Below are 55,702 nucleotides of genomic sequence, written 5' to 3'. Positions count from 1 at the left end.
ACCCCTCCGGGTCCGGCGGACTGCTCGGGTCCGGCGGGCTGTTCGGGTCCGGCGGGCCCGCCGACGGCAGGGGCACCGGCTCGAACCCCGTCGCGAGATGGAAGCGCTGGGACCGGGTGTTGCCGGGTGACACGACGGCGGTGACGGTCCGGCAGCCCCGTTTGCCGGCCAGTTCGAAGAACCGCCCGTAAAGCACACGGCCGAGGCCGGTTCCGCGGTGGCCGGGGGCGACCGCGATGAAGTGGGTGTGCGCCTCCCCCGGTTCGGAGGGCGAGACGATGCCGACCAGGAAGCCCGCGAGCGCCCCCTGGTCGGTCACGGCCGCCAGGCTGGTCGAGTGGAAGTGGCGCAGGAACAGTCTGGGCAGCATGTGAGCTGCCGGGCGGCCCCACCAGTCGTCCACCTGGGCGATCAGCGAGGGATAGTCCGACTCCTGGAGCGCGCGGATGCGCGGTGCGGTCATCTTCGGGTACCGCTCCTTTCCCGGATCACTGTTCCCCCGTCCCTGTCCCCGTCCCCGTCCCCGTCCCCGTCCCTGTCCCGGCACCGGCACCGGCTCGGGGCGGTTCGGCGGGGCGTGACCCAGTCCCGCGCAACTCCCCGTCCACGAAGAGCAGTTGAGGTACCTTCTCGCGGGCGCCGCACTCCTGCACCAGACCGACCATCAGGATGTGGTCGCCGAGTTCGACGGACCGTACGAGCCGGCAGGCGAAGTACCCGACGGTCCCGGCGATGCGCACACCGCCGGTCACCGGCTCACCCTCGGTGCGTACCTCGGCGAAGCTCTCCGCGCCCAGCGGGCGGTTCCGGTTGGCGAACCAGCGGGCCAGCTCGCTCTGTTCGGCGGCGAGGACGTTGACGACGAAACCGCCGGTCCGCTCCACCAGCCCCCTGATCCTGGCGTCGTGCCGCACGTTGAAGGAGACCAGCGGGGGTGCCAGCGACAGGGTCGTGAAGGAGTTGACCGTCATACCGTGGACGTCGGGCCCCAGCCCGCTGGTCACCACGGTGACCCCGGTGGGAAGGCAGCGGGCGGTGGTGCGCAGCAGCGAGGCGGTCACCGGTTCGGTGGCCGTGGCATGGATGGTCAACGGGATTCCCCCTCCGCCGGGAGCGCGTCGGCGCCGAGCAGCACCGCGGCCAGATGGGACATGCCGGCGCCCAGCAGTACGTACTCCCGCGGGGTGCCCGGGCCGGTGGCGGGCTCCGGTGCGCCGAGCCGGTCGGCGAGGTGGATCAGCGGGTCGCTGCCCTGGCAGTGGGCGATACGGCCCACGTTGTCCATCGCGATCCGCCGGCTGTCGAATCCGATGTCGGCGAGGTACATCTCCATCACGTTGCGCGCGAAGTTGCTGGGCAGGACGAGCGACCTGTCCGGCCGGACGCGGTACCGGTCCGACAGGCCGTTGAACAGCTCCCGGTAGGCGGTCAGGCGGGCGGTCAGCCGCTGGTGCGGCGGCGCGTCCCGGCGTTCCTCGGCCGTGCCGTGATGGGCCATGGCCAGGACGGGCAGCCCCGGTGCGTCGGCGGAGACCAGGGCGGCGGCGGCCCCGTCGCTGGCGATGGCCGCGCCCCCGGCCACGAGGCGCTCCCCGCCGGTCGAGAGGTCGGCCAGGTCACCGCTGATGACCATGACGTGCCGTGCGGTGCCGTCCCGGACCAGTGAGGCCGCGTTGCCCAGCGCGAACATCGCCGTGGCGCAGTCCATCAGACCGAGGGTGGCGACCGTGGCGCCGGTCATGCCGGTCTCCCGGAGCAGGTCGGCGACATCGCGGTGGGCGCCGCGATCGTGCGGCAGGGAGTCCGTGGCGAGCAGTACCGTGTCCACGGCCTTTCCCGGGACACCGGCCGTGGCCAGGCACTTCTGCGCGGCTGCGGCCATCAGCTCCGTCAGGGGCGCCTGCGACCAGCGGTAGACGCGGAACCCGGCCGCCGGGGAGGTCAGTTCGGCCGCCACGTCCGGCACGGCGGTCAGCTCCGGCAGCTCGGCGACGGCAGCCTCGTACTCGCCCAGTTCGTAGGCGGCGGCGCACAGCCGCGGCGTGATCACCGGTCCGCCTCTCGCGACGCCCGGCCCGCCGCGCCGGACGCCTGCGCGGCCAGTGCCGTGAACCGCTCGGCCAGCCGGGCCACCGTGCTCCTGTCGTACAGCGCGGTGTCGTACTCGATCCAGCCGGAGGCACCTTCGGGGGCGGGGTGGACCACGATCGTCAGGCCGTAGCGGGCCACGCCCTTGTCCACGTCGTACGTGGCCACGACGGCGCCGTGTGCCGTGCGGGCAACGGCCGGGCTGTCGAACACGAACGCCACGTCGAAGAGCGGGTGCAGGCCGGGGAGCCGGCGTTCGGTGGTGATCAGCTCTCCTGGGTACGACGCGTGCCACAGCCCCCGTTTCGACGCCGCGTGGGTGGCCCGGATCCTCGCCGCCCAGGTGCCGTCGCCGGGGTCGCGCAGGCGCAGCGGCAGGACGTTGAGCAGGTAGCCGACGGTCTGCTGGGCGTTCGGCCCGTCGCGGTTGGCGGTGAAGGTGCCGAGCAGCACGTCCGGTCGGCCGCTGAACTCGGCGAGCGCGGCCCACGCGACGGCCGCCCAGCCGGCGTAGGCGGTGGCGGCCGAGCCGCGGGCCGCGTCTGTGATGCCCTGGGCCACGGCGCCGGGCAGGGTGAGGTCCACGCGCCCGCCGGTGCCGGAGGGAGCCTGTCCCCGGGGGCGGTCGGTGGCGGGCGGAGGCGGGGCGTCCGCCAGTTCGTCCGCCCAGAAGCGGGCCGCCGCCCGGCCCTGCGGTCCGGAGGCCGACTCGGCCTGATCCAGGGCGAAACGGCCGAAGGGACGTGTCGCGGGAGCGGGCACGGCGGGGTCACGGGCGAGTTCGTCGAGGAGCAGCTCGAAGGACCAGGCGTCGAAGACCAGGTTGTGCACGACGACCAGCAGCCAGACCTCCTCGGCGGCGGCCCCCTCGGCCAGGGCCACCCGCAGGAGGGGCCCTTCGGCCAGGTCGAACGGTTCGTGCGCCATTTCACGGGCCAGGGCGTGTGCCTGCTCCGGTCCCGCGGGGCAGCGGGTGCGGACCAGCCGGGCAGGCAGGTCCTCGTGCACCACCGGTCGTACGACGCCGTCGTGTTCCCGGAAAGTGGTGCGCAGCGCGTCGTGGGCGCGGACGAAACCCTGGACTCGGTCGGCCAGCAGGTCGAGGTCGACCGGGGTTCCGGTCAGGCGCACGGCCTGGCAGACCACGTCCACGGGCCGCCCTGCGGCGGTGTGGTGGGCGCGCCACAGCCGCTCCTGGCCCGGGGTCAGCCGGACCTGTGCGCGGGGGGCCTGCTCACGTAACCGGGCCCGCAGCAGGCCCAGTTGCTCGGGAGTGAGCGCGGAGAGCCGGGCGGCCAGCTCCGCGGGGACACCGGCGGTCATGCGTAGCGCCTCCGTAGTTCGTTGAGGTGGCTCAGGCTCTCGACGACGAGTTGTTCGTCCACGCCGAAGTCGATGAGACAGGCGATCTCCTTGACGCCCATGCCTTTGAAGCGGTCGACCACCGCGGTGCAGGAGTCGGGGGTGCCCAGCAGCGCGCCCTTCTCGAAGTACTTGTCGAAGGCGAACCCGATGAGCTGGTCCTGGTCGGCCTGGGACATGTCCCGCACCCCGGCTCCCGGCGCGAGGTTCTTCTTCTGCGAGTCGATGACGGTCAGGAAGGAACGCAGGTAGTCCGTGAAGGGCGGCCGGACGGTCTCCCGCACCTCCTCCAGGTCGGTGCCGATGAACGTGTGCAGCATGAGGGTGACGGTGACGTCGTCCGGGTCGTGCCCGTAGTCCTGGAGGGTCTTGTAGTAGAGGGCGAGTTTGTCCTCCAGCTCCTCGTTGGTCATGTCGATCAGGGCGGTCAGTACGTTGCAGCCGAGGCGGCCGGCCGTCTCGAAGGTGTCCGGGCTCTTGGTGCAGGTGAGCCAGATCGGCAGCTGGGGCTGGACCGGCTGGGGGTGCAGTTCCAGTTCGACGTAGTTGCCGAGCGCGTCCTGGGCCGAGACCGGTGCGCCCTCCCAGAGTTCGCGGATGGTGTCCACGGCGTCGAAGGTGCGCTGCCGCCGGTCCTGCCAGCCGTCCGGGTTGATGGCGAAGTCCACCGGACTGAACCCGGTGGCCAGGGCGATGCCGGCCCGGCCGTGGGACAGGTTGTCGACCACGGCCCACTCCTCGGCCACCCGGATCGGGCTGTGCAGGGGCAGTACGACGCTGCCCGCGCGGATGCCGAGGCGCTGGGTGGCACCGGCCAGCGCGGCTCCCAGTACGGAGGGGTTGGGGTAGAGGCCACCGAAGCGGTGGAAGTGGCGTTCGGGGGTCCAGATGGCGGTGAAGCCGTTCTCGTCGGCGTACCTGGCGGCGTCGAAGACGAACCGGTACTTGTTCTTCTCGTCCCCGGAGAAGAAGATCAGACTGAATTCCATGGGTGTCAGGCCTCCTTGGCCCGGTCGACGGCCTTGTCGGTGGCCGGGTCCTCGCGCAGCGCCTCGGACAGGAGTCGTTCGGCGTCCTCCGGGGCCAGCGCGGCCAGTTCGGCCGCCAGCGCCCCGGTCGTGTCGTTCGCGTCGTCGTCCGCCCCGGCCGCGCCGGTGTCCGTACGGGCTTCCAGGCGCTGCCGGACGGCGTCGGCCAGCGCGGCGGGCGTCGGCTCGGACAGGACGTCGGCCAGCGGGACCTCGACGGAGAAGTACCGGCGGATGTCGGACAGCAGCCGGACGATCAGGAGCGAGTCGCCGCCGTGCTCGAAGATGTCCGCATCCGGCGACAGGTCCTCGCTGCCGAGGGCCTCCGCGATCAGCCGGGTCACCTGGGAGGTGAGATCGCCGGCGTCCGGGCCGGCGTCCGCCAGGTCCGGGCCCGGTGCGGCGGACCCGTCGGCGGGCCTGCCGATCCGTGGGTCCCGCACCCACTGGTCGAGCCGGTGTCCGACGTCCCAGGTGGAGACGGCCACATGGGAGACGTCGCGCAGGGTCAGCAGGCGGCGGACGGCCTCCAGGCCCTCCTCGGGCTGGATCGCCTTGTCGTCCATGCTGCGGCCGATCGCGGACAGGGCCCGCTTCTCGTCCTGGTGGTGCTGCCAGACGTCCCAGGCGGCGCTGATCCAGACCGTGCGGTCGAGATCCCGGTTGGCCCGTTCGGCGGCGGCGTCCATGAAGTGGTTGGCGGCGCCGTAGGCCAGCAGCCGCAGTCCGCCCAGCACCCCGGCCAGCGAGGAGAGCAGCAGGACGAAGTCGACCTGCCGTCCGGCCAGTACCTCCTCCAGGGCGAGCTGGCCGTGGGCCTTCGGCACGAAGTGCCACTGGCACTGTTCCACGCCGGACTCGGTGATCGGGCGGTCCCACCGCTCGCCGGGCAGGCCCGCCGCGTGGACCACGCCGTGCAGTGCGCCGTACCGTTCCTCGACGCGCTCCACCGCCGCCCGCAGCGCCTGCGTGTCGGCCACGTCGGCGTGCACCAGGAAGGTGGTGGCGCCGGCGTCCCGCAGGGAGCGCAGGCGGCCGATCCGCAGGGTGGTCTCGTCGTCTGCCTCGTGGCTGTCGAGCCACGCGTCCCACTGCGCGGGGTCCGGCAGGGGCTCGCGGGTCAGCAGCGCCAGCCGCGCCCCGGTCTCCCGGTGCAGCCAGTGCGCGAGGAGCGAGCCGATCTCGCCGAGGCCGCCGGTGATCAGGTAGACGCCCTCGGGGCGCAGCCGCGAGGTGGCCTCGGCGGACCAGTCCGCGCGTACCGGCGCCAGGTCCGCCACCCAGCGCCTGCCGCCGCGCAGTGTGACGGCCAGCTCGGGAGGCCGGGTGCCGACGAGTTCCGCGGCCAGGGTGCGCAGCGACCGCTCGTCGGGTTCGGCGGGCAGGTCGAAGTGGCGGGCGCCGATGTTGCCGTGCTCCTGACCGATGACCCGGGCGGCGAGTGCCAGGGGCGCCAGTTCGGCGACGGGTTCGGGCTCCGCGGGGCTGACGGCGTAGGCGCCGGCGCTGACGATGTCGAGTTGGACGGGATCGGTGACGCCGTGGGCGCTGAGCGCCTTCACCAGGGCGATGAGGCTGTAGAGCCCGTGGCGCTGGGCCTGTTCGAAGCGTGCCACGCCCCGTCCGGGCAGCGGCGCGGCGGTGGACCAGGCGTGGACCACATGGCCGGGGAGCCGGTTCTCGGCGAGGAGTTCGGCGACCAGCCGGTGGTGGTCCTCCTCGGAGTCTGGCCGCACGGTGAAGGCGGCGCCGTCGCGGGAGTAGCCGCTGCCGGCGGTGACCGTCAACACGTCACCGGCCAGGGCGTGAGCAGCCAGCCGCGCGGCGACACCGCCCGAGCCCGAGCCGGGGGCCGGGTGGGCGGCCGGGTGCGTGCCCGAGCCGGGGCCCGAGTCGGGGTTCGAGTGGGCGGCCGGGTGCGTGCCCGAGTCGGGGTTCGAGTGGGCGGCCGGGTGCATGCCCGAGCCGGGGTTCGAATCGGCGGCCGGGTGCGTGCTCGGGCGGCTGTCCGTGAAGAGCAGCACCGGGTCGGTGATCGGCGCGGGGTCCGCGTCGAGTGTGCCGACGGCCTGGTGCCACACGGGCGCGGTGAACCAGTCGTCCAGCGGCAGCTTGGGCACAGGGGCGGAGCCGGAGCTGCCGCCGCCCGTCCCGGAGAGGGCGCCGGTGCCCGGCTCGACCCAGTAGCGGGTCTCCTCGAAGGGGTAGGTGGGCAGCGGGACCTTACGCCGTCCACGGTCCGCGTAGTAGCCCTGCCAGTCGGGGGTCAGGCCGACCGCCCACAGACGGCCCAGCGCCGCGGTCAGCGCGGTGAGGTCGGCCGCGGGGTCCTTGCCCCGGGCGGCGGAGGTGATCACCGGCAGGCCGGTCTCCCGGGCCGGGTGGCGCCGCGTGAAGGTGGCCAGGGTGTGGCCGGGGCCCACCTCGACGAAGATCTGGTCCCCTTGGGTGAGCGCCGTGGCCACGTCGTCCGCGAACCGGACGGGGGCGCGCAGGTGAGCGCCCCAGTAGGCGGGGTCGGTGGCTTCCTCGTCACGGATCCAGGTACCGGTCAGGTTGGACAGGAAGGGGATGCGCGGCCGGCGCAGCTCCACCTCGCGCAGCAGCCGGGTGAGGGGCTCCACCGCCGGTTGCATCATCGCCGAGTGGAAGGCGTGCGAGGTGGCGACCTTGCGGTGGGTGATGCCGTCGGCGGTGAGTTTGGCGGTGAACGCCCGCATGGCGTCATGACCGCCCGCCACGGTGCACACGGTGGGCTCGTTGACCGCCGCCAGGTCCACGCCGTCGCCGAGGTACGGGGTCAGCTTCTCGGGGCCCGCCATGACGGCCGCCATCACCCCTTCGGGCAGGGCGTCGATCAGCCGGCCCCGCTCGGCGACCACCCGCAGTGCGTCCGGGAGGTGGAACACCCCGGCCAGGGTGGCGGCGACGTACTCGCCGATGCTGTGCCCGATGAGGGCGGTGGGACTGATCCCCCAGGCCAGGTACTGCCGGGCCAGCGCGTACTCCACCGCGAACAGCGCGGGCTGGGTGAGGCGGGTGCGCCTCAGGTCGTACCGCTCGTCCTGCCGGTCGCGTGAGTCGGGGTGGAGGGCGTCGCGCAGGTCGAAGCCGAGGATGGGTTCGAGCAGTTCCGCGCACTCGTCCAAGGTCCGGCGGTAGACGGGCAGTTGCTCGTACCAGCCCCGGCCCATGGCGGGGTACTGCGCGCCCTGGCCGGGGAGCAGGAAGGTGACGGGGCGCGGGGCCGGGTGGCCGGAGTCCTGGTATACGTGCCGGGGTTCGCCGGTGCGCAGTGCGCGGACGGCGGTCTCCCGGTCCGGGGCGGTGACCACGGCCCGGTGGTCGAAGGTGTGCCGGGTGGTGGCCTGGGTGTACGCGGCGTCGTCCAGGTGGACGTCGCCGAGCACGTCCTCCGGGTCGGCCGTTCCCGGCGCGGTGGCCTCCAGGTGGTCGGCGAGCGCCAGGCGTGCCTTCTCCAGCGCGGCCGGGGACTTGGCGGAGACCGGGAGCAGTACGACGGCCGGGGCCGGGGCGGCGTCCGGCGCCACGGCGGCGGCGGGTGGTGCCTCCTCCAGGACCACGTGGGCGGTGGTGCCGCCCATGCCGGTGGAGGTGACGGCACAGCGCAGGGCCGACCCGTCGGCCCGCCACGGTTCGGCGGCGGTGGCCACCCGGAAGCGGGAACCGTCGGTGGCGCACTCCGGGTTCCACGTGGTGAAGTGCGGCATCGGCACGATCGTGCGGTGGTGCAGCATCAGCACGCACTTGATCAGGCCGGCCACCCCGGCCGCGGTGCTCAGATGGCCGATGTTGGCCTTCACCGATCCCAGGGTGAGCGGTCCGCCGGTGCCGTACGCCTGGCGGGCCGCCGCGAGTTCGATCGGGTCGCCCATCCTCGTGCCGGTGCCGTGTGCCTCCAGGTAGCTGACGGTGGCGGGGTCGACCTCGGCGACGCCGAGGGCCTCGGCGAGGACCGCGGCCTGTCCGGACACGCCCGGAGCGGTGTACCCGGCGCGGTCGCTGCCGTCGTTGCCGACGGCCGAGCCGAGCAGTACGGCCCACACCGTGTCGCCGTCGGCCAGCGCGTCCTCCAGGCGTTTGAGGACGACGACCCCGGCGCCGTTGCCGAACACCGTGCCGTCCGCCTCGGCGTCGAAGGGCCGTACCCGGCCGGAGGCGGAGGTGATGCCGTCGGGCTCGTACAGGTAACCGGCCTCCTGCGGGAAGCGCAGGGCGACGCCGCCGGCCAGCGCCAGGTCGCACTCCTGCGAGAGCAGGCTCTGGGCGGCCAGGTGGACGGCGACCAGGGACGTCGAACAGGCCGTCTGCACGGCGAAGCTGGGGCCGGTCAGTTTCAGGTGGTAGGAGGCGCGGGTGGTCAGGTAGTTGCTGTCGTTGCCCATCAGGGTCGCCATGTCCTGCTGCATCCGCTCCAGCGAGCCCTTGAAGCCGCGCTCGCCGGTCAACACGTTGTTCAGCAGGTACGTGCTGTGCAGCGAACCGGCGAAGACGCCGACGCGGCCCGGGTAGACCTCGGAGTCGTGGCCGCTGTGCTCCATCGCCGCCCAGGCGGTCTGCAGGAACAGCCGCAGCTGCGGGTCCATGCGCTCGGCCTCGCGGGAGCTGAGGAAGAAGAACGACGCGTCGAACCGGTCGGCGTCCTCGACGACCGCGGCCCGGCGCACATGACGTGTGTCGGCGAGGGTCTGGCCGGAGACTCCCGCGGCCTCCAGCCGCTCGTCGTCGAGGTCGGTGATGTGCTCGGTGCCCGCGAGCAGGTTCTGCCAGTAGTCCTGCGGGGTGCGGGCGCCCGGCAGCCGGCAGTCCATGCCGACGACGGCGATGCGTCCGGCCGGGAAGGGGGCGTCCTGAAGCTCAGCCATGCGTGCCTCCTGGGGCGGTGCGGCGCTGATCGCCGACGGGCGGAGTGGGGTGGGTGGTGGGCCGGAGGGTGGACTGGACAGGAGGGTCGGAGTGGGTGGTGGGTTCGGCGGGGGCGGTGGTACGGGCCGCCGCGCGGCGGGGTCCGCGGGCGGTCCGGCGGCGCAGGCCGCGGGCGGCCCCCTGGGCGGCGTCGTCGGACGGTGGCCCGGTGCGTTCCGCCGTCAGCCGGGCGACCAGGGCGGACAGGGCGCGGATGGTCGGGGCCCGGTAGAGGTCGGTCATGCGCAGGGCCGGGGCGAGGGAGCGGGTGAGGCGTTCGTGGACGGCGGCCATCCGCAGGGAGGTGCCGCCCAGATCGAAGAAGTTCTCCTCCGGGCCGGGCGCCCGGACACCGAGTACGTCCCGCCATGCCTCGGTGACGGCCTCCTCCACCGGTCCCCGCATCACCCGGGCGGTCCGGGCGAGGGTCGGCCGGGTGACGGTGGACGGATCGGGCAGGGCCGCGCGGTCGATCTTGTGATTGGCCGTCAACGGCAGTTCGCGCAGGGCCACATAGGCGACGGGCACGGCATGATCGGGCAGCACGCGGCGCAACTCAGCCCGCAGCGCGGCGGGTTCGAGTGCTGCGCCGGTCCCGGACACCACGTAGGCGGCGAGTTGACGCTCGCCCGTTCCGTCGGTGTACGGCGCCACCACCGCCTCGCGCACCTGCCCGAGCTGCTTGAGGGCGGCCTCCACCTCGCCGGTCTCCACCCGGATCCCGGAGATCTTGACCTGCGTCCCCCGGCGCCCGACGAGCAGCAGCGTCCCGTCGTCCAGCCGCCTGGCCAGGTCGCCCGTACGGTACGTCCTGCCGTCCGGGGCCGTGCCCGGGGCGAGGTAGTCGCTGACCACGACCAGCTCGCCCTCGCCCGGCCCGTGGACCGTGCGGCCGTCGGCGACCAGCCGGACCTCCGTCTCGGAAACCGCCCGGCCCAGCGGGAACACCCCGGTGGGCGGCCGGTAGCCGAGGTCGGCGACGCGCAGCAGGGCGCAGGAGCACTCCGTGGAGCCGTAGGCGCCCGCCACCCGGCAGTGCGGCTCGAAGTGGCGCCGGCAGGTGTCGAGGTCGGCGCGGTGGAGGGTGTCGCCGCCGAGAGCGAGCATGCGCAGGGCGGGCAGCCGCACTCCGCGGGTCTCCATGGCCCGCGTCAGGGCCCGGAAGACCGGCAGCGTGGAGTGGTACACGGTGACCCGCTCGTCGGCCAGCCACTCCAACAGCCCGGTGACGCCGAGCGCCTTGAGGTCCACGGGGTACAGCGCGGCCCCGTTCAGGAGCGCGGCGAAGGTGTCCTGGACCGCCGAGTCCCAGCTGTACGCGGACTGCAGGGAGAGCCGGTCGAGGGGGCCCACCTTCAGCCCGTCGGTCCACACCCGGGTGTGGTGCAGCACGTGGCGATGCGTCTGCGTGACGGGCTTGGGCCGCCCGGTGGACCCGGAGGTGAACAGCACGTACGCCTCCGACTCCGGCCGCACGTACGCCCCCGGCTCCGGCCGCACGGGCTGGTCCGGTACGGGTGCGTCCGGTGCCGACCCGTCCGGTACCGGCTCGTCCAGGGACGGATCGTGACGGACCAGGTCCGTGTACGCGCGTACCGGGTAGGGCTGCCCGTCGGTGATCAGCCGTGCCAGTTCCCGGTGGCCGGGGCCCGCGACGAGCGTACGGATGCCCGCGTCGGCGGCCATGCCGGCCAGGCGAGGCAGCGGATAGGAGGCGTCCAGGGGCACGTAGGACAGGCTGGCGCGCAGCGCCCCGAGCAGGGCACCGATCATCTCGGCGCCGTGCGAGAAGAGCAGGCCGACCCGGTCCCCCGGGCGCAGCCCGGCGTGGGACAGCGCGCCGCACACGCGGGCGGACAGTTCGGCGGTCTGCCGGTAGGTCCACCGGACCTCCGGGGTGACGACGGCCTCCCGGTGGGGGAAGGCGTCGGCGGTCCGCAGGAAGCGGTGGACCAGCGTGCCCGCCCGGTCGGCGGCCGGGAACGGACGGTGGCCGGTGTCCACGGTGGACACCGCGAAGGTGTCGGTCATGTGCGGCTCTCCTCGGCCGGTTCGTAGGCGAAGACCACCGCCGGATGGGCGGGGCGTCCTCGCAGAGCGGCGTACGCGTCGGCGGCCTGCTCCAGCGGCAGCCGGGGAAGGCCCATCCGGTCCGGGCGGATCGCCCCGTCGGCGATCAGGTCCAGGGCCCGCTGCAGGTTCTCGGTGACGGTCGCCTGTCCCGGGGGCGGGGCGACGTCGGTGTAGCCGCGGGCGTAGGCGAAATCGCGGTATCCCGCTCCGCAGCGGGCCGCGTACCGCAGGTCCAGATTGCCGAGCTCGACGCTGAACTCCACCCGCGCGGCGAACCGTCCCACGCCGACCACCCGCGGCCGGACGGGGGCGCGGGTGGCCCATCGGGCCGCCTCGGCCAGGGTGCGGCTCGCCTCTCCGGTACCGCAGAGGAAGACGCAGCGGGAGCTCCCGGCGGGGGTGGCCGGGCCGGGCGGGAAGGGCGCCTCCCACACCGGCACGCCCAGCGCCTCGGCCCTGCGCAGCCGCCCGGGGTGCAGGTCGGTGACGGTGACCCGGTGCCCGGCGGCAACGGCGGTCTGGGCGAGCAGCAGTCCGACCATTCCCGCGCCGACGACGGCGACCTCGTCCCCGGGCCGTAGTTCGGCGCGGTCGACGGCGTGCACGGCGGTGGCGGCCAGGTTGGCCACGACCGCGTCGGCCAGGTGCACGGTGTCCGGTACCCGTCGGCACAGCCGGTAGGGCACGACGACCACGTCTCCGTGGGTGGCCTCGCCCCATCCCATCGCGGTCACGCGGTCGCCCACCGCGAAGCCGGTCACGCCGGGGCCGACGGCTTCGACCGTGCCCGCCGAGCAGTAGCCCAGCGGGAAGGTCTCGCCGGTGCCCATCAGCCGGTCCAGGTAGTGCAGTTCGGTGCCGGGGCTGATCAGGCTGTACGCCGCGCGGATGCGCAGCTCGCCGGTGCCGACCGGGCCGACGCCGACCTCGACGGCCTCGGGCAGCGCGCCGTGGCCGGCCAGCAGGCGCCGGGACAGGACCGTGCGGGTGTCGACGACGGAAGTCATCGGTCACCCCCTCGATCAACGGCGTCCAGCCCTCCGGCCACCTGCTCCACCAGCCGACCCACGGGCGGCTCGACCGACGGCTCGACCACCCGATCCACCCCCCGATCCGCAGGCCGGCCGACCGGCGAATCGGCCACCCGATCCGCCGCCGGGTCCACGGGCGGCTCAGCCACCCGAGCCGCCAACCCAGCCGTCACCGGATCCCTCGGCTGCTCGGCCACCCGAGCCGTCGCCAGATCCACCGGAGAGTCGGTCGCCCGGTCCGGCGGCCGGTCCGCGGGCGGGTCCGTCGCCAGATCCGTCAGCGGCTCAGTCACCCGAGCAGTCAATCGATCCCTCGGCCGGTCCGTCGGTGAGTCCGTCGGCGAATCGGTCGCCCGGTCAGCGGGCCGGTCCGCGGGCCGGTCCTCGCCGGGTACCGCGATCCATCGTTCGTCGGGGACGATCTCCAGTTCCTCCCGGTGACCGGGGATCGGTCCGTGCGGTACGGGCCGGCCGGACCTCTCGTAGGAGGCTCGGCGGTTGCGTTTGCGCTCCAGACCGAGATTGAGCCCGGACAGGTCCGTGGGGCTGCCGGTGAAGAACCCGTGGTCCCGGGCGGCGGCCACCGCCGCGGCACCGGCCTCCGTGCGGACGAACACCCGGCCGTGCTTGCGCTCGCGCGCCCCGTCCACGCTGGCGGCGAAGATGTTGGGATCGCCGTCGCTGACGCTGACGTCGGCCAGACCCGACAGCCAGTCCCCGCACGCCAGACAGCGGTACGTCTTGTTCTTCGCGAAGTCGCGCACGGCCTTCCAGAAGGCCACCCGGTGGTCCCCGCCGTCCCGGGTGGCGATCGCGATCTCACCCGGGTAGTCGCCCTCGCGGTAGCGGAGCCGGACCACGGAGTCGACCGGAACCAGCGCGCGTTCCTCGATGACGGCCCGGGTGCCCTCGGGACGGGTACTGGAGGAGCAGGCGGGCTCGACCGCGAGCACCACGTGGTCGCGGGCCCAGCGCCCGGCGGCGGTGTCCATGGCCTGGAGCTTGCGCAGCGCCTGGATGTGGCAGGCGACGCCGACCACGGCCACGTCGGCGTCGGGTTCGTTGAGCATCACGTCCCGCAGCGCGCCCAGATAGGGGGCGAGCTGGTACGTGGACTGCGCGGTCTCCGCCAGCAGCCGCGGTTCCCGGACCAGTGCGGGCGCGGCCCGCCAGGGCTGCTCCGGGTCGCGGCCCATCGTCAGCACGACGTCCGTGCCGAGCACCGCGAGGGCGGTCTGCAGGAGTGCGGTGAGGCTGCCGCCGCTCGCGGACGCCTCGAAGACGACGGGGTCGAGCGCGTGACCGGCCAGCACCTCGGAGAAGATGCCGGTCCACCGCTCCCGCGGAGCACGGCTGCGGCCGAACAGTCTCGTCTCGGCGGCCGGGGTGCCGGGGTCGGCGCCGGGGCAGACGTCCAGGCAGTCCCGGCAGCCGCCGCAGTCGGACTCGGTCCACGACGGTTCGGTGAGCACCGGCTCAAGGCCCGAGAACCCCACCACCCCGGCAGGGCAGGCGAGTTGGCAGGCCCCGCACACCGTGCACAGGTCCTTCCGCAGAACCGCTTCGGAGAGTTGCTGGAAGGTCATCGCAGGGCTCCTCCCGCCTGTGCCGCTTCCATCCGGTCTGCGTCGGAGACCGCGGTGGCGAGGCCGTGCAGGAGGAAGCCGAGCTCGTCCTCCGTCAGCAGCGCCGGCGGCACGACCTTGACGGTGGCGCCCTCCGGTCCCCCGCCGAACAGCAGCAGCCGGGCCTGTGCCGCGGTCTCGACGACGGCCTTGGCGCGGGCCGGGTCGGGCCGGCCGTCCCGTGTGCAGTCGAAGGCCGCCAGGGCCCCGGCGGTGCGTACGGCGGACATCCACGGGTGGTCGGCGGCGAGTGCGCCGAGCCGGTCGTCGAGCCGTCGCCCCAGCGCCCTGGCCCTGGCCGGCACGTCCTCGGTGACCAGGATGTCGAGGACCGCCGAGGCGGCGGCGCAGCACAGCGGGCTGCCGGAGTACGTCGACGTCTGCACTCCTGGGGGCAGCGCGTCCACGACCCGCTGTTCGCCCAGTACGGCGCTGACGGGGAAGCCGTTGCCCAGCGTCTTGCCCACCAGGGTCAGATCGGGGGTCTCGGCCATGATCTCGGCGCTGAACATCCGTCCCGCGCGGCCGAGTCCGGTGTAGATCTCGTCCAGCACCAGCAGGGCGCCCCGGTCGTGCGCGGCCCGGGCGATCCGGTCCAGCAGCACGGGGGCCACGGCCAGGACGCCCTCGGTGACCTGGATCGGCTCCAGGACGACGGCGGCCACTCCCCCGTGGTGTTCGGCTTCGTCCAGTGCGGCGGTCAGCGACCGTAGGAAGGCCGCCGTCCCGCCCGTCCCACCCGTGCCGTCCGCGCCGCCCTCGCCGTCGTCACGAGGCCGCGCGCCGCCCTCGTAAGGCTGCGCGCCGTCCTCGCCGCACTGCCGGGGGTCCGGCAGTGCGGCGGTGAAGACCTGGCCGGGCGGCCCGGCGCTGAACCGCTTGAACTCGGCCCGCCAGGTGAGTGCCAGGGCCCCGGCGGTCTTGCCGTGGTAGGCGTGACGGAAGCTGACGACGGAGCGGTGGCCCGTCGCCGCGCGGGCCACCTTCAGGGCGGCCTCGACGGCTTCCGCGCCGGTCACGGTGGGCAGCACCGCGGGTTCCTCATAGGGGGACAGCGCGCCCAGTCGACGGACCATCCGTATGCGCGGATCGGAGTTCAGCTTGCAGCCGGTGTGGACGAGCCGGGCCAGCTGGGCGGCGGCGGCCTCGACGACCGCCGGATGCTGATGGCCCAGGGTGGCCGCCCCGCTGCCGGAGGTGCCGTCGAACCAGGCGGTGCCGTCGTCGGTGCAGAGCCAGGGGCCGTGGCCGGAGCCGAACGCGGGGCCCGCCGTGGTGCCGGTCGACCGGGCTTCGTACGCGGTGCGTAATCGGTTGCTGTTCATCACAGGGTGACCTCGTGGATCGTGGCGCCGACCGCCCGCAGAACGGCGGTGAAACCGGGGAAGGACGTGGTGTGGCAGGCGCCGCCGGTGATCGTGGTGCGCCCGGGCAGGGCCGTGGCCAGGGTCGCCGCGGCCATGGCGATGCGGTGGTCCTCGAAACCGGGGACGGTCCCGGCGGACAGACCGGCGGTGCCGCCCGGCGGCGGCCCGTTCACCGACCGCGGCCCGTTCACCGTCAGCCCGTCCGGTTCCACGCGGACGCATGCGCCGAACGCGGCGGCCATCCGCGCGGTCGTGACGAGCCGGTCCGTTTCCTTGAACCGCAGTTCTCCGGCGCAGCCGATCCTCGACGTGCCGGGCAGCCGGGCCGCGACCACGGCGAGCAGGGGCACCTCGTCGATCAGGGCGTGCAGCGTCCCGGGGTCGTCGACCGTCACCGCCCGGACGCCGTCAAGACCGGCCGTGGTGACGACCGTGCCGACAGGTTCGCCACCGGCGGTGGTGCGCAGGTCCTGGTAGTCGATGGCGGCCCCGGCCCGGCGGAGGACGTCGAAGAAGCCGGTCCTGGTCGGATTCAGGCAGACGTCCGGGATCCGCAGTTCTCCGCCGCCGCCCCGCAGCAGGTGCGCGGCGACGGGATAGGCGGCCAGCGACGGGTCGCCGGGAACGTCGATGAGCGGTGGTACGGAGCAGGGGCCACCGTCGTAGGCGACCTTGCCGGGGCCCTCGGTCAGCCGGGCGCCGAAGGCGGCGAGCATCCGCTCGGTGTGGTCCCGGGAGCGCACGGGGTGGCGCAGTTCGGCCGGTACGCCGGCCGCGACCGCGCCGAGCAGGACCGCCGAACGGGCCTGGGCGCTGCCGACGGCCAGCTCCACCCGCCGGGAGCGGTGCACCCGGCCGCCCACGCTCACCGGCAGCCGGCCTGACCGGTCCAAGTAGCGGATGTCCGCGCCCAGTTCGTTGAGCGGGGTGACGATCCAGTCCATGGGGCGGTGCCGCAGGACCTCGTCCCCGTCCACGACGGCTCCGCGGCCCACGCCCGCGAGCACACCGATCAGCAGCCGGGCCGCCGCGCTGGAGCCCGCGGTCTCCAGATAGGGAATCCCGTCCGGCCACCGCGTGATCGCGGGGTGGGGACGGACCGGCTGGGGGACGGGGGCGGCGCGGCGCACGGTCAGGACGTCTCCCTCGACGAGGGTGTCGAGTCCCAGCGCCCGCAGGGCCGGGAACAGCGCGCGGACCGCGCCGCCCAGATTGGCGTTACGGATCGTCAGCCGGTGCGGCGCGCCGGGCAGCAGGGCGGCCAGCAGAGCGCGGTGGGTGACCGACTTGTCGCCGGGCACGTCCACGGTGGACGCCGGACCGCCGGTTCTGCCGCCCTCCACGACGAGGTCGGGCGAGATGGTCGCGGGCCTGTCGGGGCCCTTCACTTCCAGCACGGACACACTCCCATGGCGACCGGACAAGATCGGTCGCCGGAATCGAGACGGACCGGGCGGCACCACTCGGTGCGTGGCCGCCCGGCGGCACGGGGCCGCTGCGCGTATGAGGGGGGTTCGTGTAAGGGGTTCAGGTGCGCGCGCGGCGCGAACGCGCGGCGCGCGGATATTCGGTGTGCGAGTGCTCGGTCGTTGAGTGCTCGGTGTGCGAGTACTCCGGTGGGCGAGTGCGCGGTGTCGGCTGTCGGTGTGCCGCGCTCAGGGGCGAGACCGGGGCACCGCTCGGGGCGCGGCCGGCCCGCCCGCCCGTCAGTGCGTCCGGACTGGCAGTTCCGCGATCTCCAGCACCGTCGCGGTCCAGACGAAACCGACGCCCATGCCGATCAGCAGCACATGGTCGCCCTCGTGCAGCACACCCGTACGCACCTGGTGTTCGAGCGCCAGGAACTGATCGCTGTTGGCGAGGTGGCCGATGCGCCTGCCCCACTGCCAGGCGGTGCGTTCCACGGGAAGCTCCAGCGGGTCCAGGAACGCCCGGGTGAGCAACTCGTGCCCCAGGTTGGACACCAGCACCTGGGCGATGCCGTCCAGCTTGGTGCCCGCCTCGGACAGCGCACCGTCCACCGCGTCGACGACCTGGGTCTCGAAACGGCGCTGCACCTCCGCCGAGGAAGTGGTGCGCAGGAAGGCCTTCTTGGCCGGGCCGGCGTCGAGGGGCCCGCGCCGCAGCGTCGCCGACGCCAGCGATCCCGTGCTCCGGTGCATCTGTTCCAGCTCGGAGTCGGCCCGGGTCGCGACGCCGAGGACCCGGGCGGTGCCTCGGCGGTGGGACATCACGACAGCCGCCGCGCCGTCCCCGAAGACCATGCCCTTGTTCGTACGCCAGCGGTCGAACTCGCCGTCGAACCGGTCCGCGCAGGTGATCAGCACCGCCGTGTCCGCGTACTGGCCCAGGTGGCTCCTGGCCAGGCCGAGCGCGAACAGGCCGCCGTTGCACCCCTGCCGGATCTCCAGCGCCGGGGCTCCGACGCCGACGGCGTACCGCTCCACGTACGACGCCGCGGCCCATGCCTCCGGGCCCTGGCGGTAGGCGGTGGCGTGCAGCAGGAGGCTGATGTCCTGCGGGCGGTGCCCGGAGCGCAGCAGTGCCTGCCGGCCTGCCCTGACAGCCATCTCGGCCGGTGAGAGCCGAGTCTCCACCGCCACTGTCTCCAAGCGGTCCTTGGCGTTCCAGACCTGTTCGTAGCGGCCGTCCGCGACCGCTTCCGTCACCGTGGTCCGGTCGGCCGGCACATAGGTGCCGATGCCGGAAAGGTAGACGTCCTCCACTGTTCGCGACCCCCGTCGGTCGTCATCGATCCCGGCCGTCATTGGTCCTGGCCGTCGTCGGTCCTGGTCGTCACCGGTCCTGGTCGTCGTCACCGCTCGAACAGGTCGGGCTCCTCACGGAGGACCTGGTCGCGCAGCGGCTGGAAGTTGATCCAGCCCATGTCGTCGTTGCCGAGCTGGTCCCGTGCCGCACTGGCGGTCCTGTGGTCGATGTGCACCACCCGGCCGGCGGCCTTGGCCAGCAGCTGTGCCTGGCAGGAGCGTTCCATCGTGATGAACCACCAGGCCGCGGCCTCGACCGAGCGTCCGACGGTGAGCAGCCCGTGGTTGCGCAGGATCACCGCCTTGTGGCCGCCGAGGGCGACGGCGATGCGCTTGCCCTCCTCCAGGTCGGTCACCACGCCGTTGTAGTCGTCGTAGAGGCCGTGCGCCTCGTAGAACGCGCAGGCGTCCTGGGTCAGCGGTTCCAGCATCGCGCCCATGGACGCCAGTGCCTTGCCGTGGAGGGAGTGGCTGTGTGCCGCGGACACCACCTCGGGGCGGGCGCTGTGGATCCGCGAGTGGATCGCGAACGCCGACTCGTTGACGTGGTGCCGGCCCTCGACCACCGCACCCTGGGCGTCGACGAGGACCAGGTCGCCCTTCCGGACGTGCTGGAAGGAAACCCCGTAGGGGTTGGCCCAGAAATAGTCCGTGTGCTCCGGGTCGCGGGCCGTGATGTGCCCGGCGGTGCCTTCTTCGAAGCCGAATTTCCCGAAGAGGCGAAATGCCACCAGGAGACTCTCCTGACGGTGTCTCCGTTCTTCCTCTACATCCTCGTACGATCGCGGCCAGCGAAAGAACAGTTGATCTTTCGGTATTGGCTTGAGATCATGAAGACTCATACGTCGACTCCACCCCCGTGGATTTTGACTGAGCCGATTCTCGCGTATGCCAGGCATCGCCTAGATCGCTTTGGAGGCTACCCCAGAGTCGCCGAGCCGTGTCAATCCCGTTATCGCAAAGAGCAATTTTGCGATCGCCTCAATATCGTTTCGAACAATGGCCGGATCGCGCTCCCGGAATGATTTCCTCGGGTCGGACAAAACACCCGTGAGGCACCACCCGCAGCATGGAGCCACAGGCTCCTCGATGAAAATTCAACATCTGTTCTGTCAGTTTTTGCCCAGAAAATTACGATAAATATTCATAGCCGATCAAGTGCCGTCCTTAACGTGGTGGCTGATCCTGCCGCCCGCTCCTTACAGTCGGCATATGCACGCTGCGGTTACTGACTCTGTTCACTCCTTGTGCGACGACTACGTCACCCGCTACGCAGACCTGGACCCCGTCGCCGCCACCGTTCGAGGCATCGCCGGCCACGAGAGCCGGCTCACCGACTACTCGCCCGCGGGCCACCGGGCCCGCTCCGACCTGAACACCGCGGCCCTGGGTGCCGTGTCCGCCGCCCGGCCGCGGGACGCCGCCGAGGCCACCGCCCGAACCGTCTTCACCGAACGGGTGAGGAGGGAGATGGAGATCCACGACGCCGGACTCGACAGCGCCGCGCTCAACGTGATCGAGAGTCCGGTACAGCTCCTGCGCTCGGTCTTCGACCTCATGCCCACCCGTACCCCGGCCGACTGGGCGGTGATCGCGTCCCGGCTGGCCCGGGTCCCGGCGGCCGTGACAGGCCTGCGGGACGGGTTGCGCCACGCCGCCTCCCGCGGCACGGTGGCGGCGTTGCGCCAGGTCACGGGGTGTGCGGCACAGTGCGACAGCTGGGCGGCGGGATACTTCGCCACGCTGACCGCCGACGCCGACGTACCGGCCGCACTCCGTGCGGACCTGGACGCGGGCGTGCGGGCGGCCCGCGCCGCCTACTCCGGGCTGGCCCGTTTCCTGCGCGACGAGCTGGCTCCGGCGGCGCCGCTGCGGGACGCCGTCGGCGCCGACACCTACCGCCTGTGGCTCCGCTACTTCACCGGTGCCGTGCTGGACCCGGCCGAGGTGTACGCCTGGGGCTGGCAGGAGTTCCTCACCATCGAGGCCGAACTGCGGCAGGTGGCCGACCGGATCGCGCCAGGCGCCGGCCCGCGCGGGGCGGCGGCCGTACTGAACGCCGATCCGGCCTGGCTGGCGGAAGGGGCGGAGGCCTTCCGGCGCTGGGCACAGGAGCTCTCCGACACGGCGTCGGCCGAGCTGCGCGGGTCGCACTTCGACCTCCCCGGGCCGCTGGCGACGCTGGAGAACCGGATCGCGCCGGCGGGCGGCGGCACGTACTACACCGGACCCTCGGACGACCTCTCCCGGCCGGGCCGGGTGTGGTGGTCACTGCCCGCGGGCCGGACCCACCACCCCACCTGGCGCAAGGTGACCACCGTGTACCACGAGGGCGTTCCCGGCCATCACCTGCAGGTCGGCACCGCCGTGCTGCGGGCCGGCACGCTCAACCGCTTCCAGCGGCTGCTGTGCCATGTGTCGGCCCACAGCGAGGGCTGGGCCCTGTACGCGGAGCGGCTGATGCGGGAACTGGGCCACCTGAAGGACGACGCGTCCCTCATGGGCATGCTGGACGCGCAACTGTTCCGGGCGGCCCGGGTCGTCATCGACACCGGTATGCACCTCGAACTGCCCATTCCCGCCGGCGTCGGCTTCCACGAGGGCGAACGCTGGACACCCGGACTGGGCCGGGACTTCCTGCTGACCCGCACGCTCATCGACCCGGGCGCCGTGGACGAGGAGATCGACCGTTACCTGGGCTGGCCGGGCCAGGCCCCCTCGTACAAGCTCGGCGAGCGGGTGTGGTGCGCCTCCCGCGACGAGGCCCGCCGCCGCCATGGCCCGGCGTTCGATTCCAGGGCGTTCCACAGCCACGCGCTGGGTCTGGGCGCCATGGGCCTGGACACGCTGCGCGAAAGCCTGGCGGCCCTGTGAACGGCCATTCCGTTTGAGGCTCTTCGCCCACGCATTACAGAGGCGGAGCATCCGTACATCGTGCAGGCCAAACCGTCGATTCACGAATGGGGGGAGCCACGTGTTTCCCGCGGAACCGTATTGGTGCTCCGTTCCGGAGAGAAATTCTGCGACACCGGCAATCCGTCATTGACCCGGTGTCGAATACCAGAAGCCACACAAGAGGAAAGTACCGGCTGCGACCACCGCCTCAGCGGCGGGCGGCTGCCCCGGAAGAATCCATGAATGGGCGGTACGGGCATCATGCTCGATTCTCTCGCGCAGGACATTCTCGCGCACGGCCGACGCGCACCCGGCGCCCCGGCGCTGCTGTGGAACGGCACCACGCTCACCTACGGCGAACTGGCCGCTCTCGCGGACACGGCCGCCGTCCGGCTCGCCGCGCCGGACCTCCGCGGGGACGCCCCGGTCGCGGTCCGCGCGGTGAAGTCCCCCACGTCACTCGCCCTGGTGCTGGCCTGTCTGCTCGCCCGGCGGACCGTGCTGCTGCTCTCCCCCGACCTGGGCCGGCCGGTCGCGGCCCGGCTGGCGGAACGGGCGGGCTGCGGCGGCCTGCTGGTGCCGGGCACGGACGGGGACGCCGCACTCGAAGCGATCCCGGGGCCCGCCCGGCCGGCGTCACCCGGCGCCGCGCTGCTGCTCACCACCTCGGGCTCGACGAAACTGCCGAAGACCGTCCGTCTGAGCCGCGCCGCGCTGGACCGCTTCACCCGCTGGGCCGGGAGCGCCTTCCCGCTCGGCGCGGGCCACCGGGTGCTCAGCTACGCCCCGCTGAACTTCGACCTCAGCCTGTTCGACGTCTGGGCGACCCTGCGGCACGGCGGCTGTGTGATCCCGGTGGACCCCGGCCTGGCCGCCGACCCGCGTTACGCGGTGCGGCTGCTCAGGCAGACACGGCCCGAGGTCGTCCAGGCGGTGCCCACGCTGCTGCGCCCGCTGGCCGGGGCCGGGACGGACGCGGCGCCCTTCACCTCGGTCCGCCATGTGCTGCTCACCGGCGAGCACACCCCGCGTTCCCTGCGCGCCCGGCTGGCCCGGCTCTTTCCCCGGGCCGAGTTCCACAACGTGTACGGCTGCACGGAGACCAACGACAGCCTGCTGTACTCGTGCGGCGCACGGGAGGCGGCCGACCTGGAGACGCTGCCGCTGGGCAGCCCGCTGCCGGGTGCCCGCGTCCGGCTGGTCGGCGGCGGCGGCCGGGAACTGGACGGCCCCGGCACCGGCGAACTGCTGGTGCACACCCCGTTCCAGGCGGACGGGTACCTGGGCGCGGAGGACCCCGACGACCGGTTCGTACGTCCCGCGCCGGGCAGCTCGGAGCCGGTCTGGTTCCGGACCGGCGATCTGGTCCGGCGCGACAGCGAGGGCGCGTTGACCCTCGTCGGGCGTGACGACTTCCAGGTCAAGGTGGGCGGTGTCCGGGTCAGCCCGGAGGCCGTGGAGCAGGTGGCGCAGAGCCACCCCGAGGTTTTGGAGGCCGCGGTGGTCGCACTCGCGGCGCCCGGCCCCGGCACCCGCCTGCACGCCCTGGTGCGGGTCGCCCCGGACTGCGCGGTCACCGGCCTGCAACTGCTCACGCACTGCTCCGCCTGGCTGCCCCGGGCGGCCGTCCCCACCGTCCACCTCACCCGCGAGCCGCTGCCCACCGGCCTCACCGGCAAGGTCGACCGCGCCCAGGTGCGGTCCGTCATCGCGGCCCGGCACCACGCCCGTTCGAACCGACCCACTCAACCGGAGTCCTCAGCATGAACCTGCGGCACGAGATCACCCACCACATCGTCTCCACCTATCTGCCCGACACCCCCGCCGCGGACCTGGAACCGTCGCTGGACCTGTTCGACACGGGGGTGGTGAACAGTCTCCAACTGCTGGAGCTCATCGGCTGGCTGCGGGAGCGCTACCGCCTCCCGGTGGAGGACCTGGACCTGTCGCTCCAGTCCTTCCGGTCGGTGGCGGCCATCCAGGACTTCATCGAGACGAACACGCCCACGAGCGCCACACGTGCCACAAGCGCCACCGGCACCACCGGCGGAGAGACGCCCTAGGGGAAAGACATGCTGATACGCACGAAGGAAGAGGCTCCGGTCGTCGAGTGGGGCAACGGCCTGAGCCACCGCCTGCTGCTGCGGGCCGACCGGATGGGCTTCTCCTTCTGTCACACCGTGGTACGGGCGGGCACGAAGTCACGCCTTGAGTACCGCAGGCACCTTGAGGCCTGCTACTGCATCACCGGGCGGGGATGGATCTCCCTGCCCGACGGGAGCGCCACCCACGAGCTGCGCCCGGGCGTCCTCTACGCCCTGGACCAGCACGACGCACACTTCCTGATCGCCGCGCCGGACACCGACCTGGAGCTGATCAGCGTCTTCAACCCGCCCCTGCAGGGCGGCGAACGGCACAACCTGGACCAGGACGAGTTCTCGCACTACTGAACGAACCACGACCACTGCCTGCCGACGGGGGAACCATGAGGCACTGGACAGACGAGCAGAGGGCGCTGCGGACCACCGCGGAGGCCGTCGGCGCCGACCTGGGCGCCGGACACCTGGAGAGGGACGCCCGCGGCGAGTTCGCGTGGGACGGCTGGAGACACCTGAGCGCCATCGGGCTCTTCGGGACTCCGTTCGACGGCGCCTGGGGCGGTTCGGGCCGCGACCTGCCGACCACGATGTACGTCTTCGAGGGCCTGGGGTACCGCTGCCCCGACGCCGGGCTGGTCTTCTCCGCGTGCACACACGTCGTGAGCACCGGCGTTCCTCTCCAGCGGTTCGGTTCGAAGGAACTGAAGGCGCGGTACCTGCCGAAGGTGTGCGCCGGCGAGACGATCGGAGCGCACGCCATCACCGAGCCCGACGGCGGCTCGGACGTGCTGGCGATGCGCACCACCGCCCGGCGGGAGGGCGGGGAGTTCGTACTCGACGGCGGCAAGGCCTTCGTGACCAACGGTCCGATCGCCGGCCTCGTGGTGGTGTACGCGCGTACCGGGGCTCCCGGGCACCTCGACGGCATCACGGCGTTCCTGGTCCCGACGGACACCCCGGGGGTGGCGCTCGGCCGCCCCCTGGCGAAGATGGGCCTGCGCACGTCACCGCTGTCCGAGCTCTTCCTGACGGACGTCCGGATCCCCCGCTCGCAGGTGCTGGGGGCGGTGGGCTCCGGGTTCCTGGTCCTCGACGAGGTCATGAAGTGGGAGATCCTGTGCGGCTTCGCCGGGATCCTCGGCGAGATGCAGCACCGGCTGGAGCGCTGCGTCGAACACGCCCGCGGCCGTACCCAGTTCGGCCGGCACATCGGCGCCAACCAGGCCGTCTCGCACCGCATCGTGGACATGCAGATAGGCGTGGAGACCGCCAGGAAGTGGCTCTACGACACGGCGGACAGACTCACCGCCGGACAGAGCGTCACCACCGACCTGGCCATCACCAAGCTGGTGGTGAGCGAGGCCAACGTCGCCTCCGCCCTGGCCGCCGTACAGATCTTCGGCGGACACGGCTACACCGCGGAGTACGGCCTCGAAGGAGACCTGCGCAACGCGGTCGCCGGAACGATCTACTCGGGCACCTCCGAGATCCAGCGCGAGCGGTTGGCGGCCTTCCTCGGACTGTCCCGGCCCACCGCCGCCCGGGGCGTGAAGGAGCGGACGACATGACGACCGGGACCGGCACGGGGCTGAGGCCCACGAAGTTCCTGGACCACGAGTCGCCGGTGGTTCGCGAGTTCGTCCGCGAAGCCCTGCGCACGACGGATCCCGGCAACCAGGTGGACGCCGCCGTGGCCCTCTACTACGCCGTCCGCGACGGCATCCGCTACGACGTGTACGACTGCGACCTGTCCGCCGACGGCCTCAGGGCGAGCAGCGTCATCGAACGCGGCGCGGGATTCTGCGTCCACAAGTCCATCGTCTACGCCGCCGCGGTACGCGTCGTGGGCATCGGGAGCCGGCTCGTCTACGCGGACGTGCGCAACCACCTCGCCTCGCCCCGGCTGCGCACGCTGATGGGCGGTGACGTCTTCCGCTTCCACAGCCTGGCCTCCGTACGGCTGAACGGCGCCTGGGTCAGGGCGACTCCGGTGTTCAACGCACTGCTGTGCACGCTGTACGGCATCAGGCCGCTCGACTTCGACGGACGCGCGGACAGCTACTACCACCCCTACGACGAGCAGGGCCGGCGCCACATGGAGTTCCTGGCCATGCGGGGCGAGTTCGACGACTTCCCGTACGCGGAGGTCGTCGGCGGCATCCGGGCGGCGCACCCCCTGCTGTTCGCGGGCGCGCACACCACGACCGCGGGCTCACTCGTGTCCGAAGCGACCGGGACGACCCCGGTGGAGGGACCCTGACATGGAGAAGACGAAGTTCCTGCTGGGCGAGGAAGACACGCCCACGCACTGGTACAACCTCTCGGCGGACCTCCCGGGAGACCCGCTGCACGCCGCCCTCGACCCCGCGACCCGGGAGCCGCTGACCCGCGCGGAGATGGCGGCCACCATGCCCGAGCCGCTGATCGACCAGGAGACGAGCACCGCCCGGGAGATCGAGATTCCGGAGGAGGTGCGCCGTGTCTACACCTTGTGGCGCCCCTCTCCCCTGTTCCGGGCGCACCGGCTGGAGCGCGCCCTGGACACCCCGGCCCGTATCTACTACAAGTACGAGGGCGGCGCCCCGACCGGCAGCCACAAGCCCAACACCGGTATTCCGCAGGCGTACTACAACAAGCTGGCGGGCCGGACCGGGCTGGTCACCGAGACCGGCGCCGGCCAGTGGGGCAGCGCGGCGGCGCTGGGCGCGGCGTTCTTCGGCATGACCGCCAAGGTCTTCATGGTGAAGGTGAGTCACCAGCAGAAGCCCTACCGCCGGGCGCTGATGGAGACCTACGGCAGCGAGTGCGTGGCGAGCCCGAGCACGCACACGGCGGTCGGCCGGAAGATCCTCGCCGACGACCCCGACAACCCCGGCAGTCTCGGCATCGCCACCTCCGAGGCCCTGGAGACGGCCGCCGAGGACCGGTCGCTGGGGTACGTGCTCGGCAGCGCCGCCAACCACGTGCTGCTGCACCAGACCGTGATCGGCCAGGAGGCCGTGCGGCAGATGGAACTCGCCGAGGACCATCCCGACATCGTCATCGGCTGTGCGGGCGGCGGCAGCAACCTGGCCGGTCTGGCCTTCCCCTTCCTCGGCGCCCGGCTGCGGGGCGGCAGGCCCGTACGGATCATCGCCGTGGAGCCGACCGCCTGTCCCACCCTGACCAGGGGCACGATCGCCTACGACTACGCGGACTCGGCCGGCCTCGGCCCGCTGTTCCGGATGCACACCCTCGGCCACGGCTTCGTACCGCCGCCGGTGCACGCCGGAGGGCTGCGGGCGCACGGCATCGGACCGGCGGTGAGCCGGGCCGTCGAGGACGGACTGATCGAGGCGACGGCCGTGGGCCAGGTCGCCTGCCTGGAAGCGGGCGTCCGGTTCGCCCGTACCGAGGGCATCCTGCCGGCCCCCGAGTCCACCCACGCCGTCCGTGTCGCCATCGACGAGGCGCTGCGCTGCCGGGAGGAAGGGCGGTCACGGGCCATCCTGTTCGGCCTGTCCGGACACGGGCACTTCGATCTGGCCGCCTATCAGAAGTACGCGGCGGGCGGGCTGACCGACGGGGAGGCCGACAGTCACGGGCTTGCGGTGGCCGCCGCCGGCATCCCGGTGGCGGGTGTGGCATGAGCGCGCGGCCGTCCCCCGCGTACGCCGCCCGCGCCACGCGCCCGGCCACCCGGGCCGCCGTGGTGGACGCCGACGGCATGGGCGCCTTCCTGCCCGGAGCGCTGGCCCGCGAGGGCGTACGGAGCGTCCTGGTGCGATCGGATGCCCCGAACCCACACCTGGCGAACCACCCGGACCTGACGGACCTGGCGCCGGAGGTCACGCATCGCGGTGAGGTGGCCGCCACGGCCGACGCGCTGCGCCGGTACGGAGTGGACCGCGTGGTCGCCGGCGCCGAGTCGGGCGTACTGCTGGCCGACGCGCTGTCCGCCGAACTCGGCACGCCGGGACACGGGATGAGCCGGCCGTCGGCCCGGCGGGACAAGTACGAGATGGCCTGCGCGGTGCGGGAGTCCGGGCAGGCCACGGCGGACTGTCTGGCCACCGACAGCGCCGACGAGGTGGTCGCGTGGGCCCGCGGGCACGGCCGGTGGCCGGTCGTGCTGAAGCCACTGGCCAGCGCCGGTACCGACAACGTCCTGTTCTGCCGTTCGACGGCACAGCTGCGGGCCGGGGTGGCCGCCATCACGGCCGGTCGCGACCGGTACGGCGGCCGGAACCTCGCCGTGCTCGTCCAGGAGCATCTGGCGGGCGAGGAGTACTTCGTCAACACCGTCAGCAGTGGCGGAGTACACCACGTGGTCGAGGTGTGGCGCTATCACAAGCGGCCGGTCGGGGACCGTCCGATGTACGACCACGAGGAGCCCGTGCCCCCGGACGACCCGGTGGTCGGCGAGCTGACGGCGTACACGCTGCGGGTGCTCGACGCGCTGGAGATCCGCAACGGCGCGGCCCACACCGAGGTGATCAGGACCGGGCGGGGGCCCGTACTGGTGGAGTGCGCGGCCCGTCACGGCGGTTCGCACACGCCGTCCGTGGTGTCCCGGTTCCTGGGCACCGACCAGCTGGCGTGTCTGGCGCGCGCCGTCGCGCGTCCCGATCAGGCCGCGCTGGGGCGGTTGCCGCGCTGTCGCCCGCGTGCCCACCTGCGGTACGTCACCCTTCTCTCCCCCCGGGCCGGCGGCCCGCTGTCCGCCGAACGGTTCGCGCGGGTACGGGCCCTGGGCACGTTCGTCGAGATGGCGCTGACCATGCCGGAGGGCACCGTGCTGCCGCGCACGAGGGACCTCGCCTCCTCCCCCGGCTACGTGTACCTGGCCTCCGCGGACCCGGCCCGCGTGGCGGCGGACCACCGACGGCTGCGCGCGCTGGAGCACGGCGACCTGTACGGCCCGGCGACGACCACCACCCCACCCGGCGAAAGGTATGGAGACCGATGAGCCTGACGAACGAGACCTTCTCCGGTCTGTCCGAGTACCCCGCGGGCTGGACGCACACCGCCAAGCAGATCTTCCCCGGGCCGCCGCTGGTCGTGCCGGGGGCCTGTCTCAAGTGGTACGACATCCGCCGTGCCGACGACGAGGCGGCCCCGCACGTCACGGACGAGGCCCGCACGTTCCTCGCCGAGCGGGCGGCGGCCAAGGAGCTGGAGTTCCGCGGGGAGCTGGGGTTCGTGCTGCTGCACCTGGACGGCGGCACGTACTACCTGCTGATCTGCGTGTGGCGGGAGCGGGACGAGATGTGGCAGGGCCTGTTCTACCGGGACGACGGGGGTTTCCTGCCGTACCCGCCCAAGCCGGGACTGCTGCGGCCCACCCAGAACGTGGTCGAGCTGGACGCCACCTCGCACGAGCGGCGCGGCTGGTCGCGCTATCTGCGTTCGGCCCGGGACACCGCCGCGAAGCAGGCGTACCTGGACGACGTGTGCACCGGGGAGCTGGTGTAGCCGATGTCCTGGACGACACCGACGCCCCGGAGGGTGGTCATCCTCGGAGTGGCCGCGAGCGACTGCCATGTCGTGGCCAACCAGCTCATCGCCCGCTTCCTGCGGGACGAGGGCTTCGAGGTGGAGAACCTCGGAGCGTGTACGCCCGTCGAGGAGTTCGCCCTGGCATGTGTGCGACGTCCCGAGGCGGAGGCGCTCCTGGTGGGCAGCCTGAACGGGCACATCCACGAGGATCTGCGGGGGCTGCGGGAGGCGAAGAGGTCGGGGCGCGTGCACTGCCCGGTGGTGGTCGGCGGGAACCTCTCCGTGGGGAGCAGCAAGAGCGTCCTGTCGGACCAGCGGCTGTACGCACTGGGAGTGGACCGGATCGTCCACGACCCGGCCGGCCTCCCCACCGTCCTGACCGAACTGCGCACGGCGGGCGGGCGGGCCGTGGGCGCGGCGGCGGGGGCGGGGGCCGCGTGGTCCGGACACGCCCGCGCCTCATGACCGGCCCACCCGCGACCGACCGCTCCGGGCCGGCGTTGCCGTGCCGGGCCGGGGGCACGGCATCGGGCACCGCCCCGGCCCCGGAAACCGAGACCGCCCCGGGTCCCCGCGCCGGCACGGCGACCGGCACCGACCCCACCACACCGTCCGGCATCGACCCCGGCACGGGACTCGGCAGGGACCCGGGCACACGGTCCGGTACCGGCCCCGGCACGGGGACCGGTAACGACCCCACCACACCGTCCGGCACCCACCCCGGCGTGGGGACCCGCACGGACCCGGGCACACCGTCCGGCACCCGCCCCGGCGTGGGGAGCGGTGGGAGTCGGCGCGCCGGGCGTGGGGGTGGGCTGCCGAGTCTGCGGGAGGTCGTCGCCTACGTCGGCGCGCTGGGCAAGCCCGGTGTGGCGCAGGTCCTGGCGACGGCCCGCGACCGCGGCCGGGTGGCGGTCCAGCCCCGCTGCGGGGTGGCCGAACACGCCGGCATGCGGGCCCTGTTGCGCTCGCTGGAGGCGGAGGCCGCACCGGACGTGCTCACCCTGACCATCGACTCGCACACCCGGCTGCGGCGGTTCGAGGAGGCGCGACGCCTCCTGGCCACCCGCCCCCAGGAGCTCAACGGCTACCCGCTGGTGGCGCACGGCTGGCGCCGGGCCCGGGACCTCAACGAGGCGGTCGCCGCGCCGCTGGAGGTGCGGCACGGCTCACCGGAGCCGCAGCGACTGTTCGACACGGCCGTCGCCGGGGGGATCACCTCGTTCGAGGGCGGAGGCATCTCCTACAACCTGCCCTATTCCAAGGAGGTGCCCCTGGCGGTGTCGCTGGCGGCCTGGGACCGCGTCGACCGCCGCTGCGGCGAACTGGCCGAGCTGGGACTCGTCGTGGACCGCGAACTGTTCGGCACGCTCACCGCCGTCCTGGTCCCGCCGTCGATCAGCCTCGCGGTCAGCGTCCTCGAAGCGGTACTCGCCGCGCGGGCCGGAGTGCGCTGCCTGTCGGTCGCGTACCCGCAGGGTGGTCACCTGGAACAGGACGTGGCCGCGCTCACCGCCGTCCCCGTGCTCGCCGAGCGCTATCTGCCGCCGGGCGTCGCGGTCCACCCCGTACTGCACGAGTTCATGGGCGTCTTCCCCCGCGCGCGCCGCCACGCCGAGGACCTGATCCTCTACGGCGCGCTGGTGGCGCGGCTGGGCAGAGCCTCGAAGATCATCACCAAGACCCACCAGGAGGCGTCCGGGATCCCGGACGTCCGGGCGAACATCGAAGGGGTGCGACTGGCCGACCGGGCCAACTCCCCGCTCCTGGGCTTCCTCTCGGTCGACGAGGGGCGGGTGCGCGAGGAACGCCGCTGGATCCTGGCGGAGGTCGCCGAGATCGTCGGTCCGGTGCTGGAGGGGCGCACGGCCGGTCCCGGAGCGCTCGCCGGGGCGATCGTCGATGCCTTCGCCGACGGCACGCTGGACATCCCGTTCAGCGCCAGCCGTTTCGCGAGGTCGCAGATCGTGCCCCGCCGCGACCCCGAGGGCGCGATCCGGTACCTGTGCGCCGGGGCCCTGCCCCTGTCGGCGGAGTCGCTGCGACGCCACCGCGACCTGCTGGCGGGGCCGCGCGGCTGTCTGCCGTCGGCGGCCTCGCTCCCCGCGATCCTGCTCGCCGACATCAACTACTTCCCCAGCCTGTTCCGCGAGGAGCCCGAATGAGGAACCCCAAGCGCGTCCTGCTCATCGGGGGCACCCCGAAACACCTGCGGAAGGCGGTGGATCTCGGACTGGGGGTGGTGTACGTCCAGTTCGAGGACGAGTTCGCACCCGAACTGCGCCCCCTGACCGAGGCCGTCCTCCTCACCGACTACACCGACTGGCAGGCCCTGCGACCGCTGGTGGAGTCGGCGTACGAGACCTGGGGCTTCTCGGCGGCCGTCTCGCTCACCGAGCCCGGGCTCGACCCGGCCGCCCGGGTCAACGACCTGTTCGGTCTCGGCGGCACGTCCTACGAGGTCAGCCACCGCTTCACCGACAAGTGGCTGATGCGCCGCAGGCTCGCCGAGGGACCGCAGGTCGGCGCCCGCCGGGTGGCCGCCGAACTGCTCACCGACGGCGACGACTTGAGCCGGTTCGGAGCCGCGCACGGCTACCCGTTCATCGTGAAGCCCACCAGCGGCACGGCCAGCTTCGGTGTCGTCGAGGTGGATGGCGCGGATGCGCTCGGAAGGGTTCGGGAGCGGGTCCACGGGCTGCGCACGGCCGCGGAACATCCGTTGACCGGCGCGTACGACATCGAGCGGTTCATGATGGAGGAGTACGTCCCGGGGCCGCTGTACAGCGTGGAGACCTTCAGTTTCGACGGCCGGCACGTGGTGCTCACCGTCACCGAGGCGATCACCCGCCCGCGGACCCACGTCCATGAGGGCCACGCCCTGCCGGCCAGGCTGTCCGCCGAGGACGAGGAGTTGATGGCCGACACCGCCGGGCGCTTCCTGCGGTCGATGGGGTTCCGCGACGGCCCCGCGCACACGGAGATCATCCTCAGCCCGCGGGGCCCGGTGATCTGCGAGTCGCAGAACCGGGTGGGCGGCGCCCAGCTGACCGACATGATCGACGCCGTGTACGGGTGCGATCCGCAGTCCCTGGCCCTCTCCTGGGCGCTGGGTCTGGCGGACCCGCTGCCCGGCCGCCCGGTGGCCCGGGGCGCCGCCGCGAGCTGGCTGGTGGTGGCCGAGCAGGGACGGGTCGAGCGCGTGGAGGGAGTGGAGCGGGTACGCGCCGACCCGGACACCCTCACCGTCGGCCTCGGCGTGGTGCCCGGAGACCTGGTCCGCCCGCTGGAGGGCCAGTGGGACGGGCTGGGCCACATCTCGGCCCTCGGCCCCGACACCGACGCCGCCATCGCCGCGTGCCGGCGCAACCTGCGAGCGATCAGGATCCACACCCGTGCGACCTGAGGACCTGACCCGGCGGCGGGCCGCGGCCCGGCCACCCGGAACACTCGCGTCCGTGGGCGGGAGCTTCCCGGCGGCCGGCGATGTCGGCTAGCTTCCGCCGTATGGCCACTCGGAGGAAGTCCGCTCCAGGGACGAGCAACTCCGCGCCGACGCTGCTTACTTGGCCGCTGATGCTGCGTCTGGTCACCATCGTCGGCGCCTCGGCGAGCTTCTTCCTGCTGCTGTCGGTCGTCCCCCTGTACGCCGAGCAGTCCGGCGGCGGAAGCGGCGCGGCGGGGCTGTCCACGAGCGCCCTGATGCTGGCGACCGTCTGCGGCGAGCTGGCCGCACCCCGCCTCACGGCCCGCTACGGCTACCGTCTCGTGCTGGCGACCGGCCTGGTCCTGCTGGGCGCTCCCTCGCTGCTGCTGACCGTGTCGCACGGCATGGGCGCGGTGGTGGGCGTCTGCCTCGCGCGCGGTGCGGGCTTCGCGCTGACCGTGGTCGGCGGTGGCGCCCTGACCGCGGTGCTCATACCCCCCGAACGACGCGGCGAGGGCCTGGCCCTGGTGGGCGTCGTGTCGGGGGCGCAGTCGGTGGTGGCCCTCCCCCTGGGCGTGTGGCTGGCCCAGCACGCCGGGTACACGACAGTGTTCGTCATCGCGGCCGTCCTCCCGCTCGCCACCGCCCCCGCGGTGGCCGGCCTGCCTCGGCGTGAACCGTCCGCGCAGCGGCCCCTGGGCATGGTCGACGGTTTCCGCACACCCGCGCTGGCCCTGCCGGCCGCGGTCTTCGCGACCACGGCGGTGGGCGCGGGGGTCATCGCGACCTTCCTGCCGCTGGCCGTGCCGCCGGGCCGGGCGGGGCTGGTCTCGGCGGCGCTGTTCCTGCAGGCCGCCACCGCGATCGGGGCCCGCTGGGTGGCCGGCCGGTACGGCGACCGCCACGGGCCGGCCGGCCTGGTCGTCCCCGGTCTGCTGCTGTGCGCGGGGGGCATGCTGGCCACCGCGCCGACGGGCAGCGCCGCGGCCGTCCTCGTCGGCATGGCCCTGTTCGGCACCGGCTTCGGCATCGCCCAGAACGCCACGCAGACGCTGATGTACGCACGTGTTCCCCCGTCGGGCTACGGCGTGGCCAGCGCCCTGTGGAACTTCGCCTACGACGCGGGGATGGGACTCGGCGCCGTCTTCTTCGGCCTCCTGAGCGCCGGAACGGGTTACGTCGTGGCCTTCGCCGCGACCGGCGCCCTCATGACGACCGCGCTCGTCCCGGCCTGGTACGACCACCGGATGTCCCGCCCGCCGGCGCCGGGCCCGAAGCCTTGAATTCCGAGAAGCGTGTTTGAAAACGCCCGTACGGAACACACGGATGTTCTGACACAGTCTTTATACGACCAGGTAGGAGACACAATCATGGGCATCATCGCCTGGATACTCATCGGTCTGCTCGCGGGCCTCATCGCCAAGGCGCTCATGCCCGGCAAGGACCCGGGCGGCATCATCATCACGATGCTCATCGGTATCGCCGGCGGTCTCCTCGGCGGCTGGCTCGGCAAGGTCATCTTCGGTGTCGACTCCATCGACGGCTTCTTCGAGATCTCCACGTGGGTCGCCGCGATCGTCGGCTCGATGATCCTCCTGGCCCTGTACCGGGTCTTCACCGGAAACCGCCGCCACGCCTGACCCCGCGCCCGCAAGCGCCGCACCAAACGGCTCCGCCCTCCCGCCGGGAGGGCGGAGCCGTTTGGTGTCACCGGCGGCCCGGCCCGGTACTCCGGCAGGCCCCTCGGAGCGCCGGGCTTGCACGGGAGCGGCCTCTCGCGGTCGGCTGCCCCCGCGGGCAGTAAACATCTTCGGTGCCTCTGTGAAAGTTTGTTGAAGGCCGGCGATCCGTGTCGCGTTCAAGCCGCGTGAGAGGCCCTGAGTTGGCCGGAACTGCATGCAACGTGACGCCCCGCGGCGGATGTTGATGTCATTTCAGGGCGTAGTGGGGCGCACTGAAGGGCCGGTGCCCGGTGATAGCATCGCGGCGTCTGCGGCCTTGATCAACTTTGCGGTGATCTGAGGTCAGCCTGCTCTTCGTAGTAGCGCTCATGCAGTTCCCACGGTGTGCGCAGCGGATCCTTCTGAGGCGCGTTCCGGCGATGTCTGCATGTCGCGCCCCGGGAAAGGTATCGATGAATCGAGACGTGCTCATATGGTGCCTCGGTGCAGTGGCGGTGATAGCCGCCGCCGCAGTCGTAGCACTCGTCGCCCGCAACAGAGCTCTGGGAGCCAGGAAACGGCAGTTCGAGACCGAGTCGGCACAGAGACTGGCCGAGGCCCAGAGCAGGCTCTCGGCCGCTCTGAGCGACTTGCAGAAGTTCCGTGCCGAGCAGGACGACGCACTGCGGGACGCCGAACGGACGGCGGAAGAGAGCACCAAGGCGGTCCTCAAGGGCGCGGTGCGTTTCCTGCAGAGCCTCGCGGCCGAGCAAACCACACTCCTGGACGCCATTCAGCGCAAGCACGGCGGACACGCGGTCCTGTCCGACCTGCTGGACGTCAACCACGCCACCGCCCAGATGGCCCGTAAGGCCCAGGGCATCGCGGTCATGTGCGGCGCGCCCCTCAGCCGCCGCAGCCAGCCCGCCAGCGTCTTCGACGTGGTGCGCAACGCCCAGGGTCAGATCCGTAACTTCAGCCGGGTCCAGATCATGCAGCAGAGCGGGATCGCGCTGAAGGCGTCCGCCGTCTCGCCGGTGGCCCTGGCCGTCGCCGAGCTGCTCGACAACGCTGCCAGCTTCTCGCAGCACGACGCCCCCATCGAGGTCACGTTCCAGCGCGTGCAGAAGAACCTGTGCATCGTGATCGACGACGCCGGTGTCGGCATGAACGACGAGGACCGGCAGAAGGCGACCGTGCTGCTCTCCGGCGACACCGTCCCCCGCCTGTCCCACCTCGGTGCCCAGCCGAAGTTCGGCCTTCCCGTCGTCGGCCTGATCGCGCGCCAGTACGGGTTCAAGGTGGACGTCACCGGAGTCTCCCGGTACGGCGGCGTCCGGGCCGTCGTCCTGCTGCCCGAGGAGCTGTGGACCATGGAAGAGACCCCGCCGGCCCCCGCTCAGGAAGCCCCGGTGCGCAGGATCCGGCGCATCCCGACCAGGGAGGAAGAGCCGGAGAGCCGCACAGTGCACGGTCTGCCCAAGCGGGGCGAGCGTCAGTCTCCGACCGCGGGCGTCACCGACGCCGGGGGTGCCGCGGGCGGAGCCACCCGCCCGTTCAAGAGGGCCCGGGGGGTCGGCGGTCTGGCCGCCATCCAGCGCGGCACCATGTCGGGCCGTGCTGCCGAGACCCCGTCGTCCGAAGGGACCGAGGACGCATGACCACAGAGATGTCGTGGATGGTCAAGGATATCGTGGACAACGTCCCCGGGGCCCGGCACGCCGTCGTGCTCTCGGCGGACGGCCTCCCGCGCGGAGCCACGGACCGTCTCACGGAGAAGGACGTAAAGACGATCTCGGCCGCCATGTCGGGGATGCAGTCCTTGAGCCGGGCCACCGCGCACTTCGCCGGTGCGGCGCCGGAACAGCAGTGGAACCAGACGGTCATCGAGTTCTCCCACGGCTGGGTGTTCCTCATCGGGGCGGGACAGGGCGCCTACCTGGCCGCCGCCGCGGAGCCCGACGTCGACCTGCAGCAGCTGTCGTTCCGGATGAACCGGCTGGTCGCGCGGCTGGGCAGCAACCTGACGTCACCGCCGCGGGTCGGACTCGACGACTCCTCCCGGACGAGCGACGCCGCGCGGCTCGCGCGCGACGAGGCCGGCGGTTCCGGTTTCACGCTCAAGGAGCTGGACCAGGTCGTCGCCGAGGTGGCCGGCGCCCGGCACGCGCTGCTGCTCGGCGCCGACGGTCTGCCCCGCGGAGCGACCTCGACGATCGGCAAGGATCTCGCGGACACGATGTCCGCGGCCATGACCGGCATTCACGCCTACAGCCGGGCGGCGGCGGATTTCGCGGGCGGCTCCCAGGACGCCGAATGGCAGCAGACGGTCATCGAGTACCAACACGGCTGGATCTTCCTCATCGCGGCCGGGGACGACGGCTTCCTGGCCGCCGCCGCCGAACACGACTGCGACATCGAAGAGTTCACGACGCGCCTGTGCGACGCCGTGCCCGCGATCCTGGCGCCCGAAGGCTGGGGAGAGGAGTCCGACCATGTCTGACGGATCGGACGAGGAACTGGAACTCACCTCACCGTTAGTCCCCCTCTTCGTGATCACGAACGGGCGTGGACTCCCCTCGGATCACCAGTACGAGCACACCACGCTGGTGATGGCGCACGACAGCGGCTCGTCCGCCGCCGCGCGGGCGCTGTCCCCCGAGGCACGCAAGGTGGTGGATCTGATCACCGACGGATTCCTGTCGGTGGCGGAGGTCTCGGGCCACACCCACCTGCCCCTGGGCATCGTGCGGATCCTGCTGGCGCAGCTGGAGGAGGACGGCCTCATTCTCGTACGCAAGCCCATTCCCCGCGTCGAACGCGCCGAACGTGAACTCCTCAGCGCCGTGCTGGATGGCCTCAGAACCAAATTCGGAGCGTAAGCCGTGTATCTGAATCCAGACACTTCCAACTCGGTCAAGATCCTCGTCGTGGGCCATTTCGGGGTCGGGAAGACCACCCTGATCAGCAGCATCTCCGAGATCGAGCCGCTGCAGACCGAGGAGGAGATCACCGAGGCCAGTGAGGGCTTCGACGATCTGTCGGGAACACCGAACAAGACGACCACCACCGTGGCGATGGACTTCGGCCGTCTCACCCTCAGCGACACCCTTGTGCTCTACCTCTTCGGGACCCCGGGGCAGGAACGCTTCAAGGAGATGTGGGAGGCACTGTCCCGGGGTGCGCTGGGCGCCCTCGTTCTGGTCGACCCCACGCGGCTGCACGACAGTTTCCCCATCCTGGACCTGGTCGAGCGCTTCGGCCTGACGTACACCATCGGCGTCAACCACTTCGAGGGCACCACCGAGTACCCGCTCGACGAAGTCCGCGAGGCGCTCAACCTCGCCGAGGACACCCCGATCGTGCACTGCGACGTGCGCGACCAGACGTCCTCGGCGCAGTCCCTCATCACCCTCGTGCAGCACCTCATGTCCATACTCGGCTAGGAGCCGGCATGCAACACCAGATCAACTCCCACCCGACACCGCCGCCCGGGTGCCCCGCGCACGGCAACACCCAGCTGTTCGGCCCCGAGTTCGGCTCCGACCCCGAGCGCCACTACGACCACCTGCGCTCGCTCGGCCCCAGCGCCCCCGTCGACATCTCCCCCGACGTCGAGGTCGAACTGGTCACCAGCTACGACGCGGCCCTGTACATCCTGCAGAACCCCGCCTCCTTCGTCCGCGACTCACGCCGCTGGAACGCGCTGAACGAGGGCCGGGTGCCCGCGGACAGCCCGGCCCTGCCCATGATGGGCTACCGCCCCAACGCCCTCTTCAGCGACGGCGCCGCCCATGCCCGGCTCCGCCAGGCCGTCACCGACAGCCTCGCCAGCATCGACGAACTCCAGCTCGTCCGGCAGACCCAGCAGTCCGCCGACTACCTGATCAGCCAGTTCTCCTCGGACGTGCTCGGCCAGGCCGATCTGATGGCCGACTACGCCCAGCCGCTGCCGCTGCTCGTCTTCAGCGACCTGTTCGGCTGCCCGCCCGAGATCGGCGACCGCGTCATCGCGGGCATCAGCGGCATCTTCGAAGGCACCCCGGGCGCCGACCAGGTCCTGGGCGGCGCGCTCGGCGAACTCATCGCCCTCAAGCACCGCCGGCCCGGCAACGACGTGACGACGCGGCTCATGCAGCACGCCGCGGGCCTCACCGACGAGGAGGTGCTGCACCAGCTGGTGACCCTGCTGTCCGGCGGCACCGCACCCCTGGCGGCGGCCATCGGCACCAGCAGCGCGCTGTACCTCGGCGAGGACTGGCCGTCCGGCCTCCCGGTCGAGGACGCCGTCGTCCAGACCCTGTGGAACTACGCGCCGATCGCCAACTACGCGGCCCACTACCCGACCCACGACGTCGAACTGGGCGGCCGGATCCTGCGCGCCAACGACCCGGTGGTCATCTCCTTCGCCGCGGCCAACACCGACCCGAAGCTGACCGAGCACCGCGAGCAGCTCAGCGGCAAGGCCCACCTCGCCTTCGGCGCCGGCCCGCACGCCTGCCCCGCCAAGGACCCGGCGCTCATGATCGCCGTCACCGCCGTCGAGTCGCTCCTCAACCGGCTGCCCGACGTCGAGACGCGCGTACGCTTCCAGGACCTCTCCTGGGTGCCCGCGCCGTGGAGCCGGTCCCTGGTGAGCGTCCCGATCCGGTTCACCCCGCGCAGCGTGACCCAGACCGCCGCGGACTCCACCCGGTCCCAGGACGCCTCGTCGATGCCCGCGCCCGCGGCGCAGTACCCCGCTGCCTCGCACCAGCAGCCGGCGGCCCACGCCGCCGCCAAGAACAAGTCGGGCCTTTTCACTCGGTTCCTGGCATGGACCAGGGGCGAGTGACCTAAGTAACCCTATGAGGACACAGTGTTATTGGATGGTTCAATAACCTCACGGGTACGTATGGCGGCTGTTGCTCAGAAAGGAGCCGCCACCGTGGGCAGCCTCACGACGTCGTCGTCCGACCGCCGCGCCACCGTCTCTCTTTTCTCCCGTCTGCGGACGGCGGAAGGGCAGGCCGACCCCTTCCCCTTCTACACGGAACTACGGTCCAGGGGCGGAGTCAGCCCCGCCCCCTGGGGCGGTTTCCTCGTCACCAGCTTCGACGCCTGCGACCGCGTACTGCGCGGCGCCGAGTGGCTGGAACCGGACAAGGACTGGCGCGACCGGCAGGGCCCCCGCACCCGCTGGAGTGCTCCGTCCTCGCGCGAGATAGGCAGCACGATGCCCGCTCTCAACCCGCCGGAGCACACCAGGGTGCGCCGGGCGGCCGGCGGATTCGACCGGACGGCCATCCAGCGGATGGGCCGGACGGTCCGCCGGCTCACCGACGGCCTCCTCGACACCCTGGCCGAACGTCTCGGAGGCGGCGAGGACCACGCGGACTTCGCCGCCCTGGTCAGCGAGGAACTGCCGATCGCCACCATCGGCGCCTGGCTCGCCCTGCCGGAGGCCGACTGGCCACGGCTGCGCGAACTGACCCATGAACAGGTCTTCACCCAGGAACTGCTGCCGTCCGCGAGCCAACTGGCCCGGTCCGACGTCGCGATGGCCGAACTGCGCTCCTACTTCATGGACCTCGTCCGTGACCGGCGCGAGCACCCGGGTGACGATCCCGTCTCACGCTGGATCACGACCTGGGATGCCATGGAGCCAGACCCGGACAAGGCGGACGAGGCGGTCTACTTCCTGGTCCTGTTCGTCCTGCTGGCCGCACTGGAGACCACCTCGACCCTGTTGTCGACCATGACGCTCCACCTCGTCGAGGACCCCGCCCGCTGGGACCTGCTGGTCGCCCGCCCCGACCTGGTACCCGCCTTCGTGGAGGAGACACTGCGCTACGACCCGCCGGCACACGTCATCAGCCGGGTCGCCGCACGGGACGGCGTGCTGGACGGCGTCGAGGTCCGGGCCGACGAGATGGTCCACCTCATGGTGGCCGCCGCCCACCGCGACCCGGCCAAGCACCCTGACCCCGACCGGTTCGACCCGCACCGCAAGGCCTTCCCCCACCTCGCCTTCAGCGGAGGCATCCACTACTGCCTCGGCGCCCCGCTGGCCCGGCTCGAAGCCCACACCCTCCTGCGCCAACTGGTCGGTCGCCTGCCCCGCCTCACCCTGGCCAGACGCCCGCACAGGGCACCCAGAGTGGCCTTCAGGCGTCTGCTGAACCTGGACGTCGCCCTCGCATGAACCACATACTCCCGCCCCCCTCCGTCCGCCCCTCCGCCATCGACACCGAGCAGGACGGCCCGGTCCTGCGGGTCCGCCTCAACCCCACCCGGCAGGACGACGTCCTCAGCGCCGCCGCGATCGACGACCTCATCGCCCTGCTGGACGGGCTGCGTGAACGGCCCGACGTCCGTGTCCTGGTCCTGTCCTCCCTCGGACCGGACTTCTGCACCGGAGCGGACCGCGGCGAGTACCTGGACGCGGTCACCGCCGACCCGTCCGGCGCCGTCCTGCGGCGGGCCGTGGACAAGGCACACCGCCTCTGCCACGCCCTGGAGAGCACCCACGCCGTCACCATCGCCCGGCTCCACGGCAAGGTCATCGGAGCCGGCCTCGCCCTTGCCGCCTTCTGTGACCTGCGGGCGGGCTCGGACACCTGCCGCTTCCGCATGCCCGAAGTCGCCCTCGGCCTCCCGCCCGCCTGGGGAGGCGCCCTGGGCCGGCTGATCTCCGAGGTCGGCGTCGCAGCCGTCCGTGAACTGGCGCTCACCTGCGAGGTCTTCGACTCCTCCACCGCTCACCGGATCGGCCTGCTCCACAAAGTGGTCCCCCAGGACCAGTTGGACCGCGCCGTCGACGCGTGGGCGAAACCACTCGCCCGACGCTCACCCGAGACCCTCGTCCTGACCAAGCGCCTGCTCGCAGGCTACGCACAGACCGGCACGGCAAACGTTTCCCTCCTCGACTCCCACCTCCTGAGCAGCATGCTCACGTAGCCCTGATCCGGCGCGCGACCCACCCCGGCCAGTGGGTCCGCGCCACCAGGATGTCCACCCCTGCCGGACCGCCGTCGTCGTCCTCGTCCGACTCCCGAGCGTCCGGGTCGCTCAGCGGGTGCAGTACGTCGGCGGCCGGGTCGGGGCGGTGAAGCGAACCGCCTGCCACGTGGCAGGTGGCAAGCGGCTGAACAGGGATTTTCCGTCCGACGGAAGTCCTCTTGCCGGGTGAGGGCGACACCGCCATGGTGTTTCTGACACGACGTCGAGGATGACGGGACCCGCTCATGCCACACATGACCGCCTTCGCCAGGAACCAGTGGTACGTAGCCGCCTACGCCCATGAGGTCGGGCGGGAGTTGCTCGGGCGGACCGTGCTCGGGGAGCCGCTCGTCCTCTACCGGACCGAGGACGACGGCCGGCCCGTCGCGCTGCACGACCGGTGTGTGCACCGCCGCTATCCGCTGTCCGCCAGCGGGCTCGACGGCGACCGGGTCGTCTGCGGGTACCACGGCTTCACGTACGACACGACGGGTGCGTGCGTGTACGTGCCCGGTCAGAAACGCGTCCCCCGCACCGCCCGCGTCGCCTCCTACCCGGTGGTCGAGCAGGACGCCCTGATCTGGGTGTGGATCGGCGACCCCGCCCTCGCCGACCCCGAGGTCATTCCACGGGCCCGGCATCTCGACTCCCCCGGCTGGGTCACCGTCAGCGGGATGGAGCCGATCGACGCCGACTACGGGCTCCTCGTCGACAACCTCCTCGACCTGTCCCACGAGACGTACCTGCACGGCGGGTACATCGGCACCCCCGAGGTCGCCGAGACGCCCATCACCACCGAGGTGGACGAGGGCGCGGGCATCGTGCGGGTGAGCCGGCGCATGGACGACGCCGAGTGCCCGCCCTTCTACGCCAGGTCGACCGGTATCGAGGGGCGCATCACCCGCTGGCAGGACATCGAGTACCACGCGCCGTGCCTGTACCTGCTGCACAGCCGGATAGCGCCGGCCGGTGTCGTGCCCGAACCGGACGGCAGCGACCCGAACGGCTTCCACACGGAGATCACGTACGCCATCACTCCCTCCGCCGACGGCAAGGTGTACGACTTCTGGATGGTCTCGCGCGACTGGGCGACCGGCGACGCCGAGGTGAGCGAGTTCCTGCGCGCCAACAACCACACGGTCGTGATGCAGGACGTCGACGCGCTGAACCTGCTGCAGCGGACGCTCGGCACCGAGCGGAGCGGCTACCAGGAGCTGAGCATCAACATCGACACCGGCGGTCTGGCGGCCCGCCGTATCCTCGCCCGGCTGGTCGAGGAGGGCGAGAAGCCCGTGGAGAAGGCCCTGTGAGCAGCGCCACCGGAGAGGTCTACCGCATCGACTGGCTGCCGGGCACCGACGTGCTCCACGGCACCTGTCACTGCGGGGCCGAGCACACCGCCGAGGACCCGGTCGCGATGTGGGAGTGGATGCTCGGCCACCCCGAAGGACACACACCCCAGGGGCAGGCACAGACACGGGGGCAGACACAGGAGCACCGCTCATGAACGTGTACGAAGCCGAACTCGTCGTCGAGCGACGGGTCGTGGCCGCCGACGGTGTCCTCGCTCTCACCCTCCGCCATCCGCTCGGCGAGGAGCTGCCCGCCTGGGAGCCGGGCGCCCATATCGACGTGGTCCTGGGGCCGGTCCTGGAGCGGCAGTACTCGCTGTGCGGCGATCCGGCCGACCGGCGCTCGTGGCGCGTCGCGGTGCTGCGCGAGCCCGCGGGGCGCGGCGGATCCGCCCATGTGCACGGGCAGGTGCGGGTGGGCGACAAGGTCCGCGTACGCGGTCCGCGCAACCACTTCGCCCTCCTGCCGTCGCCTCGCTACCTCTTCGTCGCGGGCGGCATCGGCATCACCCCGATCCTGCCGATGCTGGCCGCGGCCGACGCGGCGGGCGCCGACTGGACGCTGCTGTACGGCGGGCGGACCCGCGACTCCATGGCCTTCAAGGAGGAACTGGAGCCCTACGGGGACCGTGTACGTGTCGTTCCGCAGGACGAGTACGGGCTGCTCGACCTCGCCGGCGTCCTCGGCGGTGCTCCGCGCCCGGACACGCTCGTCTACTGCTGCGGTCCCGGTCCGCTGCTGGACGCCGTGGAGGAGCGGTGCGCGGGGTGGCCGGGCGGCACCCTGCACGTGGAGCGCTTCCAGCCCGGGGCGGCGAAGGTGACGGCGCATCAGGAGGCCGCTGCCGACGGCGAGTTCGAGGTCGTGCTGGAGCGGTCGGGGCGCACCCTCACCGTGACCGCCGACGCCTCCGTGCTCGACACCGTGCGCGCGGCGGGTGTCGAGGTGCTCTTCTCCTGCACCGAGGGCACCTGCGGGACCTGTGAGACGGACGTCCTCGACGGCACGCCCGACCACCGCGACTCGGTGCTCACGGCCGAGGAGCGGGCGGCCGGCGAGACCATGCTCATCTGTGTGTCCCGGTGCCTCGGGAAGCGCCTCGTGCTCGACCTGTGATCCGCAGGTCCGCCTCGATCCGGGCGACCGTGGCCAGCAGATGGGGCAGCAGGTCACGGCGTACGGACTCCACCGAGTTGCGGCTGGCGTGCACGGGGATGTTGACCGCCGCCACCACCTCGCCGTCCCGGTCGCGCACCGGGACGGCGACCGAGCGCAGCCCCTCCTCCAGTTCCTGGTCGACGATCGCGTACCCCTGACGGCGTACCCGGCGCAGCTCGGTGCGCAGCAGTTCCGCGGAGACGATCGTGCGGGCGGTCAGCGGGCTCAGGTCCGCGCGGGACAGCCGGGCGTCGATCTCCTCGTCGGGCAGCTGCGCGAGCAACACCCTTCCCACCGAGGTGACATGGGCCGGGAAGCGGCTGCCGACGGTGATCGTCGCGGTCATGATGCGGTGCGTCGGTACGCGGGCGGCGTACACGATGTCGTCGCCGTCCAGGACGCACAGGGAGGACGACTCCCTTATCTGCGCGACGAGTTGCTCCAGATGCGGCTCGGCGATCTCCGGCAGGGTGAAACTGGACAGATAGGAGTAGCCGAGTTCCAGGACCCGCGGGGTGAGCCGGAACATCCGGCCGTCCGTCTGTACGTATCCCAGGTCGAAGAGGGTCAGCAGGAAGCGGCGGGCCGCCGCGCGGGTCAGATCGGTGACCCGCGCCACCTCGCTGAGCGTGAGCTCCGGATGGTCGGCGTCGAAGGCGCGGATGACCGCGAGGCCGCGCTCGAAGGAACGGACGAAATGCGGTTCGCGATCTCCAGCGGGCATCGTCGCCTCCACGGGGCGCACGGGGGTGCGCTCTGCGCACGCTAGGAGCACGGATCGGCAACTGTCAACGACCGTGCGCGTCAAGGGCATTGACCTGTTCCACGGCAAGGTTCTACGTTCCCGCTGAGCACTTCTGTGCGGTCTGCGCACAGCCTGTCGAAGAACTGTCCCAGGAACTGTCCTTAGGGGGAGTGATGCGTCGTCTGCTCATCGGCCTCGTGACCGGCGCCACGTTCGTCGCCGCGACGGCCTGCGGTTCGTCCGACTCCCCCGGGTCGGACGACAACGACAAGGCGTCCGGCGGTACCACCACGGTCAAGGTCGGCGTCATCCCCATCGTCGACGTCGCCCCCCTGTACCTGGGCCAGAAGAAGGGCTTCTACGGCGAACGCGGCATCAAGCTGTCGCTGACCAGCGCGCAGGGCGGGGCGGCGATCGTGCCGGGTGTGGTCTCGGGCCAGTTCGACTTCGGATTCAGCAACATGACGTCCCTGCTCATCGCGCAGTCCAAGAACGTGCCGGTCAAGGCCGTGGTGAACGGTGTCGCGTCCACCGGCAAGAAGGGCGCCGACTTCGCGGAGCTCGCGGTGAGGAAGGGCAGCCCCCTGAAGTCCGCCAAGGACGTGGAGGGCAGGAAGGTCGCCGCCAACACGCTCAACAACATCTGTGACACCTCGACCAGGGAGTCGGTCCGCAAGGACGGCGGCGACCCGTCCAAGGTGAAGTTCGTGGAGATGCCCTTCGACCAGATGCCGGCCGCGCTCGAAGGCGGCCGGGTGGACGCGGCCTGTGTCGTGGAACCGGCCCTCGCGAGCATCAAGGCGCAGGGCGGCACCTCCATCGCCTCGCTCTTCGTCGACGTGTCGCCCGACCTCACCGTGGCGATGTACTTCTCCTCGCAGACATACGTGCAGAAGAACCCAGAGTTGGTGAAGAAGTTCCAGGCGGCGACCATCGAGTCCCTGGAGTACGCGGACAGCCACCCGCAGGAGGTCCGCGAGATCATCACCACGTACACGAAGATCCCCAAGCCGCTGGTGGACTCGCTGGTCCTGCCGCGGTGGCCCGCCGAACCGGACCGTCGCTCCATCGAGAGGCTGGCCGAACTGGGGCAACAGGACGGCCTGTTCGAGAAGAAGCCGGACCTGGACGAGCTGCTGCCGTGAAGGGTGCCAACGCCCTGCTGGGCGCCTGCGGGCTCGCGGCCTTCCTCGCCCTGGGCGAGGCGGCGCCGCGGCTCGGCCTGGTCGACGAGGACTACTTCCCGCCGACCAGCCGCATCGCCGACGCGCTCGCCACCGAGCTGGCCGACGACGCGTTCTGGACCGCGCTCGGGGACACCCTCACCGGCTGGGCCATCGGGCTGGTGATCGCGGTGAGCGCGGGCATCGTCGCGGGCGTCCTGATCTCGGTCACGCCGTATCTGCGTGAGGCGACCGCCTCGACGATCGAGTTCCTGCGCCCGATCCCGTCGGTCGCGCTGATCCCGCTCGCCGTGCTGCTGTACGGCAGCGAACTGCGCTCGGTCCTCCTGCTGGTCGTCTACGCCTCGTTCTGGCAGGTCCTGGTGCAGGTCATGTACGGCGTCCAGGACGTGGACCCGGTCGCCGAGGAGACCGCCCGCTCGTACGGCCTCGGCACCTGGGCGCGTATCCGCCATGTGCTGTGGCCGACGGCCCTGCCGTACGTCATGACGGGGGTGCGGCTGGCCGCCGCGGTGGCCCTGATCCTCGCCGTGACGGCCGAACTCGTCATCGGCGCACCGGGGTTGGGGGCACGGATCGCCGTCGCGCAGACCTCCCAGGCGGTGCCGGAGATGTACGCGCTGGTGGTGGTCACCGGTCTGCTCGGGTTGCTCATCAACGTGGGAGCGCGGACCGTCGAGCGGCGGGCGCTGGCCTGGCACCAGTCCGTACGCGGGGAGGTGGCGGTGTGAACGGCCTGGAACGCGTCCTGCTGCGGCTGGTCCTCGTCGCGGCGCTGCCCGCACTGCTCGTCGTGGCGTGGTGGTACGCGTCGGACGGCAGCACGGACATCTACTGGCCGCCGCTGCGCACCATCCTCAGCACGTTCCCCGACGTCTGGACCGGCGAGCGGCTGCGCGAGGACGTCCTGCCCAGTGTGCTGCGGCTGAGCGCCGGTTACGCGTGCGCGGCCGTCGCGGGTGTGGCGCTGGGCACGGTGATCGGCTCGTACCGCCGGGTGCGGGCGGTGTGCGAGCCGGTGCTCGAATTCCTGCGGGCGGTGCCGCCGCCGGTGCTGGTCCCGGTCATCATGCTGTTCGCGGGCATCGGCGACACGATGAAGGTCGTGGTGATCGCGAGCGGCTGCGTCTGGCCGATCCTGCTCAACACCGTCGAGGGCGTACGGGCGGTCGATTCGGTGATGTCCGAGACGGCCCGCTCCTACGGCATCACGGGCGTCGCGCGGCTGCGGTACCTGGTGCTGCCCGCGGCGAGCCCGCAGATCTTCGCGGGGCTGCGCCAGGCCCTGTCCATCGGGATCATCCTGATGGTCATCAGCGAGATGTTCGCCGCCAGCAACGGGCTCGGCTTCACCATCGTCCAGTTCCAGCGCGGCTTCGCCATCCCCGACATGTGGACCGGGATCCTGCTGCTCGGGCTGCTCGGGTTCGTCCTGTCGGTCGTCTTCCGGCTCGTCGAGCGGCGTGCGCTCGGCTGGTACCACGGTGCGCGCGACGCCTCCCGGCGGTCGTCGTGAACCTCGCGAAAGGGCGGTCCATGCTCGACGTACGCGGCCTGAAGAAGGTCTACGAGGGATCGGGCCGGCGGGTGGAGGCGGTGCGCGACCTCACCTTCACGGTGGAGGCCGGTGAACTGGTCTGTCTGGTGGGGCCGTCCGGCTGCGGCAAGACGACCCTGCTGAAGTGCGTGGCCGGACTGCTCACGCCCACGGCGGGCGAGGTGCTGGTGGCGGGCCGCGGGGTGAGCGGGCCGCCGCCGGACATGGCGGTCGTCTTCCAGGAGTACGGGCGCAGTCTGTTCCCCTGGATGCGGGTGCGCGAGAACGTCGAACTACCGCTCAAGCAGAAGAAGCTGACGGCCGCCAGGCGGCGTGAGCTGGTCGCCGACGCCCTGGCGTCCGTGGGTCTCACGGACGCGGCGGGCGCGTACCCGTGGCAGCTGTCGGGCGGCATGCAGCAGCGGGTGGCGATCGCCCGCGCCCTGGCGTACGAGCCCCAGGTGCTGCTGATGGACGAGCCGTTCGCGGCGGTGGACGCGCAGACCCGGGCCGATCTGGAGGATCTGGTGCGCGGGCTGTGGCGGCAGCGGGGCATCACGATCCTGTTCGTGACGCACGACATCGACGAGGCGGTCTACCTCGGCGAGCGGGTGCTGGTCCTGTCCTCCTCCCCGACCGTCGTCCAGGAGCAGCTGAAGGTCGATCTCCCGGCCGAACGGGACCAGTTGCACACCCGGGTGGCCCCGCGCTTCGCCGAACTGCGCACCCATGTGTACGAGCAGATCCAGGCGGCCAAGCGCGGGACACCGGTCGTCGACCGGCCGGTGAAGGACCTCACCGACACACCGCCCTCGTAGGGCGGCGCACGCACGTGTCACCGGCGGCCGGTGAGGGGGCTCATGCCTCGGACGCCGGCACCACGCTGAGGTGGCCCGCCGGGCGCCGGACGCGGCCGGGCCTGCTCGCCCGGCGCGGCGCGCGGGCCGGACGGCGGGCCTCCCGCAGGACCAGCGTCAGCCGTGTGTAGCCCAGGTCGCGCAGGGTGCTGGGGGTCTCGCCGACGATCCGGCAGGTGTCCCCCCAGCGCGGATCGGGGTGCAGCAGTGGCCGTACCGCGCCGTCGTGCTCGACCGCGTGCGGGCCGACCGAGCGGATCCAGTGCGGCAGGCCGTGGCGGTAGGCGGCGTCCATGATCGGGTCCTGGGCGATGTCCCGCAGGATCGACTGGAGCCCGTGGTCGTGACCGTGCCGCTCCACGGTGGCGGAGAGGTGCGCCAGCATCGGCAGGCACCAGCTCGACTCGTGCTCGGCGAGGACCGTGGCCGCGTCCGGGTGGAACAGGACGAACCGGAGGAAGTTGTCGCCGGGCATGGCGGTGGGGTGCGGGCCGACCGCGCGGAAAAGTGTCTCGAACGCGTCGTTGGCGAGGACGACGTCCCAGCGGTGGTCGACGACGACGGACGGAAAGGTGACGGCGTCCAGAAGTGCTGCGTAGTCCTGGAGATACGCCTGGGCCTCAAGACTGACGGGGACGGGTCGCGGGCGCGGCCGGGGCCCTCCTGCCTCGTATGCCATCGGGAGGTCCACCCCTCTTGCCTATGCGGGCTTCACGCGGCGTCGTGATCCTGCTACCCCGGTCGGAGCGGTGTCAACTATCGTGGCATTTGACGCCCGTTGACGGCTGAATCCCGCCACAGTTGTGGCGAGGCCTGGATGCGAGTTCGACCAAAGGGCTACTCTCCGGTCTTCGGGCGGTTCACGCTGCACAGCACGGATCCCCACAGGGACTTCACGTCCGAGGGGTCCGGTTCCCCCACAGCGGTCCATCGATCGAGACGTAGGAGAACTGTCGGTGACGGATGGCTTCGAGGTTCCGGGCGCCACGGCGACGGGTCTGCTGCCGACCGTCGTGGCCCGAGTCGCCGCTCTGGCGGACCGGCTCGGCGCACCGCACAGCGAGGTGTTCGACGTCCGCCGGCTGTCCGCCGCGTCGGGTGTCCCCGAGGTCGTGGTCGGGGCCCTGCTGAACGGCCGGTCGGCGGGCGAGCCCGACCTGCAGGCCCGGTTCCTGCAACGCCTCGACCTGCTGCGCCGCACTCGGTTGAAGCCCAACGGCCGCCGGTACACGCAGCAGGAGATCGCCGACGGCGCGGGCATGTCGCGGCAGCAGGCGGGCGCGCTCATCAACGGCGACCGGCGTCCGACCATGGAGCACTGCGACGCCATCCAGCGGTTCTTCCGCGTCCACGCCGGTTTCCTGTCCGCCGAGGATCCCGAGGCACTCGCCGGCGCCCTGCAGCGCACCGAGCAGGATCTCCTGCAGCGACTGGCCGACCGGGAGCGGCAGGCGGACCCGGCGGTCGCGGACGACCCGCTGGAGCGGCTGCTGCAGGACCACGGGGTCCGCGGCATCGCCTGGCGGGCGGCGCAGCTGCCCACCGATCAGCACCGGGACAAGGTCGCCGAGTGGCTCGACATGCTCCTGGAGAGCGTCAAGCGGCCCGAGTCGTGATCCGGGGGACCACCGTGGGTGTCGCGAAGGAGATGCGCCGTCTGTGCGGCGAGCTGGTCGAGGAGCTGTCCCTCGCGGCACCCGCGCGACCCGCGGACCTGTACGCGGCGCTGTGCCGCGCCATGAGCGGCCGGCGCGGCCGTCCGGTCCGCTTCCGTACGGCCCCCTTCCCGCCGGGCACCGCCAGTGGGCTCCGGCTCGACCTGGCGGACCGGGACCTGGTGGTCGTCGAGGAACGCACCGCGCCCGACCACCAGCTCGTGATCCTCGGCCACGAGCTGTGGCACATGAGCGCGGGCCACCACGGCCCGCATGCCGGGGGCGCGGCCCTCGCCGCCCCTCCGCCGTCGGACGACGCCGGCCTGGGGGCGACCGTTCACCGGGTGGCGGCGGGCACCCGGTTCGACCTGGCCGACGAGAAGGAGGCCGAGAGCTTCGGGTTGCTGCCGGCGAGCAGGTGCCGGGGTCGGCTGGCCGGTCCGGGGTCGCGCGGGCCCGTACGGCGCGAGGGTCTGGCGGGCCGGATCGAGGCATCCCCGGGCTACCGCGGACCGCGGGACTGAGAGCGCCGGCACGCCGTGGACGGGTCCAGCTACTACCTGCCCGCTGTCGCCATGGCGACCGTGCTGGCCGTCAAGTACCCCTCGCTGCGGCGCTCCTGGCGTGATCCGCTGCTGCGGTCGGTGTGCTGGGTGCTGGCGCTGACGGGGCTGGTGTTCTTCTTCGCGGCGCCGCCGACCATCTCCGAGGTCAACGACCTCCTCGGCGTCACGAACGTCTCCGCGCCGCTCGTCTACTGTCTGCTGAGCGCGTTCAGCGCGGCCTGTCTGGTACTGATCGTCAACTGGCGCGGCGGCCCGCCCGAGGCGACCCGGCGGACGTCGCGGCGCTGGATCACCGGGTACGGCGTCGTGATCGTGGCGCTGGTGGTGCTGTTCGCCCTCGGTGACACCCCGGTCGAGCGGCTGCGGGACTTCGACACGTACTACGCCGACGAGCCGTTCGTCCGGGAGATGATCGTGCTATATCTCGGCGCGCTGGCCGTGGCGGGTGTCGCCATGAACGTGATGTGCGGTCGCTGGGCGCTCCAGGTGCGGGGCCGGCTGCGGGCCGGGCTGCTGGTCATCGTGGCGGGCTACGTGTGCAACATCGCCTATCTGACCGCCAAGTTCACCGCGCTGGTGGCGCACTGGAACGGCGGGAACCTCGACCACCTCAGCTCCGACGTGGCCCCGGTGCTCGCCTCGGCCGGGGCGCAGATCAGCGCGGTCGGCTTCTGCCTTCCGCTGGCCTGCCAGCGCGCCGGCGACACCTGGTCGACCTGGTGCACGTACCGCCGTCTGGGGCCGTTGTGGCGCGAACTGGCCCCGGTCTCGCCGTACGCGGGCCGCACGGCCCGGATGCCCTGGTGGTCACCGGCCGAACTCCAGGTCACGCAGCGGGAGTCGGACATCCACGACGGCCTGCTCAGTCTCCACCCCTACTTCGACACCGGGTTACGGGCCCGCGCGCACGCCGCGGCACTCGCGACGGGCTCCGACCCCGTCCAGGCCCGTGCCGAGGCGGACGCGGCGATGGTGGCGGCGGCGGTACGGGCCAGGGCCGCCGACCCCGGGGGCAGCCGCATCGCGTCGCCGCAGCCGACCGGCCCGGCCGAGGGCCCGCGCGACCTCGTGCGGGTGTCCGTGGCCCTGCGCCGCTCCCCCGTGGTGGCGGCGGTCCGAACCTGAGCCCGCTCTCCGAACCGGGGGTTCACGCGCGGTTTCCCCTCGGCCGACCGGGCGAACGAACACGCGCGGAAAGGGCATTGTCAGTGGCGGACGGCAAGCTGGACCCAGCGCCACCGCTGTGCGGCGGCGCGAGCGGGACCGAAGAGCGGAAGCCGAGCCGAACCGGGGAGAACCGTCCGATGCCGACAGCCGTACTGACCGATCACGAACGCACCGCCGTGCAGGCCTATCTGCGCCTGCTGCAGACCGTACGAGCCGCGATGGACACGCCGTCCGGTTCGGGGCGGCCGGTCGTCGTGCCGCCCTCGGCCCTCGCGGAGGCGGAGCGCGCCCTCGCCGCGGCCGGCCTTGAGGGCAACGAGGAGGCGTTCTTCCGTCTGCTGCACACGTGGTGCCCGGAGGTGTGATGAACCACCGTCAGACCCTGAGGCGTCCGTCGCCGGGCGCAGCCGTGCTCAGCCCTGTGCGTGCGGCACGGTCACCGAGGTCGCCACGAGTCCCCGGCCCACCGTCCAGCGTCCTTCGAAGCGGCCGACGCGACGGCCGTCCACCACCGGACCGGGCACGAGGAGTCCGGCGCTCAGACCGCCGGACGTGGTGTGTCCGGGATCCATGAAGACCTCGATGTCGGCCTCCGCGAAGTCGAGCCACTTCCCGGTGAGGGGGAACCACGCCTTGTAGACCGACTCCTTGGCGCTGAACAGGAGCCGGTCCCAGTGGATGTGCGGATGCTGTCCGGCGAGCTCGTCCAGCCGCCGGACCTCGCCGGGCAGCGCCACCGAGGGCAGCACGTCGTCGGGGAGCCGCCGATGGGGCTCCGCGTCGATGCCGAGGGAGGCGAGGTCGGTGGCCGGGGCCAGTGCGGCGGCTGCGTAGCCCTCGCAGTGCGTCATGCTGCCGATCAGTCCCGCGGGCCACTGCGGGGCTCCCCGGTCACCGGTCAGGACGGCCTGCGGGGGCACGCCGAGCTTCTCCATGGCGCGCCTGGCGCAGCCGCGGACCACGGTGAACTCACGGCGCCGCTTCGCGACGGCGCGCGCGATCAGCGCCTCTTCCCCGGGATACAGCTCGGGGTACGGCGTCGGGGCAGCGGTGCCCTCGGCGTGGTCGTCAGCGTGTGCCTCCACGGCCACGACCGACTCCGGGAGCAGTTCCTCGATCACCGGATCCGACCTCCATCGGCAGAATACGGCGCAGCCTGCCCGGCGGTTCCGAGCGCTTGCGCCACTCGCGGGGGTATCCCACGGACACCTCTTCGAAGCGGACGCCGTCGAGCCAGGTGGTGCGGGGGATGTGCAGGTGGCCATAGACCATGACGGCCACCCGGTGGGCGCGGTGCCAGTCCGCGGTGAGCCGGGTGCCGCACCACATGGCGAACTCCGGATACCAGAGGACGTCCGTCGGGTGCCGGTCCAGCGGATAGTGGTTCACGAGCACCGTGGGCAGCCCGTCGGGCAGCTCCGCGAGCCTGCGTTCGGTCTCGGCCACCCGGGCCCCGCACCAGGCCTCGCGGCTGGGGTACGGGTCGGGGTGCAGCACGTGCTCGTCGGTGCAGACGATGCCGGTCCCGTGGGCGTACGCGAGGCCCTCTTCCTTGGTCGCGCAGCCCGCGGGCAGGAACGAGTAGTCGTAGAGGAGGAAGAGCGGGGCCACCGCGACCGGTCCCCCGGGGCCCTCCCACACGGGGTAGGGGTCCTCCGGAGTGCTGACGCCCAGCTCGCGGCAGAGTTCCACGAGGTGTTCGTAGCGGGCCACGCCGCGCAGGGTGACGGTGTCCTTGGGGTGGGTCCACAGTTCGTGGTTGCCGGGGGCCCAGATCACTTTCCTGAAGCGCCGGGCGAGCGTTTCGAGGGCCCAGCGGATGTCGGCCACCGTCTCCGCGACGTCGCCGGCCACCAGGAGCCAGTCGTCGTCGGTCTCGGGGCGCATCTCCTCGACGAGGGCGCGGTTCTCGGCGTATCCGACGTGCAGGTCGCTGATGGCCAGCAGCCGGCCCTGACGGTCAGCCGTCGTCACCCTCGCCCCCTCCCCGTGCCGGGACGCCGCACGGCCGCCCGGATGAGAACACAAGAACACACGCGCACGGCGCGGTACAAGAGCGACCGCGTCCGGGGTTCGGCGCCGCGCACCGAGGTGCCGACCCGCCGGGCATACGGGCCACTCATCCCCCGATCCGACCATCGGACGGCGGTGATCTGCAGCACCCGGGCGCCTCCCGTGCCGACCCCCCGGGACCGGCCGGGCGCAGGGCCTCTGACCTGGCACGCGAGTCCCGGCGGGCCCGGCGGGGCGGCCTGCGCGGCGGGCGCGGCGGGCGATTCCGTAACACGCACGTAGCAGCAGCACTGCTCAGGAACCCCTATGATCGGCCATACACAACCGCCACGAACTCCCGTTTTCGAACGGCGGTTTTGTGTACCCACCAAACCTCTTGTCGAGCACGGCCTCCTTTGACGTGCCCGCAAACCCTGAAAGGCGGCCTGCATGGTCTCTCGCGTACGCGTCTGGCTCAACCGCACGTACGCGGAGAACGTGTTCTTCATGGATCAGCTGCGGCGAAATCCGTGTGGCCGCGCGGTCGAGATCCACGCCACCCACGGTGACCCCGACTCCCCGATCCTGGCCGCCGCGGACGTCGCCGCGATGGAGCCGGAGGGGCTGTCCCCGGCCGCCTACGTCGAGTACGCGCTCGACCAGTGCGCCCGGCACTCGATCGACGTGTTCGTGCCCGTCCTGCACCAGACCGCCCTGGCCGAGCACCGCGAGGAGTTCGCCGCGGCCGGCACCGCGCTGCTCGCGCCGCCCGCCGAGGCCGTGCACACCTTCCAGGACAAGGTCGTCGCGTACGAGGCCGTCGAGAAGCTCGGTGTGCCGGTGCCCCCGTGGTCGCGGGTCCGCACCGCCGAGGAGCTGATCGCCGCGGTCGACGAGCTGGAGGCCGCCGGTCACAAGGCGTGCTTCAAGCCCGCCTCCGGGGCGGGTGGCGTCGGCTTCCGCATCATCACGCGCACGCCCTTCTCCCTGCTGCACCTGAGCGGCTTCCCCAGCCCGTACATGCCGCTCGACCTGGTCGTCCAGGCGCTGCGGCAGGCGGACGAGCCCGTGGACTGGCTTGTGATGCCCCTTCTGGGCGAGCCCGAGGTGTCCGTGGACTGCCTCACCGGGCCGGACGGACGGGTCCGGATGGCCGTGGGCCGCACGAAGAACGGGCGGCGGCGGGGCTTCACGCTCGACCCGTCGTTCATCGAGCCCGCGCGGGTCCTCGCGGAGGGCTTCGGACTGCACTACCTGACGAACATCCAGTTCCGGATGTTGGGGGACGAGCCGGTCCTCATGGACGTCAACACGCGCCCGGCGGGCGGTCTGCACCAGCTCTCGCAGTGCGGGATCAACGCGCCGTGGGCCGCCGTGCGCCTCGCGCTCGGCGAGGAGCCGGGCGATGTCGTCCCGCCGTTCCTCGGCTCGGACTACGCGGTGGTCTCCGGGCCGCGCGCGGTGCGTCCCGTGTCGGCGCCGGAGACCCCTTTCGAAGCGCAGTCGGCCCAGGAGGCCCAGCCCGCCCAGGAAGCCCACGCGGCGCAGGCGACCCGTACGGCTCAGACGGCCCACCAGGCGCACGCGGCTCAGGCGTCGCAGTCCTCGGACAGCCCCCTGACCGTCTGATCGGCGGCGCCCCGGGGTGCCCGGTCAGTCGGCCGGGTATCCCCACGCCTCCGCGAACTCGGCCAGTTCCGGCGGCAGTTCAGCCTTCGGGCCGGCCGCTCGGGCCGACCGCGCGGGCCGACCGCGCGGGCCGACCTCGCGGGCCGACTGGAACATGCAGGGGTCCCGCGTCCCGTGATCGGGGTCGGGGTGGCCACGGGGGCGGGTCACGGCGGGCCGCGCACTCACCGCGCACCCACCGTGACCATCCCTCTTACCGCTTCCGCACAGCCAGGCGCAGCGTCTGGATCTCGAAGGGGCGCAGGGTGACGGTGACGCCGTCGCCGTCCGTGTCCGCCGTCGACAGCGGGCGCTCCAGCAGGTCGGTGATCTCGGCCCCGGCCAGCGGGAAGCTCGTGCGCAGGGTGCCCCGCGCCCGGCCACCGCGTGACTCGTAGAGGCGTACGACGACATCGCCCGAGGCGTCGTCGGCGAGCTTGACGGCCTCGATGGTCACGCCCTCGCCGTCCACGGAGACGACCGGTTCGGGGGTGCCCGCCGAGTCGGCCACCCGCAGCGGGAGGTTGAGGGAGTAGCCCTCGGCGACCGCGTCCTCGATGGTGGCACCCGGTAGCAGCGCGTAGGTGAAGCGGTGCCTGCCCTGGTCGGCCCCCGGGTCGGGGATGCGCGGGGCGCGGACCAGGCTCAGCCGGACCGTGGTCGTCGTCCCGCCGTCCTCGCGGACCGTGCGGGAGACGTCGTGGCCGTACGTGGAGTCGTTGATGACCGCCACGCCGTAGCCGGGTTCGCCGAGGTGGACCCAGCGGTGGCCGGAGACCTCGAAGCGGGCCGACTCCCAGGTGGTGTTGGTGTGCGTGGGCCGCTGGATGTGGCCGAAGGCGATCTCGGCGGACGAGTGTGCCGCCCGGATGTCCACCGGGAAGCCCGCCTTGAGGAACTTCTCGGCCTCGTGCCAGTCCAGGTCCGTCTCGAAGTCGATCCGGGGGCTGCCGGCGCGCAGGCTGATCGTCTGCGTGACGCGCGAGCCGTTGCCGAAGGAGCGCTCCACGC

General features: G+C 72.2%; 53 protein-coding genes (2 of these 53 cut by a window edge). 33 read left to right on the top strand and 20 right to left on the bottom strand.

The window, feature by feature from the left end; genetic code table 11:
* The 13 genes from K3769_RS33810 to K3769_RS33750 form a co-directional block, all read right to left on the bottom strand.
* On the bottom strand, positions 1-463 hold the 5' portion of the coding sequence (locus tag K3769_RS33810) for a GNAT family N-acetyltransferase (RefSeq protein ID WP_267030047.1). The gene continues 65 nt to the left of window position 1, outside the view; the window shows 463 of its 528 coding nt (coding positions 1-463); it begins with the start codon at positions 461-463; the stop codon falls past the left edge of the window.
* 25 nt (positions 464-488) lie between these two features.
* A complete protein-coding gene (locus K3769_RS33805; protein ID WP_267030046.1) occupies positions 489-1,091 on the bottom strand; it encodes a flavin reductase family protein in 603 nt (200 codons plus the stop codon).
* Positions 1,088-2,050 carry a beta-ketoacyl-[acyl-carrier-protein] synthase family protein gene (locus K3769_RS33800; RefSeq protein WP_267030045.1) on the bottom strand — a complete coding sequence of 321 codons (963 nt, stop codon included), beginning with the start codon at positions 2,048-2,050 and terminating at the stop codon, positions 1,088-1,090. The genes K3769_RS33805 and K3769_RS33800 overlap by 4 nt, the downstream gene beginning before the upstream one ends.
* Entirely contained in the window at positions 2,047-3,411 is a 1,365-nt protein-coding gene (locus tag K3769_RS33795; RefSeq protein ID WP_267030044.1) for a condensation domain-containing protein, read from the bottom strand. The genes K3769_RS33800 and K3769_RS33795 overlap by 4 nt, the downstream gene beginning before the upstream one ends.
* On the bottom strand, positions 3,408-4,439 hold the full coding sequence (locus tag K3769_RS33790; protein ID WP_267030043.1) for a MupA/Atu3671 family FMN-dependent luciferase-like monooxygenase: 1,032 nt from the start codon (positions 4,437-4,439) through the stop codon (positions 3,408-3,410). Before K3769_RS33790 ends, K3769_RS33795 begins: the two co-directional genes overlap by 4 nt.
* 5 nt (positions 4,440-4,444) lie before the next feature.
* Positions 4,445-9,364, bottom strand: a complete 4,920-nt coding sequence (locus K3769_RS33785) for a type I polyketide synthase (protein WP_267030042.1) — start codon at positions 9,362-9,364, stop codon at positions 4,445-4,447.
* Positions 9,357-11,435: a non-ribosomal peptide synthetase gene (locus K3769_RS33780; RefSeq protein ID WP_267030041.1), complete on the bottom strand. Its 2,079-nt coding sequence runs from the start codon at positions 11,433-11,435 to the stop codon at positions 9,357-9,359. Before K3769_RS33780 ends, K3769_RS33785 begins: the two co-directional genes overlap by 8 nt.
* Positions 11,432-12,484, bottom strand: a complete 1,053-nt coding sequence (locus K3769_RS33775; protein ID WP_267030040.1) for a zinc-dependent alcohol dehydrogenase — start codon at positions 12,482-12,484, stop codon at positions 11,432-11,434. The genes K3769_RS33780 and K3769_RS33775 overlap by 4 nt, the downstream gene beginning before the upstream one ends.
* Positions 12,481-14,094, bottom strand: coding sequence for a Coenzyme F420 hydrogenase/dehydrogenase, beta subunit C-terminal domain (locus tag K3769_RS33770; RefSeq protein ID WP_267030039.1), 1,614 nt, complete (start codon positions 14,092-14,094; stop codon positions 12,481-12,483). Before K3769_RS33770 ends, K3769_RS33775 begins: the two co-directional genes overlap by 4 nt.
* Complete coding sequence (locus tag K3769_RS33765; RefSeq protein WP_267030038.1) at positions 14,091-15,458, bottom strand: aspartate aminotransferase family protein; 1,368 nt, start codon at positions 15,456-15,458, stop codon at positions 14,091-14,093. The genes K3769_RS33770 and K3769_RS33765 overlap by 4 nt, the downstream gene beginning before the upstream one ends.
* A complete protein-coding gene (locus tag K3769_RS33760; protein ID WP_267030037.1) occupies positions 15,458-16,897 on the bottom strand; it encodes a 3-phosphoshikimate 1-carboxyvinyltransferase in 1,440 nt (479 codons plus the stop codon). Before K3769_RS33760 ends, K3769_RS33765 begins: the two co-directional genes overlap by 1 nt.
* A 309-nt stretch (positions 16,898-17,206) precedes the next feature.
* Positions 17,207-18,226, bottom strand: coding sequence for a ketoacyl-ACP synthase III family protein (locus K3769_RS33755; protein WP_267030036.1), 1,020 nt, complete (start codon positions 18,224-18,226; stop codon positions 17,207-17,209).
* 89 nt (positions 18,227-18,315) lie between these two features.
* Complete coding sequence (locus tag K3769_RS33750) at positions 18,316-19,110, bottom strand: class II aldolase/adducin family protein (protein ID WP_267030035.1); 795 nt, start codon at positions 19,108-19,110, stop codon at positions 18,316-18,318.
* A 403-nt stretch (positions 19,111-19,513) separates the two neighbouring features.
* On the opposite strand from K3769_RS33750, the gene K3769_RS33745 reads away from it, so the two are divergent.
* The 21 genes from K3769_RS33745 to K3769_RS33645 all read left to right on the top strand — a co-directional run bounded on the left by K3769_RS33745 (position 19,514) and on the right by K3769_RS33645 (position 40,767).
* A complete protein-coding gene (locus tag K3769_RS33745) occupies positions 19,514-21,142 on the top strand; it encodes a DUF885 domain-containing protein (protein WP_267030034.1) in 1,629 nt (542 codons plus the stop codon).
* A 264-nt stretch (positions 21,143-21,406) separates the two neighbouring features.
* Positions 21,407-22,930 (top strand): AMP-binding protein, encoded by a 1,524-nt coding sequence (locus tag K3769_RS33740; RefSeq protein ID WP_267030033.1) that lies wholly within the window; start codon positions 21,407-21,409, stop codon positions 22,928-22,930.
* Positions 22,927-23,226, top strand: a complete 300-nt coding sequence (locus K3769_RS33735) for an acyl carrier protein (protein WP_267030032.1) — start codon at positions 22,927-22,929, stop codon at positions 23,224-23,226. The genes K3769_RS33740 and K3769_RS33735 overlap by 4 nt, the downstream gene beginning before the upstream one ends.
* A gap of 9 nt (positions 23,227-23,235) precedes the next feature.
* Complete coding sequence (locus K3769_RS33730) at positions 23,236-23,613, top strand: ectoine synthase (protein ID WP_267030031.1); 378 nt, start codon at positions 23,236-23,238, stop codon at positions 23,611-23,613.
* 35 nt (positions 23,614-23,648) lie between these two features.
* On the top strand, positions 23,649-24,830 hold the full coding sequence (locus K3769_RS33725; RefSeq protein ID WP_267030030.1) for an acyl-CoA dehydrogenase family protein: 1,182 nt from the start codon (positions 23,649-23,651) through the stop codon (positions 24,828-24,830).
* A complete protein-coding gene (locus K3769_RS33720; RefSeq protein ID WP_267030029.1) occupies positions 24,827-25,522 on the top strand; it encodes a transglutaminase-like domain-containing protein in 696 nt (231 codons plus the stop codon). Before K3769_RS33725 ends, K3769_RS33720 begins: the two co-directional genes overlap by 4 nt.
* Position 25,523: 1 nt before the next feature.
* The gene (locus K3769_RS33715) at positions 25,524-26,891 is read left to right on the top strand and encodes a TrpB-like pyridoxal phosphate-dependent enzyme (protein ID WP_267030028.1); all 1,368 of its coding nucleotides are present in this window, start codon (positions 25,524-25,526) and stop codon (positions 26,889-26,891) included.
* Positions 26,888-28,210 carry an ATP-grasp domain-containing protein gene (locus tag K3769_RS33710; protein ID WP_267030027.1) on the top strand — a complete coding sequence of 441 codons (1,323 nt, stop codon included), beginning with the start codon at positions 26,888-26,890 and terminating at the stop codon, positions 28,208-28,210. The genes K3769_RS33715 and K3769_RS33710 overlap by 4 nt, the downstream gene beginning before the upstream one ends.
* Positions 28,207-28,716 (top strand): hypothetical protein, encoded by a 510-nt coding sequence (locus tag K3769_RS33705; protein WP_267030026.1) that lies wholly within the window; start codon positions 28,207-28,209, stop codon positions 28,714-28,716. The genes K3769_RS33710 and K3769_RS33705 overlap by 4 nt, the downstream gene beginning before the upstream one ends.
* Positions 28,717-28,719: 3 nt before the next feature.
* Positions 28,720-29,205, top strand: a complete 486-nt coding sequence (locus K3769_RS33700; RefSeq protein ID WP_267030025.1) for a cobalamin-dependent protein — start codon at positions 28,720-28,722, stop codon at positions 29,203-29,205.
* Complete coding sequence (locus tag K3769_RS33695) at positions 29,202-30,905, top strand: methylaspartate mutase (protein WP_267030024.1); 1,704 nt, start codon at positions 29,202-29,204, stop codon at positions 30,903-30,905. The genes K3769_RS33700 and K3769_RS33695 overlap by 4 nt, the downstream gene beginning before the upstream one ends.
* The gene (locus K3769_RS33690) at positions 30,902-32,146 is read left to right on the top strand and encodes an ATP-grasp domain-containing protein (protein WP_267030023.1); all 1,245 of its coding nucleotides are present in this window, start codon (positions 30,902-30,904) and stop codon (positions 32,144-32,146) included. Before K3769_RS33695 ends, K3769_RS33690 begins: the two co-directional genes overlap by 4 nt.
* Before the next feature lie 101 nt (positions 32,147-32,247).
* Complete coding sequence (locus tag K3769_RS33685) at positions 32,248-33,450, top strand: MFS transporter (RefSeq protein ID WP_267030022.1); 1,203 nt, start codon at positions 32,248-32,250, stop codon at positions 33,448-33,450.
* A gap of 87 nt (positions 33,451-33,537) precedes the next feature.
* Positions 33,538-33,807 (top strand): GlsB/YeaQ/YmgE family stress response membrane protein, encoded by a 270-nt coding sequence (locus K3769_RS33680; protein WP_267030021.1) that lies wholly within the window; start codon positions 33,538-33,540, stop codon positions 33,805-33,807.
* Positions 33,808-34,301: 494 nt separating this feature from the next.
* Entirely contained in the window at positions 34,302-35,489 is a 1,188-nt protein-coding gene (locus tag K3769_RS33675) for an ATP-binding protein (RefSeq protein ID WP_267030020.1), read from the top strand.
* The gene (locus K3769_RS33670) at positions 35,486-36,331 is read left to right on the top strand and encodes a roadblock/LC7 domain-containing protein (RefSeq protein ID WP_267030019.1); all 846 of its coding nucleotides are present in this window, start codon (positions 35,486-35,488) and stop codon (positions 36,329-36,331) included. Before K3769_RS33675 ends, K3769_RS33670 begins: the two co-directional genes overlap by 4 nt.
* Complete coding sequence (locus K3769_RS33665; protein WP_267030018.1) at positions 36,324-36,710, top strand: DUF742 domain-containing protein; 387 nt, start codon at positions 36,324-36,326, stop codon at positions 36,708-36,710. The genes K3769_RS33670 and K3769_RS33665 overlap by 8 nt, the downstream gene beginning before the upstream one ends.
* Positions 36,711-36,713: 3 nt before the next feature.
* Positions 36,714-37,274 carry a GTP-binding protein gene (locus K3769_RS33660; protein ID WP_267030017.1) on the top strand — a complete coding sequence of 187 codons (561 nt, stop codon included), beginning with the start codon at positions 36,714-36,716 and terminating at the stop codon, positions 37,272-37,274.
* Positions 37,275-37,282: 8 nt separating this feature from the next.
* Positions 37,283-38,662: a cytochrome P450 family protein gene (locus K3769_RS33655; RefSeq protein WP_267030016.1), complete on the top strand. Its 1,380-nt coding sequence runs from the start codon at positions 37,283-37,285 to the stop codon at positions 38,660-38,662.
* Positions 38,663-38,722: 60 nt separating this feature from the next.
* The gene (locus tag K3769_RS33650) at positions 38,723-40,012 is read left to right on the top strand and encodes a cytochrome P450 (RefSeq protein ID WP_372515095.1); all 1,290 of its coding nucleotides are present in this window, start codon (positions 38,723-38,725) and stop codon (positions 40,010-40,012) included.
* On the top strand, positions 40,009-40,767 hold the full coding sequence (locus K3769_RS33645) for an enoyl-CoA hydratase/isomerase family protein (RefSeq protein ID WP_267030014.1): 759 nt from the start codon (positions 40,009-40,011) through the stop codon (positions 40,765-40,767). The genes K3769_RS33650 and K3769_RS33645 overlap by 4 nt, the downstream gene beginning before the upstream one ends.
* On the opposite strand, the gene K3769_RS33640 is transcribed toward K3769_RS33645, so the two are convergent.
* Positions 40,760-40,936 carry a hypothetical protein gene (locus K3769_RS33640; RefSeq protein WP_267030013.1) on the bottom strand — a complete coding sequence of 59 codons (177 nt, stop codon included), beginning with the start codon at positions 40,934-40,936 and terminating at the stop codon, positions 40,760-40,762. The genes K3769_RS33645 and K3769_RS33640 overlap by 8 nt on opposite strands.
* Before the next feature lie 118 nt (positions 40,937-41,054).
* Here K3769_RS33640 and K3769_RS33635 point away from each other — a divergent pair, with 118 nt between their 5' ends.
* From K3769_RS33635 to K3769_RS33625, 3 genes are read left to right on the top strand one after another with little or no spacing between them, the layout of a single operon-like run.
* Complete coding sequence (locus K3769_RS33635; RefSeq protein ID WP_267030012.1) at positions 41,055-42,119, top strand: Rieske 2Fe-2S domain-containing protein; 1,065 nt, start codon at positions 41,055-41,057, stop codon at positions 42,117-42,119.
* Entirely contained in the window at positions 42,116-42,316 is a 201-nt protein-coding gene (locus K3769_RS33630; RefSeq protein WP_267030011.1) for a hypothetical protein, read from the top strand. Before K3769_RS33635 ends, K3769_RS33630 begins: the two co-directional genes overlap by 4 nt.
* Positions 42,313-43,278 carry a PDR/VanB family oxidoreductase gene (locus K3769_RS33625; protein ID WP_267030010.1) on the top strand — a complete coding sequence of 322 codons (966 nt, stop codon included), beginning with the start codon at positions 42,313-42,315 and terminating at the stop codon, positions 43,276-43,278. Before K3769_RS33630 ends, K3769_RS33625 begins: the two co-directional genes overlap by 4 nt.
* Here the strand turns inward: K3769_RS33625 and K3769_RS33620 are convergent.
* Positions 43,229-44,044: an IclR family transcriptional regulator domain-containing protein gene (locus tag K3769_RS33620; protein WP_267030009.1), complete on the bottom strand. Its 816-nt coding sequence runs from the start codon at positions 44,042-44,044 to the stop codon at positions 43,229-43,231. The two genes, K3769_RS33625 and K3769_RS33620, sit on opposite strands and share 50 nt — an antisense overlap.
* Positions 44,045-44,238: 194 nt before the next feature.
* On the opposite strand from K3769_RS33620, the gene K3769_RS33615 reads away from it, so the two are divergent.
* Genes K3769_RS33615 through K3769_RS33600 form a run of 4 tightly spaced genes read left to right on the top strand, consistent with a single transcriptional unit; the run spans position 44,239 to position 47,604 of the window.
* Positions 44,239-45,210 carry an ABC transporter substrate-binding protein gene (locus K3769_RS33615; RefSeq protein ID WP_267030008.1) on the top strand — a complete coding sequence of 324 codons (972 nt, stop codon included), beginning with the start codon at positions 44,239-44,241 and terminating at the stop codon, positions 45,208-45,210.
* Positions 45,207-45,980 carry an ABC transporter permease gene (locus K3769_RS33610; protein ID WP_267030007.1) on the top strand — a complete coding sequence of 258 codons (774 nt, stop codon included), beginning with the start codon at positions 45,207-45,209 and terminating at the stop codon, positions 45,978-45,980. Before K3769_RS33615 ends, K3769_RS33610 begins: the two co-directional genes overlap by 4 nt.
* Positions 45,981-45,985: 5 nt before the next feature.
* Positions 45,986-46,765 (top strand): ABC transporter permease, encoded by a 780-nt coding sequence (locus K3769_RS33605; protein WP_267031649.1) that lies wholly within the window; start codon positions 45,986-45,988, stop codon positions 46,763-46,765.
* Positions 46,766-46,785: 20 nt separating this feature from the next.
* Positions 46,786-47,604 carry an ABC transporter ATP-binding protein gene (locus tag K3769_RS33600; RefSeq protein WP_267030006.1) on the top strand — a complete coding sequence of 273 codons (819 nt, stop codon included), beginning with the start codon at positions 46,786-46,788 and terminating at the stop codon, positions 47,602-47,604.
* 40 nt (positions 47,605-47,644) lie between these two features.
* On the opposite strand, the gene K3769_RS33595 is transcribed toward K3769_RS33600, so the two are convergent.
* A complete protein-coding gene (locus K3769_RS33595; RefSeq protein WP_267030005.1) occupies positions 47,645-48,322 on the bottom strand; it encodes an MmyB family transcriptional regulator in 678 nt (225 codons plus the stop codon).
* A gap of 277 nt (positions 48,323-48,599) precedes the next feature.
* Here K3769_RS33595 and K3769_RS33590 point away from each other — a divergent pair, with 277 nt between their 5' ends.
* From K3769_RS33590 to K3769_RS33575, 4 genes are all read left to right on the top strand, one after another.
* Positions 48,600-49,259: a helix-turn-helix domain-containing protein gene (locus K3769_RS33590; RefSeq protein ID WP_267030004.1), complete on the top strand. Its 660-nt coding sequence runs from the start codon at positions 48,600-48,602 to the stop codon at positions 49,257-49,259.
* A 32-nt stretch (positions 49,260-49,291) separates the two neighbouring features.
* Positions 49,292-49,822 carry a toxin-antitoxin system, toxin component gene (locus K3769_RS33585; RefSeq protein ID WP_267031648.1) on the top strand — a complete coding sequence of 177 codons (531 nt, stop codon included), beginning with the start codon at positions 49,292-49,294 and terminating at the stop codon, positions 49,820-49,822.
* Positions 49,823-49,837: 15 nt separating this feature from the next.
* Entirely contained in the window at positions 49,838-50,989 is a 1,152-nt protein-coding gene (locus K3769_RS33580) for an MAB_1171c family putative transporter (protein WP_267030003.1), read from the top strand.
* 179 nt (positions 50,990-51,168) lie between these two features.
* On the top strand, positions 51,169-51,396 hold the full coding sequence (locus K3769_RS33575; protein ID WP_210887918.1) for a hypothetical protein: 228 nt from the start codon (positions 51,169-51,171) through the stop codon (positions 51,394-51,396).
* Positions 51,397-51,444: 48 nt separating this feature from the next.
* Here the strand turns inward: K3769_RS33575 and K3769_RS33570 are convergent, their stop codons facing one another.
* Together K3769_RS33570 and K3769_RS33565 are read right to left on the bottom strand one after the other, a co-directional pair.
* Entirely contained in the window at positions 51,445-52,152 is a 708-nt protein-coding gene (locus K3769_RS33570; RefSeq protein ID WP_267030002.1) for a 4'-phosphopantetheinyl transferase family protein, read from the bottom strand.
* Positions 52,100-53,005 (bottom strand): metallophosphoesterase family protein, encoded by a 906-nt coding sequence (locus tag K3769_RS33565; protein WP_267030001.1) that lies wholly within the window; start codon positions 53,003-53,005, stop codon positions 52,100-52,102. Before K3769_RS33565 ends, K3769_RS33570 begins: the two co-directional genes overlap by 53 nt.
* Before the next feature lie 468 nt (positions 53,006-53,473).
* Between K3769_RS33565 and K3769_RS33560 the strand changes: the two genes are divergently transcribed.
* Complete coding sequence (locus K3769_RS33560) at positions 53,474-54,652, top strand: ATP-grasp domain-containing protein (RefSeq protein ID WP_267030000.1); 1,179 nt, start codon at positions 53,474-53,476, stop codon at positions 54,650-54,652.
* A 24-nt stretch (positions 54,653-54,676) separates the two neighbouring features.
* Here K3769_RS33560 and K3769_RS33555 read toward each other — a convergent pair whose 3' ends face one another.
* Together K3769_RS33555 and K3769_RS33550 are read right to left on the bottom strand one after the other, a co-directional pair.
* Positions 54,677-54,808 (bottom strand): hypothetical protein, encoded by a 132-nt coding sequence (locus K3769_RS33555; protein WP_267029999.1) that lies wholly within the window; start codon positions 54,806-54,808, stop codon positions 54,677-54,679.
* 97 nt (positions 54,809-54,905) lie between these two features.
* On the bottom strand, positions 54,906-55,702 hold the final stretch of the coding sequence (locus K3769_RS33550; protein WP_267029998.1) for an alpha-mannosidase. 2,254 nt of this gene lie beyond the right edge of the window; 797 of the gene's 3,051 nt are visible here — the last part of the coding sequence; its start codon lies beyond the right edge, outside the window — the gene reads right to left on this strand; the stop codon is at positions 54,906-54,908.

The sequence above is a fragment of the Streptomyces ortus genome (assembly GCF_026341275.1).
Classification (GTDB): domain Bacteria; phylum Actinomycetota; class Actinomycetes; order Streptomycetales; family Streptomycetaceae; genus Streptomyces; species Streptomyces ortus.
The sequence above is the reverse complement of the archived record's forward strand: the minus strand, read 5'-3'. Positions and strand labels throughout refer to the sequence as shown.

What these genes read in the sequence shown, in the direction of transcription:
- K3769_RS33795 (WP_267030044.1), bottom strand. Translation starts at nt 3,411, where the DNA reads ATGACCGCCGGTGTCCCCGCGGAGCTGGCCGCCCGGCTCTCCGCGCTC.
- K3769_RS33790 (WP_267030043.1), bottom strand. Translation starts at nt 4,439, where the DNA reads ATGGAATTCAGTCTGATCTTCTTCTCCGGGGACGAGAAGAACAAGTAC.
- K3769_RS33785 (WP_267030042.1), bottom strand. Translation starts at nt 9,364, where the DNA reads ATGGCTGAGCTTCAGGACGCCCCCTTCCCGGCCGGACGCATCGCCGTC.
- K3769_RS33780 (WP_267030041.1), bottom strand. Translation starts at nt 11,435, where the DNA reads ATGACCGACACCTTCGCGGTGTCCACCGTGGACACCGGCCACCGTCCG.
- K3769_RS33775 (WP_267030040.1), bottom strand. Translation starts at nt 12,484, where the DNA reads ATGACTTCCGTCGTCGACACCCGCACGGTCCTGTCCCGGCGCCTGCTG.
- K3769_RS33770 (WP_267030039.1), bottom strand. Translation starts at nt 14,094, where the DNA reads ATGACCTTCCAGCAACTCTCCGAAGCGGTTCTGCGGAAGGACCTGTGC.
- K3769_RS33765 (WP_267030038.1), bottom strand. Translation starts at nt 15,458, where the DNA reads ATGAACAGCAACCGATTACGCACCGCGTACGAAGCCCGGTCGACCGGC.
- K3769_RS33750 (WP_267030035.1), bottom strand. Translation starts at nt 19,110, where the DNA reads ATGAGTCTTCATGATCTCAAGCCAATACCGAAAGATCAACTGTTCTTT.
- K3769_RS33740 (WP_267030033.1), top strand. Translation starts at nt 21,407, where the DNA reads ATGGGCGGTACGGGCATCATGCTCGATTCTCTCGCGCAGGACATTCTC.
- K3769_RS33735 (WP_267030032.1), top strand. Translation starts at nt 22,927, where the DNA reads ATGAACCTGCGGCACGAGATCACCCACCACATCGTCTCCACCTATCTG.
- K3769_RS33730 (WP_267030031.1), top strand. Translation starts at nt 23,236, where the DNA reads ATGCTGATACGCACGAAGGAAGAGGCTCCGGTCGTCGAGTGGGGCAAC.
- K3769_RS33725 (WP_267030030.1), top strand. Translation starts at nt 23,649, where the DNA reads ATGAGGCACTGGACAGACGAGCAGAGGGCGCTGCGGACCACCGCGGAG.
- K3769_RS33720 (WP_267030029.1), top strand. Translation starts at nt 24,827, where the DNA reads ATGACGACCGGGACCGGCACGGGGCTGAGGCCCACGAAGTTCCTGGAC.
- K3769_RS33715 (WP_267030028.1), top strand. Translation starts at nt 25,524, where the DNA reads ATGGAGAAGACGAAGTTCCTGCTGGGCGAGGAAGACACGCCCACGCAC.
- K3769_RS33710 (WP_267030027.1), top strand. Translation starts at nt 26,888, where the DNA reads ATGAGCGCGCGGCCGTCCCCCGCGTACGCCGCCCGCGCCACGCGCCCG.
- K3769_RS33705 (WP_267030026.1), top strand. Translation starts at nt 28,207, where the DNA reads ATGAGCCTGACGAACGAGACCTTCTCCGGTCTGTCCGAGTACCCCGCG.
- K3769_RS33700 (WP_267030025.1), top strand. Translation starts at nt 28,720, where the DNA reads ATGTCCTGGACGACACCGACGCCCCGGAGGGTGGTCATCCTCGGAGTG.
- K3769_RS33695 (WP_267030024.1), top strand. Translation starts at nt 29,202, where the DNA reads ATGACCGGCCCACCCGCGACCGACCGCTCCGGGCCGGCGTTGCCGTGC.
- K3769_RS33690 (WP_267030023.1), top strand. Translation starts at nt 30,902, where the DNA reads ATGAGGAACCCCAAGCGCGTCCTGCTCATCGGGGGCACCCCGAAACAC.
- K3769_RS33685 (WP_267030022.1), top strand. Translation starts at nt 32,248, where the DNA reads ATGGCCACTCGGAGGAAGTCCGCTCCAGGGACGAGCAACTCCGCGCCG.
- K3769_RS33680 (WP_267030021.1), top strand. Translation starts at nt 33,538, where the DNA reads ATGGGCATCATCGCCTGGATACTCATCGGTCTGCTCGCGGGCCTCATC.
- K3769_RS33675 (WP_267030020.1), top strand. Translation starts at nt 34,302, where the DNA reads ATGAATCGAGACGTGCTCATATGGTGCCTCGGTGCAGTGGCGGTGATA.
- K3769_RS33670 (WP_267030019.1), top strand. Translation starts at nt 35,486, where the DNA reads ATGACCACAGAGATGTCGTGGATGGTCAAGGATATCGTGGACAACGTC.
- K3769_RS33665 (WP_267030018.1), top strand. Translation starts at nt 36,324, where the DNA reads ATGTCTGACGGATCGGACGAGGAACTGGAACTCACCTCACCGTTAGTC.
- K3769_RS33655 (WP_267030016.1), top strand. Translation starts at nt 37,283, where the DNA reads ATGCAACACCAGATCAACTCCCACCCGACACCGCCGCCCGGGTGCCCC.
- K3769_RS33650 (WP_372515095.1), top strand. Translation starts at nt 38,723, where the DNA reads ATGGCGGCTGTTGCTCAGAAAGGAGCCGCCACCGTGGGCAGCCTCACG.
- K3769_RS33645 (WP_267030014.1), top strand. Translation starts at nt 40,009, where the DNA reads ATGAACCACATACTCCCGCCCCCCTCCGTCCGCCCCTCCGCCATCGAC.
- K3769_RS33635 (WP_267030012.1), top strand. Translation starts at nt 41,055, where the DNA reads ATGCCACACATGACCGCCTTCGCCAGGAACCAGTGGTACGTAGCCGCC.
- K3769_RS33625 (WP_267030010.1), top strand. Translation starts at nt 42,313, where the DNA reads ATGAACGTGTACGAAGCCGAACTCGTCGTCGAGCGACGGGTCGTGGCC.
- K3769_RS33620 (WP_267030009.1), bottom strand. Translation starts at nt 44,044, where the DNA reads ATGCCCGCTGGAGATCGCGAACCGCATTTCGTCCGTTCCTTCGAGCGC.
- K3769_RS33615 (WP_267030008.1), top strand. Translation starts at nt 44,239, where the DNA reads ATGCGTCGTCTGCTCATCGGCCTCGTGACCGGCGCCACGTTCGTCGCC.
- K3769_RS33600 (WP_267030006.1), top strand. Translation starts at nt 46,786, where the DNA reads ATGCTCGACGTACGCGGCCTGAAGAAGGTCTACGAGGGATCGGGCCGG.
- K3769_RS33595 (WP_267030005.1), bottom strand. Translation starts at nt 48,322, where the DNA reads ATGGCATACGAGGCAGGAGGGCCCCGGCCGCGCCCGCGACCCGTCCCC.
- K3769_RS33585 (WP_267031648.1), top strand. Translation starts at nt 49,292, where the DNA reads ATGCGCCGTCTGTGCGGCGAGCTGGTCGAGGAGCTGTCCCTCGCGGCA.
- K3769_RS33575 (WP_210887918.1), top strand. Translation starts at nt 51,169, where the DNA reads ATGCCGACAGCCGTACTGACCGATCACGAACGCACCGCCGTGCAGGCC.
- K3769_RS33560 (WP_267030000.1), top strand. Translation starts at nt 53,474, where the DNA reads ATGGTCTCTCGCGTACGCGTCTGGCTCAACCGCACGTACGCGGAGAAC.
- K3769_RS33555 (WP_267029999.1), bottom strand. Translation starts at nt 54,808, where the DNA reads ATGTTCCAGTCGGCCCGCGAGGTCGGCCCGCGCGGTCGGCCCGCGCGG.